We start from the raw sequence: 44,818 nt of genomic DNA on the forward strand, positions 1-44,818 counted from the left end.
GCTTGAGTTTTGCAACACTGAGTCAAGCCCAGGTTTTCATTGCCCCTGTTTGGCCGCCACCACACGCCACACCTTGTTACCGACATCATCGGCCACCAGCAACGCACCACCCTGATCAAGCGCCACACCCACCGGACGCCCTTGCGCTTCGCCGTCGGCATTGAGGAAACCGGTGAGAAAATCCACCGGCACGCCTGACGGCTTGCCGTCGCTGAACGGGATGAACACCACTTTATAGCCCGCCTGCGGATTGCGGTTCCACGAGCCGTGCTCGCCGATAAACACGCCATTGGCGAAACCGGCGGGCATCGCGCGGGCGTCGGAGAACGCCAGGCCCAGCGGTGCGACGTGGGTGCCCAGCGCGTAATCCGGGGAGATGGCCTGAGCCACCTTGTCCGGGCGCGGCGGCTCTACACGGGTGTCGACGTGGTTGCCGTAGTAACTCCACGGCCAGCCGTAGAACGCCCCGTCTTTCACCGAGGTCAGGTAATCCGGCACCAGGTCGCTGCCGATTTCGTCACGCTCGTTGACCACGGTCCACAACTCGTTCGAGCCCGGCTTCCAGGCCAGGCCGTTGGGGTTGCGCAGACCGCTGGCGAACAGGCGCTTTTCTGCGCTTTTAACGTCGACTTCCCAAATCGCCGCGCGACCTTCTTCGGCCTCAAGGCCGTTTTCACCGACGTTGCTGTTGGAGCCGACGGTGACGTAAAGCTTGGTGCCCTCGGGATTGGCGAGGACGTTTTTGGTCCAGTGGTGGTTGATGCCAGCGGGCAAGTCGGTGACTTTTACCGGCGTCGCGCTGATTTCGGTTTGCCCCGTGGTGTAAGGCACCTTGACCACGGCATCGGCGTTGGCAATGAACAGCTCGTCACCCACCAACGCCATGCCGAATGGCGAAGTCAGCCCGCTCATGAACACCGTGCGGGTTTCAGCGTGACCGTCGCCATCGGCATCGCGCAATAAGGTGATGCGATTGGCGCTGGGCACATCGGCGCCGACCCGTCCCATCACAATGCCCATCGCCGTGCGCTTCGCCCAGGCCAGCGGCCCACTGCCGCCGTCCGTGGCGCCTTCGGGCATCGGCGGGTGATTGCTTTCGGCGACCAGCACATCGCCGTTGGGCAGCAGGTAGATCCAGCGCGGATGGTCGAGATCATCCGCCAGCGCCGTCACCTTGAATCCGGCAGGCGCCTTGGGCATGTCACTGCCCGACCAGCCGACTGCCTTGGACACCTTCAACGTGGGGATCAACGAAGTGATGGGTTCAGGCAACTGCGGCGAGGGGCCGACGCTGGCCTGGGGCGGCAGTTTGGACGATTCACCACACGCGGTGAGCAACGCGGCAGCGGTCATCAAGAGCGCCAGTCGGCGGGAAACAGTCATGGTTCGAACCTCGCAATGGCCATCCGTGGGCCAATTTAGGGGAAGGCAAAATCCCGTCGAGTATCGCGGCGTTGATCCGTCACAAACACCGCGCCAGTCACAAATCAATTTTGCCTGAATCGCACGAATGCACGCCCTCAATGCCGGGCACTATCCCAACCACTGGTTCCAGGCTAAGGCTGGTCACTTGTGGCGAGCGAGCTTGCTCGCGCTGGGCTGCGTAGCGGCCCCAAAAAGCTGACAGCCAATGCGGTTTTTGTGAGTGCTACGCACTCAAGCGGGAGCAAGCTCCCTCGCCACAGGTTTCTCTGGTTCAAGACTCTCTGGGTGTGAACAGCATTACGGTTCTACGCGGGATTCAACAACGCCTCGCGCAACAGCCTGGCCGCCGGCGAGTCCGGCACGCCTTTGCGCGATACCAGTTCATAGGGTTCGCTGCGCGAGGTGATGGGCAACGGCAGCGTGGTGGTGAAGCCGTAGCCGGAGCAGAACTTCGCCACGTCGGTCGACACCAGCGCGACAAGGGTCGGGTTTTCCTGAAGCAGCGACAAGGTGGCGAAGGCCGAGGTGGTTTCCAGCAGGTGCACCGGAAAACGCAGGTCGGCCTCGTGAAATTCCCGCTCCAGCAACAACCGCATCGGCATGTTGGCGCGGTAGACGACCCAGCGGTAATCCACCAGGTCCTTCAGCGATAGCTGCCGGGCATAGGCGAACGGATGTTGGGTGCTGGCGATCACCGCGAGGGTTTCCTCGACGAAGGTCGAGCTCTCGTACAAGTAGGGAGTGGTGCTGATGGTAGTACGGCAGATCGCCAGGTCCAGGCGTCCGGCGTCGAGCTGGCTGAGCAGCGCGGCGCTGGTGTCCTCGACGATCTCGATGGACAGCTTCGGGTGGTCGGCTATCACCCGGCTGATCGCCGTGGTCAGCAGCGGAACGGCGCCCATGATGGTGCCGACCGACACGCGCCCGCCCTCGCCGCTCATGATGCCGATGATCTCTTCGCGCAGGTGCGCGAGGTCGGTCTGGATCAACCGCGCATACCGGATGACCGAGCGTCCGGCATCGTTCGGTTCAAGCCCGCGGTTAGTGCGGGTGAACAAGGACGTGCCAAAGGTGGTTTCAATTTCCTGCAGTGCCTTGCTCGCGCCGGGCTGGGTCAGCGCGACCTGCTTGGCCGCGCCCAGCAAGGAGCCGTGCTCATCCAGGGCGATCAGCAAACGAAGCTGCTTGATGTGCAGGCGGGACATGATCGAGTTCAGTGAGGGCGTCATCAGGGTTAACTAAAAGTTATAGAGGTATCGAAAGTTGTCAGTATCGAGGCTGGCCACGACGGCCCTATAGTCCACCCCACAACCAGGCAATGCAACGGGTTTGACCAGAGCGCTAACGCCCTCCTGCCCAAGACCGGTTGCAACAATAACAATCCTGTATAACTTGTGGTGAATCATGTCACTCATCAATTACGTCACCAAAATCCAGTTCGGCTATGACAGCCTCCAGCACCTGGCGGCCGAAGCCGAGCGCGCCGGCATCACCCGGCCGCTGATCGTCACCGACGTCGGCGTGCGCAATGCCGGCATCGTCGACAAAGTCATCGCTGCCCTCGGCGGCCTCACTCCGGCGATTTTCGACGCCACCCCGCCCAACCCGAACGAACACGCCGTGCGTGAAGCCGTGGCGCATTACCACCTCGGCGAGTGCAACGGCATCATCGCGGTGGGCGGCGGTTCCTCGATCGATCTGGCCAAGGGCGTCGCGGTCTGCGCCACCCACGACGGTCCTCTGCACAGCTTTGCGGTGATCGAAGGCGGGCTGGACCGCATCACGTCGGCCACCGCGCCGCTGATCGCGATTCCGACCACGGCGGGCACCGGCAGTGAAGTCGGACGAGGCGCCATCCTGATCCTCGACGATGGTCGCAAAGTCGGCGTCATCTCGCCTTACGTGGTGCCTCGCGTGGCCATCTGCGATCCGGAACTGACCCTGGGCCTGCCGCCCATGCTCACCGCCGCCACCGGCATGGACGCGATCGCCCACTGCATCGAAACCTTCATGGCGCCGGCCTTCAACCCCGCCGCCGACGGCATCGCCCTCGACGGCCTGTGGCGCGCCTGGGAACACATCGAACGTGCCACCGCCGAGCCTGGCGATCGTGAAGCGCGGATGAACATGATGAGCGCTTCGATGCAGGGCGCACTCGCCTTTCAAAAAGGTCTGGGCTGCGTGCACAGCCTCTCCCACGCCCTGGGCGGCATCAACCCGAAACTCCACCACGGCACGTTGAACGCGATTTTTTTACCGGTGGTCGTGCACTTCAATGCCAATGCTCCGACCGTCCGTGACGAGCGCAAACTCGAACGTCTGCGCCACGCGATGGGCCTTGAAGCCGGCGCGAACATCGGTGCGGCCATCGAAGACATGACCCGACGCCTGGGCCTGCCCACCCGCCTGAGCGAGATCGGCGTCGATCCGAGCCTGTTTGCCGGCATCGTCGAGGGCGCGTTGCACGATCACAGCCACAAGACGAACCCGCGCGAAGCCTCGTCTGCAGACTACCTGTCGATGCTCGAACAATCGCTGTAAGCAGCCGCTATCCAACAACAATAAATCAGGAGGCATCCGCGTCGTCGGCCAAGCCAACGCCAGCGGAACAATCATGAAGCCCACCGTCCTTATCGAACGGCAAGACGCCATTGCCATCGTCACCCTCAGTCATCCGGGAAAAATGAACGCCCTGACCCTGTCCATGTGGCAGGACCTGGGTGACGTCATGACCGAATTGTCCGCCGACCTCAGCGTGCGCTGCGTGGTGTTGCGCGGTGCCGGCGAACAGGCCTTTGCCGCTGGCGCCGATGTCGGCGAGTTTCCGGCCGTGCGCGCCAACCAGGCGCAAGCCAGGGTCTATGCCGATGTCACCTCGAAGGCGATGCGCGCGGTTGTCGATTGCCCGCACCCGGTGATCGCGATGATCCATGGCGTGTGCGTCGGTGGCGGCCTGGAAATCGCCGCGCTCTGTGACCTGCGTATCTGTGGCACATCCAGCCGCTTCGGTGCGCCGGTCGGCAAGCTCGGGCTGGTCATGTCCTATGACGAAATGGCCGGGCTGGTAGCCCTCGCCGGACGCTCGACGACCCTGGAAATTCTGCTGGAAGGCCGCATTCTCGACGCCCACGACGCCTACGTGAAAAACATCGTGACCCGCGTCGTGCCCGATGCCGAGGTCGAGTCAGAGACCCTCGCCACCGCCAAACGCATCACCCACGGCGCGCCCCTCGTTGCTCGCTGGCATCGCCAGGCAGCGCGACAACTGGAAGCGGGCGTTGCCCCCACCGTCGAACAGATCGACAGCAGTTACTCCTGCTACGACACCGACGATTTTCAGACTGGCCTGAACGCGTTCATCGCGAAAGCCAAACCACAATTCGAGGGTAAATAACATGGGACCGCTGACAGGAATGCGCGTGGTAGAACTGGCTCACATCATGTCCGGCCCGGTGTGCGGCATGATGCTGGCCGACATGGGCGCTGACGTGGTGAAGGTCGAGAAAGTCCCGGACGGTGATGATTCGCGCCGCTTCTCGCCGATCATGGCCAGCGGCGAATCCGCTTCGTTCATGGTGGTCAACCGCAACAAGCGCGGCATCGGCCTGAACCTGAAAACCGAGGGCGGACGCGACGTACTGCGCCGCCTGCTGATGGACGCCGACGTGGTCACGGAAAACTACCGTGCCGGCACCATGGAGAAATTCGGCCTGGGGTACGACACCCTGAAAACCCTCAACCCTGGCCTGATCTACTGCGCGATTTCCGGTTACGGGCGCAGCGGGCCGTTCGGCGAGAAAGGCGGTTTCGACCTGATCGCCCAGGGCATGAGCGGCATGATGAGCATGACCGGTGAAGCCGGGCGTGAGCCGGTCAAGGCCGGCTCGCCGGTGGCCGACATCAACTCCGGCATCCTTGCCGCCCTCGGCATCTGCGCCGCCTATGCCGCCAAACAGAAAACCGGGCTCGGGCAGATGGTCGACACGTCGCTGTTCGAAGCCGGCCTGCAACAGATGTACTGGCCGGCAGCGGCGTATTTCGCCGATGGCACCATCCTGCCGAAAATGGGCTCGGCCAACTCCACCAGCGCGCCGTACCAGGTGTTCCGCACGGCGGACGGCTGGATCAACATCGGCGCCGCCAACCAGGCCAACTACGAACGGCTGGTCGAAGCGCTGGCATTGCCGCAACTCAAGGCCGATCCGCGCTTCGCCAGCAACGCGTTGCGCATGGAGCATCGTCTGGCCCTGGTGGAAATTCTCAACGAAGTCCTGGTCGCGCGCACCACGGATGAATGGATGGTGTTGTTCGACAGCCTCGGCCTGCCTGCCGGGCCGGTCCTCGACATCGCCGCCGCCCTCGCCCATCCACAAACCAAGGCTCGCGGCATGGTCGTCGAGACCGAACACCCCACCGAAGGCCGGGTGCGCGGCATGGGCCTGCCGATCCACTTCTCCGACATGGACAACGCCCCGCCAACCACCAGCCGCCCTGCGCCGCTGCTCGGCGAACACACCCGCGAAGTGCTGAAGGAAAGCGGGTATGCGGAGAATGAAATCGATGAGCTGATCCGGAGCCAAGCAGTGGTGGCCCTGGCATAACGCAAAAACCTGTGGGAGCGGGCTTGCTCGCGAATGCGGTGGTTCAGTCAATACAGATATCGAGACTGATGGCCCCTTCGCGAGCAAGCCCGCTCCCGCAGGAACAGCGTTCGCATCATTGATCTGCTGTTTTTTAGAACAACTACAACAAAAACAAGAAGGTGAACATCATGAGCCGTATCTTGACCGAGTCTGTCAGCCGCCGATCATTTCTAGTGTCTGCCGGCGTCACCGTGGGTGGTGCATTTGCCGCCAACCTGCTGCCCTCCGGCGTCTTCGCCGCGACCAAACCCATCGTGCTGCGCTACACCAGCAGTCTGCCCGACACCCACCCGCTGAACATCCAGATGAAAGCAGCCTCGCTCGCGATCAAGGCCGAAACCAACGGCGCAGTGGACTTGCAGGTGTACGCCAACGGCGCCATGGGTGGCGACACCGACATGCTGTCCCAGGTGCGTGCCGGGGCGATCGATTTCATTCCGCTGCCCGGTGCGATTCTCTCGACGCTGGTACCGGCCATGTCAATTGAAAGCATGCCGTTCGCGTTCAAGGATTACGACAGTGTCTGGGCCGCGCTGGACGGCAAACTGGGCGAGCACGTACGGGCCAAAACCGAGAAAGTCGGCCTGATCCCGATGGAGAAAGTCTGGAACAACGGCTTCCGCCAGATCACCAGTTCGACACGGCCGATCAACACCCCGCAAGACCTCGCCGGCTTCAAGCTGCGCGTGTTGGTCAGCCCGTTATGGACCTCGATGTTCAGCGCCCTCGGCGCCTCGCCGACCGGCATCAGCATCAACGAAACCTACTCGGCCTTGCAGACCAAAGTGGTCGACGGCCAGGAAAATCCTTTGGTGGTGGTCGAGTCCGCACGCTTTTATGAAGTGCAGAAATACTGCTCCATGACCGACCACATCTGGGGCGGTTTCTGGATCGTCGCCTCGGGCAAGACCTTTCCAAAACTGCCCGCCGATGTGCAGGAAATCGTTTCCCGGCAGATCAACGCCGCCGCGCTGGTCCAGCGCCAACAGGTGATCGACCTCAACGCCAGCCTGGAACCCTCGCTGACCGCCCACGGCATCACCTTCAACAAAGTCGACCGTTCATTGTTCAGGACGGACCTGCAGTCGAAAGGCTTCTACACCCAATGGAAGGAAAAGTACGGCCCGGAAGCCTGGAGCTTGCTTGAGCAATACGCAGGTCAACTGTCCTAAGCCGGAGACAAGGTCATGAAAACTGAAATACCAATGACGGAAGTGTCCCCCGCTGAAGGAGTCAGCCCGCGCCAAACCACGTTTCGTCTCGGTCGTGCGCTGGACACCGGCCTGCGCTGGCTGACCGAGGGCAGCGCGGCGTTGCTGGTGGTGATCGAAGTCACACTGCTGTTCTGCAATGTGTTCTCTCGCTACGTGCTCAACCAGCCGATCGTCTGGGGCGATGAACTGGCTTCGCTGCTGTTCCTGTGGCTGGCGATGCTCGGCTCGGTGGTGGCGATGCGGCGCGGCGAGCACATGCGCCTCACCTCGTTCATCGGGCGGCTGCCCGTGGAAAAACGCGCCTTCGTCGACACCCTGGGCGCGGTGATCGTTATCACCTTTATCGGCCTGCTGTTCACCCCGGCCTGGGAGTACGTCAGCGACGAGTGGATCATCACCACCGCCGCCCTGGAAATTCCCAACGCCTTTCGCGTGTCCGCCATCGCCGTCGGCCTGAGCCTGATGCTGATGACCTGCGTCGCACGGTTGCTGACCAGCGCACGGTTGATCGACTTCTCGGTGTCGGTGGCGATGCTCGCGTCCCTCGGCGCATTGTTGTGGGTGGCCGAAGGCTGGATGCTGTTGATGGGCAACTGGAACCTGGTGATCTTCTTCATGATCGGCGTGATGGCGATGATCGTCATCGGCGTGCCCATCATGGTCGCGTTCGGCCTGGCGACGGTGGCGTATCTGTCGACCATGACCAGCACTCCACTGACCCTGGTGATCGGGCGGATGGACGAAGGCATGGCGAGCCTGATCCTGCTGGCCATCCCGCTTTTCGTGTTTTTGGGGGCGCTGATCGAGGCCATGGGCATGGCGCGGGCGATGATTCGCTTCCTGTGCTCGTTGATCGGTCATGTGCGCGGCGGTTTGTCGTATGTGCTGATCGGCGCGATCTACCTGATCTCCGGCATTTCCGGTTCCAAGGCAGCCGACATGGCCGCCATCGCACCCGCGCTGTTTCCGGAAATGAAGAAACGCGGCGAGGATGAAAACGAACTGGTGGCAATGCTCAATGCCTCCGGGGCGATGTCGGAAACCATTCCGCCCAGCCTGGTGCTGATTACCATCGGCTCGGTGACCGGCGTGTCGATTTCCGCACTGTTCACCGGCGGCTTCATGCCGGCGGTGGTGGGAGCGATTGCCATGGCCGCCGTGATCTGGTGGAAGAACCGCAAAGGCGAGGCCTCCACCGGCAAACGCGCCTCGGGCAAGGAAATCGGTCACTCATTGTTGCTCGCGATCCCTGCGCTGGCCCTGCCCTTCGTGATCCGCACCGCCGTAGTTGAAGGGGTCGCCACCGCGACCGAAGTCGCCGCCATTGGCGTGGCCTACACCTTCATCGTCGGTTTGCTGTGCTATCGCTGCTTTGACTGGCGGCGCCTGTACCCGATTCTGGTCAGCACCGCCTCGTTGTCCGGCGCGATCCTGATCATCATCGGCAGCGCCACCGCCATGGCCTGGGCGCTGACCCAGTCGGGCTTCTCCCATCAGTTGGCGCAGGTGATGTCGACAGTGCCGGGTGGTGCGATGGGTTTCCTGATCATCTCCGCCGTGGCGTTCATCCTGCTCGGCAGTTTCCTGGAAGGCATCCCGGCCATCGTGCTGTTCGGGCCGCTGCTGTTCCCGATTGCCAAGGCCATGGGCATCAACGACGTGCATTACGCCATGGTCGCGATCTTCGCCATGGGCCTGGGCTTGTTCGCCCCACCATTTGGCGTGGGTTTCTACGCCGCGTGCGCCATCGCCAAGGTCGACCCCAGCGGCGCCATGCGTCGGGTCTGGCCGTATCTCGGCGCGCTGGTCGTAGCGCTCGGGGTGCTGATTGCCGTGCCGTGGATTTCCATCGGTTTCCTGCCCAACGCCTGAATCACTTTTTGACTGTCAGCACTCAAACATGAGGTTTCCCATGAATTTCTCCACGCTCGAAGCCGGTACCGCCACCGAACGCCGACTGATCGTCGACCAGCCACGCACCATCTCGTTTCTCGGCGAGGACCTGCGCATCTATGCCACGCCACGCTTGGTCGACGACATAGAACAGACGTGCCTCGATTACCTGCTGACCTTCCTCGATGACGGCGAAAACACGGTCGGCGCGGCGGTGGATATCCGCCACGTCGGCGCCACGCTGCTGGGCATGTCGGTCAGCATCGTCGCCACGGTGACCCGCATCGAAGGTCGCAGTGTCACCTTCAACGTCGAAGTGCGCGATGACGTCGAGCTGGTCGCCACGGCCGCGCATACCCGCGTGGTGGTGAACGTCGCCAAACTGCGCAGCCGCGTGCAGGCCAAAGCCGAGGCCGCCGCCGCTGGCGAAGTCGAAGACGGCGTGCTCAGCCCTTCCCAATTCTCTGCGTCACGCTGAAAAGGGTCGAGTCATGATCACGCTGCACGAACGCAACGGTCTGCGGAACCTTGCCGCCGAGGATGCGCTGCCGGTTGTCGATGCTCACCATCATCTGTGGGACCTCGGCAACGGTCGCTATCCGTGGCTGCAGGACGAATACCACGAGGACTTTTTCCTCGGCGACTATCACAGCCTGTGCCGTGATTTCCTGGCGGAACAGTTCCTGGCCCTGACCGCCAAACAACGGTTGGTGGGGACCGTGCATGTCGAGGCCGAACGTGCGCGTGACGAGCAAGTCGCCGAGACACGCTGGCTGGAACAGGTGAACGCACGCTACGGCTTCCCGAATGCCATCGTCGCCCACGCCTGGTTCGATCGCGAAGACAGCGCGCAGATTCTTGCGGAACAAGCCGCCCGGCCACTGGTGAAAGGCATTCGCTCGAAACCGGTGACCTCGGCTTCACCGGACGTATCGATTGCCGGGGCCAAGGGCACGATGCAGGACCCGAAATGGCTGGAAGGATTTTCCCGGCTGGCCGCTCACGATCTGTCGTGGGACCTGCGGGTACCGCCATGGCACCTGGTCGAGGCGGCCGAGGTGGCGGCGATGTTTCCGCAGATCTGCATCGCGCTCAATCACACCGGTTTCGCCTGGGATCGCAGCCCGGCCGGCATGACGCGCTGGCGCAAAGGCCTGGAAGCGCTGGCCTTGCAGCCCAACGTGCACATCAAGCTGTCGGAGTTCGGCCTCAAGGATTCGCCCTGGAACTACGACGATAACCGGCTGGTGGTCCTGACCGCCCTGGAGATTTTCGGCCCCGAGCGCTGCATGTTCGCCAGCAACTTTCCGGTTGCCGGTTTGCGCGCCTCCTACGACACGATTGCCGACGGCATGGCCGCAATGCTCGCGCCCATGGGGCGAGCCGTGCAGGAAGCGGTGTTCGCCGGCAACGCTCGGCGCTTTTATCGTCTGGAGGAGCCGCATGGATAACTTGTCCGCCATCGATTGGCGCGCGCGCTTTCTCGCCAGCGGCGATGACGCGGACTTGCCCATCGTCGATGCGCATCAACACTATTTCGACATCGAAACCCATTACTACCCGTGGTTGAACGACCGCCCGTTGCGACCGTTTCGATATGGCGATTATTCGTCCATCTGCCGCAATTTCCTGCCGGCAGACTATCACCGGCTCACCGGCAGCCATCATGTCGTGCAGACGGTCGTGATCGAGGGTGAATGGGACCCGGAGACGCCGTTTGAAGAAGTGAGGTTTGTCGAGTCGCTGGCGAAAACCGAATCCACCCTGGGCGCCATGGTTGCGCAGGCCTGGCTGGATCGCGAAGACGCTTTTGATCTGCTGCGCCTGTACGGCGATCACCCGCTGGTGCGCGGCATACGCCACAAGCCAACGGTGACCAGTCTCGAGGCCTGGAGTGAAGATTTCGCCGAACCCGGCTCCATGCGCGATCCGCGCTGGCGCGACGGTTATGCCCGACTGGCCGAAAACGGCCTGCACTTCGAGTTGCAGGCGCCGTGGTGGCATCTGCCGGAAGCCGCCGAACTGGCCCGTGATTTCCCCGACGTAACCATCGTGGTCAATCACACCGCACTGCCCGCAGATCGTTCGGAAGAAGGCTTGGCCGGTTGGCGTAGAAACCTCGCGCTGCTGGCACAGGAACCTAATGTCGCGCTGAAGATTTCCGGCATCTGCATCCCGGGCGAGGCATGGCCGGTCGAGGCGAACCGTGGTGTGGTGAACGACGCGATTTCGATCTTCGACATCAGTCGCTGCGCGTTTGCCAGCAATTACCCGGTCGATGGCGTGGTGAACAGCCTCAGCGAAGTGTTCGACGGTTTCAAAACCATCGTCAGGGAGCGTTCCCCTGCTGATCGGCTGGCCCTGTTTCATGACAACGCCCGGCGTCTCTACCGCCTCGCTTGACCCGATTTGAACTGCTCATCAGGAGTCCAACATGTTTGAAGTTTCAGGCCACAACTACATCGCCGGCGCACGTTCGGCAAAAGGGACGACCACCCTGCAAAGCCACGACGCCAGCACTGGCGAAGCGCTGCCATACCGCTTCCACCAGGCGACCGCCGATGAAGTAAATGCGGCGGCACAAGCGGCAGCCACGGCGTACCCGACCTTTCGCAACCTGTCGGCCGCCCGCCGCGCCGGGTTTCTCGATGCCATCGCCACCGAGCTCGACGCGCTGGATGAATCATTCATCGCCCTCGTGTGCCGGGAAACCGCCCTGCCCGCCGGGCGCATCCAAGGTGAGCGGGCACGCACCAGCGGTCAGATGCGCCTGTTCGCCACGATGTTGCGCCGGGGTGATTTCTACGGCGCACGCATCGACCGTGCGCTGCCGGACCGCCAACCGTTGCCCCGTCCCGACCTGCGCCAGTACCGCACCGGGCTCGGTCCGGTCGCGGTGTTCGGCGCCAGCAACTTTCCGCTGGCCTTCTCCACCGCCGGCGGCGACACCGCGTCCGCCCTCGCCGCCGGATGCCCGGTGGTGTTCAAGGCCCACAGCGGCCACATGGCGACCGCCGATTACGTTGCGGATGCGATCACCCGCGCCGCCCGGAAAACCGGCATGCCCGAGGGTGTATTCAGCCTGCTTTACGGCAGCGTCGGTGAAGCGCTGGTCAAACACCCGGCCATTCAGGCGGTCGGCTTCACCGGTTCGTTGCGCGGCGGCCGCGCCTTGTGTGACATGGCCGCGGCGCGTCCTCAGCCGATCCCGGTGTTCGCCGAGATGAGCAGCATCAACCCGGTGTTGCTGATGCCCGAAGCCCTCAAGGCACGGGGCGAAAAGATCGCCGCTGACCTGAGCGCTTCCGTGGTGTTGGGCGCGGGCCAGTTCTGCACCAATCCCGGTTTGGTGCTGGGCATTCGCTCGCCGGAGTTCACGGCTTTCCTTGAGCGCTTCACCGGTTTGATGAACGAGCAACCAGCGCAAACCATGCTCAACGCCGGCGCACTGAAAAGCTACTGCCAGGGTCTGGATCACCTGCGCGCCCACCCCGGCATCACGCACCTGGCCGGCACCGAGCAACAGGGAAACCAGGCACGGCCGCAACTGTTCAAGGCCGACGCCAGCCTGTTGATCAATGGCGATGAGTTGCTTCAGGAAGAAGTGTTCGGCCCGACCACCCTCGTGGTGGAAGTCGCTGACCGCGCCGAATTGATCCAGGCATTGCACGGTTTGCGCGGTCAGTTGACCGCAACGCTGATGGTCGAAGATTCGGAAGTCGCCACCCAGGGCGACGTTCTGGCCCTGCTGGAACAGAAAGTCGGACGCGTCCTGTTCAACGGTTACCCCACCGGCGTGGAAGTCTGCGACGCCATGGTGCACGGCGGGCCGTACCCGGCGACATCGGATGCGCGCGGCACCTCGGTCGGGACGTTGGCGATCGATCGTTTCCTGCGACCGGTGTGTTTCCAGAACTGCCCCGACAGCCTGCTGCCGGACGCCCTGAAAAACAGCAACCCGTTGAGCATCGCCCGACTGGTGGACGGCATCAGCCACCGCGATGCGCTGTAGGTCAACGCGCTTCAACTGACACCCACTGACAGCCACACCTTCCGCGCCTGTTGAACACAGGCGTCGGATTCGCTCGTCCTGAAAACCGCTGTACCCACACAACAACAAAAACAGAGGAAGTCTCATGCAAGCTCAACGTCACCCGAAACACCGCTTGTGCAAATTGATGCTGGCCGTGACCGCTGCCGTGATGATCACCACCGCAGGCACTCAACTGGCCATTGCCGAAACCACGCCCGCCGCTACGACAGCCCCCATGCAATGTGCCACTGAAGCCACACCGCGCTACACCAAAACACCCACCGGTTACCTCATGGTGCTGCGCATGGGCGACAACGCGTTCAAGGAACTGACCAAACTGGCCATCGCCGAGAAGATTCCCAGCGCGTCCATCACGGGTATCGGCTTCGGCAACGTCAAGTTCGGTTTCTGGAACAAGGACAAGAAGGACTTCGACGCCAAGATCCTGAACAGCGTCGAGATGGCCAGCATCACCGGCTCGGTGGCGTGGAAGAACGGTCAGCCTTCGATCCATATGCACGGCGTTGCTGGTGATGCCACCTTCCAGGCCTATGGCGGCCACATCCTCGATTTCGAGGTCACCACCGGTTCGATGGAAATCACCGTGATCGTCCATCAGCGTCGCCTGGAACGCGGCATCGATCCCTGCATCGGCGCCAACGTGCTGGGTATCTGAATCAAGCCTCACGCTCCCGCCTGCCACGGCGGGAGCCACCCTCCCGATTCATATTACAAAAATAATTAGGGGCGTCTTACATGAGCAACAAGAACACGGTTGTAACCCTGGCGCTGGGCGCCATTGCACTCAGCACCCAGGCGCACGCCGACTTCCTGAGTGACAGCAAAGCGACGTTGGGGATGAGGAATTTCTACTTCAACAACGACAACCGCGATGGCCCGGCCGCCCCGTCGAAAACCGAAGAATGGGCGCAGGGTTTCATGCTCGACTACAAGTCGGGCTACACCGACGGCGCCGTCGGTTTCGGTGTCGACGCACTGGGCCTGATGGGGATTACCCTGGACAGCGGCAAAGGACGCCACGTCGGCAGCAGCATGATTCCTTCGGACAGCGACAACAGCGCGGTCGACGAGTGGAGCCGGTTGGGGTTGACCGGCAAGGTCAAAGTCTCGAAAACCGAACTGCGCCTGGGCACGCTGATGCCAAAGCTGCCGATCCTGGTGGCCAACGACGGCCGCCTGCTGCCGCAGACCTTCGAAGGCGGGCAGATCACCTCGGGCGAGTTCAAAGACCTGACCCTCACTGGTGGCCGCATCGAACACGCGACTGGCCGGGGTTCAAGCGATCAGACCGGGCTCGCGGTAACGGGTGGCACCCGTGAAAGCAACGCGTTCGACTTCGCCGGTGGCGACTGGAAAATCACCAAGGACCTGACCGCCCAGTATTACTATGCCAACCTCGACGACTACTACACCCAGCAGTTTTTGGGGCTGATGCACACACTGACGATCTCGGACAATCAATCGCTGAAAACCGACCTGCGTTACTTCAAGACCGATTCGTCCGGCAAAAACAGTTCGGGCACTTCAGGCTACCGGATCAGCGGCTACACCGAAGGCGCCGATGGCGAAATCGACAACCGGACTTGGAGCGCCGCACTGATTTACACCGCCGGCGCCCATGCCATCACCGCCGGCTACCAAAGCGTTTCCAGCGGCAGCAACTTCACCCAGCTCAGCCAAGGCAACCTGCCGGACAAAGGGGCCGGTGGCGCCAGTCTTTATCTGTACACCGACCGCCTGATCCAGACCTTCACCCGCGCAGGTGAACGCACCGCTTTCGGCCAGTATGCGTATGACTTTGCAGGGTTGGGCGTGCCCGGTTTGAAGGCGTCGGTCATCTACCTCAGCGGCGACAACATCAAGACCGTCACTGGCGACACGCAAAAGGAATGGGAACGGGATATCGGCCTGGATTACGCGATTCAGTCCGGCGCGTTCAAAGGCGTCGGGTTTGGCTGGCGCAACGGCAAGTCCAACAGTGAAGCGAGCCGAAACCAGGACCAGAACCGCCTGATCGTCAGCTACAGCATTCCGCTGCTTTGACGATGGGTGTTCGGAGGCTATGCCGGACGATCCCGACGTAGCCTCCGAGGGTTGATCTCAATCCCGCAATTGCGTCAGCGGCTGGTTCAACTGTCCCTGACGATCGTTTCCACCAGAGGGTTTCAGTGAAAGATTCTGCCTATCGGGCCACAACACTCCACCTATTAGCTGACTTCCCGACTCGGGTCTAACCTTAGTCTGCGCTGGCGTCATAAGCCGGCCGGATTAGCGCTGGAAAGGAGACAGGAATGAGCCCGAAGCTTGACTAGGCCGCCCGTGGGTCACCGCGCAGGCAACCTGATTGCCGCTGTTCAGAATTCCGTGTGGTCACCACAATCAGTTGATCCAACTGCTGGCCCTGCAGCCTGTGTCTTGATCTCGCTCGTCGCTATTTAACGCCCGCTCCGGGCCCGATAGCCGGAAGAACACGACCAAAAGGTAGCTCGCACATGGCAAATGAATCGAAATGCCCGTTCAATCACGCCGCCGGCGGTGGCACGACCAACCGCGACTGGTGGCCGAACCAACTGAATCTGAAGATCCTGCACCAGCACTCGTCCCTGTCTGACCCCATGGACGAGGGCTTCGACTATGCCGAAGCGTTCAAAAAGCTCGACTTTGCGGCGGTCAAGCGAGACCTGACCGCATTGATGACCGATTCGCAAGACTGGTGGCCGGCAGACTTCGGTCACTATGGCCCGCTGTTCGTTCGCATGGCCTGGCACGCCGCGGGCACCTACCGCACCGGTGACGGGCGTGGCGGTGCCGGCTCCGGTCAACAACGCTTCGCCCCGCTCAACAGCTGGCCGGACAACGTCAGCCTCGACAAGGCACGCCGGCTGCTGTGGCCGATCAAGCAAAAGTATGGCAACAACATTTCCTGGGCCGACCTGATCGTGCTGACCGGCAACGTTGCGCTGGAATCCATGGGCTTCAAGACCTTTGGTTTTTCCGGTGGCCGTGCCGACGTCTGGGAACCGGACGAGGACGTTTACTGGGGTTCGGAAAACAAATGGCTGGGTGGCGACACCCGCTACGACAAAGGGCAAAAACCCGTACAGACACCCGGCGATGTGCCACTCGTGGCCGAACCCGGGAGAAACGAAGACAGCCGCACGGATGAAGGACGCAATCTGGAAAACCCACTGGCCGCCGTGCAGATGGGCCTGATCTACGTGAACCCGGAAGGTCCGGAAGGCAATCCCGACCCCGTCGCTTCGGCCCTGGACATCCGTGAAACCTTCGGCCGCATGGCCATGAACGACGAAGAAACCGTGGCGCTGATCGCCGGCGGCCATGCCTTCGGCAAAACCCACGGCGCCGGGCCTGCCGACAACGTGGGCGCCGAGCCCGAAGCGGCCGGTCTTGAACAACAAGGCCTGGGCTGGAAAAACAACTTCGGCACCGGCAAGGGCCCGGACACCATCACCAGCGGACTGGAAGTGACCTGGACCACCACGCCCACCCGGTGGAGCAACAACTACCTGGAAAACCTGTTCGGCTTCGAGTGGGAACTGAGCAAAAGCCCGGCCGGCGCAAACCAGTGGGTCGCCAAAAACGGCGCGGGCGCCGGGACTATTCCGGATGCACACGACCCGTCGAAACGGCGCAACCCAACCATGCTGACCTCGGACCTGGCCCTGCGCTTCGACCCGATCTATGAACCGATTGCGCGACGCTTTCTGCAGAACCCGGATCAACTGAGCGACGCCTTCGCCCGCGCCTGGTTCAAGCTGATCCACCGCGACATGGGTCCTCTCTCCCGCTACCTCGGCCCGGAAATGCCCAGTGAAGAACTGCTGTGGCAAGACCCGATCCCGGACGTCGACCACGAACTGGTCAACGACAGCGACGTCGCCACGCTCAAGAGCAAAATCCTCGCCTCGGGCCTGAGCGTTTCACAACTGGTATCCACGGCCTGGGCGGCGGCTTCGACCTTCCGTGGCTCCGACAAACGCGGCGGCGCCAACGGCGGTCGTCTGCGCCTGGAGCCGCAGAAGTCCTGGCAAGCCAACCAGCCTGAGCAACTGGCGAACGTGCTGGCGAAACTCGAAAGCATCAAGAACGAGTTCAACAACGGCGGCAAGAAAATCTCGCTGGCGGACCTGATCGTGCTGGCCGGCAACGCCGGTGTCGAACAAGCCGCAAAAAATGCCGGTCACAGCGTCACGGTGCCGTTCACACCGGGGCGTGCTGACGCCTCGCAAGAACAGACCGATGTGGAATCCTTCGGCTTCCTCGAACCCATCGCCGACGGCTTCCGCAACTACCTCAAAACCCGCTACCGCGTTCCGGCCGAGCATCTGTTGATCGACAAGGCGCAACAACTGACCCTCACTGCGCCGGAAATGACCGCGCTGATCGGCGGCCTGCGAGTGTTGAATACCAACGTCGGACAAACGAAGCACGGCGTATTCACCCAGCAGAAAGAGGCGCTGACCAACGACTTCTTCAAGAACCTGCTCGACATGGGCGTGGAATGGAAACCGACCTCTGAGGCTAGCGAGGAGTTTGAAGGGCGCGATCGCAAAACCGGCGAAGTGAAATGGACCGGCACGCGGGTCGATCTGGTCTTCGGTTCGAATGCTCAGTTGCGCGCGTTGGCTGAGGTCTATGCCAGCAGCGATTCGAAGGAGAAGTTTGTGAAGGACTTTGTGGCGGCGTGGACGAAGGTGATGAATCTGGATCGGTTTGATCTGAAGTAACACGGCTGAAAACTGCAACGCCTCCCAAGTGGAGGCGTTGTGCTTTTTGCCGACTGGCAAAACGGACTAAGTGGGAGAGATCGTCGCCAGGGCACCGATCAAAAGGGTTAACAGCAGAAAACCACCCAGGAAAAGGGACATCTTGGCCATGGAGCCTCCTACGGAATGAGAATGCGGTGCAAGGGCTACTGCGAATGCGGACCGTGCTGTCATTGTGAGGCGCAGGCCTGATGCGTAACAGATGCAGATCACGCAGAAAAATACGGATCAGATCACCTGTCCTGTCAACGCCCTGCCGGGATTGCCGCTGCCGGGGATCCTTTGATCGAAAGATGGCGCTTGCGACGTTTCCGTCAGCAGTTGGTCCACCACTTGCGAAAGTGCAGCCTGGACATCGTCCCCACTGCCCAAGGCTCGCTGGTAAACACCCAGTTGTCGCTGCGCACTGGTGCCTTCGCGGAGCATTTGCCTGATGTGAGCAAAAACCGACTCTGCACCCAGTGTTCGCGCCGCATCGCCCAATATCTGTTCAGCCATGAACAGCCACTGCTCCATGGAGAACGGCCGGTCGTAGCCTTCAATAATGAACGACGCCCGGGTTCCGAAGCGTTTCGCCCGCCAGCGGTTTTCCTTGAGAACCCACTGGGATGCTTGTGAATAGGCAGATCCGGGGCGCGGTTGGTCAATGGCATACGCCACCACCAGCCGAAAAAACGAAGCAATGCACAACGCATCATCCAGCCGTGGACACGCATCCGTCATGCGCAATTCCAGGGTTGGATACTTCGCCGCCGGCCGCAAACCCCACCAGATATCGCCAGCCTGCCGAACAGTCCCGGTACGCATCAGCAGCGCAACGTAGGCGTCATAGGCGGCTTGATCTTCAAGGAACTCCGGAACGCCCATCCGCGGCCATTCATCACAAGCCGTTTGCCGGTAACTCGCGAAGCCGCTGTCGGTGCCGTCCCAAAACGGTGAAGAGCTGCTCAAGGCCAGCAAAAACGGCAGCCACGGCAAGACTTCGTTCATCACCCGAATTCGGTCCAGATGTCCCGGCACTTCAACATGCACGTGCAGACCGGACAGCAGGCTGCGCCGTGCGACGCGCTGGTAGTCTTCGAACAGTTGAAGAAAATGATCCTGCTCCGTGGCCTGTTGCAGACGCCAGTCCGCCAACGGATGGCTGCCGACACTGAGTAGTCCCAGGCCATAAGGATCAAGCGCTTTCCGCAAGGTTTGGCGAACGTTGGCCAGGTACTCCGCCGCTTGCGCAATGTCAGTAAATATTGGCGACGCGACTTCGACCTGCCCTTTAAACATCTCATAGGCAAAGCACGGGCCTAACGCCGCCTTGCACGCCTCAATCGCCGCGCCGGGCGGATCCTCCGACATGCGGCGGGTGCGCAGGTCAGTGATGAAGTATTCCTCTTCAATGCCGAAGTTCAGGTGTGGGTTCATCATTGCCCTCACGGGGTCTGCCTTGCGGTCTGGAATCCGTGATTGGGCGAGTGGCTGAAGACCTGCGCCATTGCCGGATTCAAGAATTAGCGTTCTTAAGGCTATGGCTGCATTTGGGCGTAGGAGTTCTTGTTTTTTTCGCAATGCGGCCCACGACACCTGTATTGCGGGCGCAGGCTGTGGAGTGAATGAAAAAGGGCGATTTCTTTGGGTCGCCCATTTTGTCGCGTGAGAAATAGATGAATCCCTTTCACACCGCAGGTACGCTCGTCACGGAAATACGTTGGTATCCAGAAAATAAATTCCGCCATCATCATTTAACAAGCAAGCGAGCGGGCTGACTCCATCTTCATTGAGGATGCTAGACCTGCAATATGGGGAAAGCCCACCACCTGAGTCTTCCCATGAGAAACATATTTTCACTAAGCCCCATAACGCTTTGGATGGCCAATTTTATAGGGAGTCAAATACCCTTCGACCCGCACACCACTCGAAGTGGTGCCAGATCATTATTACCTACTATGATTTTATTCTTGATCGACCATTTTGCACCTACTCAGGAATGATTTGCAACTCACTCCATAGTGGTTTCAGTCCTAGACTTTCCATATAAGTCCCATAGTCGACAAAGGCCTTAACCCCAATGTTTTCGTATAAAAACCATGAGGCCTCGCACTCTTGACATACGAACAAGCAAGTGTCGTTAGCTACAATTCTAGCCTTGACAACATCTCCCTGCTCACACCTTGGACACAGCATATAAAACTTCTCTATTTAACAGGATAGGCGGTAATGACCTGATTGGTCCCAGGCCGAACAATAATTTTAATACTCGTTTCTCCCGAAGTACCAATCGCTCGGCCCATCGGGACAACATATGCACCCGGATCACCTACCACGGGACTACCTTTCTTGAGCCATGCCTCATCGACAGCTCCTAAAATTTCTTTTCTGTCCATACTAAAGACGCTATGCGTTGTCTTGGCCGGATTCGGCTCCGCATGCTCTAAAACATGCAAAACTCTGTTTCCTTGAACCGATCCTTGTCCATAGTCTAGACCTGCTGGGGTTGTCCAAGTCCGGGTAGCTTTGTCAAATGTTAGCTCTACTGCACCACCTGTCGCTTTTACACCCTATTGTTTTCTATTGCGACTCTATTGCGACTTTTATTTCAAGCCCAGTCATCAGGAACTACGCCGTCCTTTTTTGCTTCAGTCTCAGGGATCGGCACATTCAGTTCTGGGATGGCTAGAAAAACAATTTTGTAAAATCGATTTATAGTCTGATTACGCCATTCGTCATCAGAGCAAAACTTTTGCAACTTGGACCTTGGAAGAAATATTTCACATTCCCCCCCCATGTGCCCCCCATATTGAAAGCCGATGCAAAAATACCCTTCACTAGTGCTCTTCAACCAATAACCAAGTGGCAAATCAATTTCCATTGAACAACTCCCTCACAGCCTTTACAGCGACTTGATCAATTCGCAACTGCCCGGGAATGACAGCCTCTGGTACGCCACCAGAAGTATACCCCCCAGGAACCCAATAACCAGGAAATGCACCAACTTCATTCCCTGACGGCATGCGAACATTTGGCTTAGCAATTACCTCTGCCTGAGCCTTATCCAGATAACCAGCAGGCAAGCTAAGTTTCGTTTCCACGGCGCGAATATTCCCACCTGTCGACTTGTAAAGCTCATCCAAATAGCTTTTCGGAAACACAAACGAGTTCTCAGGGCCAACTTAAAGACACTATGCGTTGTCTTGGCCGGATTCGGCTCCGCATGCTCTAAAACATGCAAAACTCTGTTTCCTTGAACCGATCCTTGTCCATAGTCTAGACCTGCTGGGGTTGTCCAAGTCCGGGTAGCTTTGTCAAATGTTAGCTCTACTGCACCACCTGTCGCTTTTGCACCAACACTACTACCGGACCTTCAAGTGTTCCTTGCTGCCAGCAAACGCGACGTGCTTACCATCCCAACATACGAGGCGCCGTAATCACGTAGACATCATGCACGGCCTGTTCCGTGCGCACGAATTCAGCCGCTACTCGATTGTTTTGTTCGGCCGTTCTCTGATCGACTGGGGGATCAACTCCGTCCCAAATACAATCCAACCGCGCCTCAAATCCAGGGGCATGCCAAATGCCTCCTTCGATTCGAGCGACCACTAACCCGCGCTGTGCAGCGCGTTCACAAATAGCAACTGCTGCATCGGCTGAGACCTTCATCACAACGCTTCCACCAAGATTGAAGAAGTCATCGGATGAGTCGTAGCGCTGCTGAAGATCAATGATCATTTTCACTTCCACTTAATTCGACTATCCGGAATCCACCCTGGGTCATTTTTGCCGCTTATCTGCACGACTTCGCCAGTCCGGTCGTTAACTACAACATACCCGTTCTTTGAGCCATACACGGATGCCGGATCACTTCTCGCCAATCCATCTGGCGTCTTCGACGCAGATCGGTTGTCAGCAGTAGTTCCCACTGGCCCTTCATCAATGACGTCCTGGACCTCTTGCTGAGTCCACCCTCGAGCTTCAAGTTGACCGCCAATTTTGCCGTCAATAGTAATTTTGCCCGTCTTTGTGGCTTCTAATCCTTCCGAAGCGGCCTCTTTTGCACCGTCAGCATTGGTACTTTCGTTATAGACCGCCCCCGGATTCAGCTGATGCCCCGGCGTCACATAAACATTACCGCCTTGCTGACCATCCAATTGGCTTCCACCGGTATGGGGCGTTGTGGAGGCCTGCCCGCCCTCCGCATAACCGCCGCTACTCGGGTTTTGCTTGCCCGCCTCAACCAACAGACCTTCGTACTTCTTCAACCTCGGGTCAAGCACATGAATCGGAAGCCCAAGGTTGGTAAGCGCGACATCTACGATCAGCTTGACCATCTCAGCACGCTGATTGACATCGCGCACGTTCGTCTCAATAGAGTCTATCGCGCTCGACACTGCCGCCTGCATCTCTGCTTGCCGTTCAGGAGGCAGTTGCGTGGCCGCGAGCGAAGTAGCCAACGCCCCCAACAGCACAGTACCCGCCACCGGTACGAAGTTTTGCTGGGTCTGTTGTAGCAAATTCATCCGGTACATCACCGCAAGAACCTGCATTGCCTTGTCGGGATCCTGCCCCGCCATATCCGTCAAACGCTGGGCGACAAGCTCGACATTCTTGTCTTGCCCGCCCGGTGCGACTACGCCAAGAAGTGCCTTGACGGTGTTGGCGCGGGTTTGTTCATTGCGGTTGCCCAACCGACGCATCAGCTCGCGATCAAGCTGCTGACCTCGCACTTTTTCGGTATCGGTTCCGCTACCCAATGCTCTCCCGACACGGAACAAATCAGCAAGCTTGTGCAGCGCTTCTTCGCTGTTCTCCCCATAAGAGGGTTTACCGATTCGAAGCGAAAGGTGAAGCGGATCAGAGCAAAACCGTCGATATGGCGCGTCGATCATTCCCGCGCCACATCGCCTTGGGAGGGCTAAATCATCGGCGAACTGCTGACCACGCGCAGTGCCAACCCTTCATAAGCATCCAGCGTAATCGTGAACTCCCCTTCAGGCGTCAGATCACCCTCGACCCGCTCATTGATGATATCGACCACCGGCCCCGGCGCAATATTGGGCAGGTGCAGGGTCTCGGTGATCGCTGTGGAACCGAAGTTCAGCGCGGTGATCTGGGTGCCTTTGCCGGCCGGCAGTTCGTGGACCATGATCAGCAACCCCGGATGCTCGACATCCGGGATCAGGATCTGACGGCTCGCGGCAATATCATAGGAACGGCGCGCCGCCAGGATTCGCTTCAGCTGCGAGGCAAAGGAGTCATGGTCTTTCAGTTGACTGGTCAGGCTGCCGTAAAGCGTTTTCGGGCGCGGCATCTGACCTTCCGACAGCTCCGCTTCCGGATTGAGATCAACAAGATCGTAGGCGCCGCGATGAATCCAGCGCGTGTCGCCATCGAGCATCAAAGGTGCGACCTGCTCTGCCGGCAACGGCAGTGCGCCGACGAGGTCCCAACCCGACAACGCGAACACGCCGGGCTGCATCGCGTTGTACATCACCAGCAGCACATGAATCTGGCGGATCTGCTGGATATCCGCTGCGGTAATGGCATCGAGGTCACGAATCCCCAGCGCTGCCGTGATGATGCTGGCGGTGGTGCAGGACACGCCGTTGGTGACGAATTTCAGGTTATACGGTGCGTGTTCGCCGGCCAGGCGTTCGTACATCTGCTCGCGAATGTGCTCGCGCAAGATGTTGCCGGGGAAGGTCTGGCCCTGATAGAGGAAAGTGTCATGGGCGTGCAGCGTCCAGAAATGCACCAGTTCGAGGGTCAGTTCGTCATGGTTCTGCAAGGCGTGGATCAGCGAGCCCGGGTCGATGCCCAGGGTGTGCATCTGGCGCAGCATCAAGCGCAGGAATTCGGTATCGCCCATCAGCAACGCATGCTGGTAAGCGGGTCGGGTGATGAAGTCATAGGAAAGATCGGCCCCGCCGTGGGACATGGCGGCGATATCGTCAACGGTCAGGTTCAGTTCCTGAAAACTGAAACCGCCCGCCTTGCGAATTGCCCCGGCCAGCAACTGGTTGCCGGTGATCGACAAGGGATGACTTTCCGACCAGGCGGTGCCATCGAGCTTGCGTTCAACGCCGAGAAAACCGTTGGCGTCCAGACGCAGGATTTTCGCCCCCATCACGTCGATGGCGTGCAGCGCGTCGCCGATGATCATCTGCTGCGCGGCGAAGGTCGGGTCCAGCCAGTTCAGCGACGGTTGCCCTTCCTTGAAGTAATGCAGGTAAACCCAGCGTCGCGGTTTGCCATCGACCCCGATCACGACCGGTGTCGCACTCCAGTCGGTTTCCTTGACTCCGGGCTCGAAGAAAATCACCCGCTGCAACTGGCCGACGATGTAATGCTTGTCGCGCAGCACATCGACCTGCTGCGGACTGAGGTTCTGCGCGTCGCGGCCCTCGAGAACATCGGGCAGCAGCGGCCAGTCTTCCTCGCGGATTTCCACCATGTGGTAGAGCCCCGGATAGTCTTCATACGCCATCTCGGCCAGGCGAAAGTCCGCGCCTTTGCCGGTGTGCGACGGGATGACGTCGTCGATGATCACCGCATTGTGCGCAGCAGCCATGCGCACCAACGCTTGCAGCTGCGCCTCGGTGCCCAACTGTGGATCGATGTCGAAACTGATGCGGTCGAAGTTGCCGTCAATGGTGGGCGTGTGTTGGGTGCCCGACAGGCCGCCAGACCTTTTCAGCGGGCCGTTGTGAATGCCCTGGATACCGATTCTCGACAAGGCGTGCCATAAGGTTTCGTCCCCCAGGGCTTCGAGCACCGTACCGTTTTCCCGGGTGACAATCGACGCCGGGTACGCGGTGAACCACACCGAAGCGAGGGCCGAGGCGTCACGGGGCCGGGTATGCGCATAGGGCTGTTGCCACAACCGGCCTTGCCCCGAGTAGAGCCTGGCCCGTTGTCTTGCGGCATGCAGCATCGATTGTTCGACCAGCCAGTCCACATGGTTTTTCTCAGCTGCCGTCATGGAAACAATCACCTCTCGTCATGAAAAAATGGCATCCGCCCTTCTGCACCAAAGGCACTGCTCGTTTTCATATGAGGCCATGACGTGGCATTCGTTGCATCGTGCTGCGTGATCACGCTCCGGGTTGCAGTTGGCACCAAGCTCCCAGCGCATCGATCTGCGGACGGCCGAAGAGATAACCCTGACCCCACTCGCTACCGCAGGCAGTGGCAAGGGCGCGATCGGCTTCGGATTCAATCCCCTCGATGATCACGCACGGCGCCAGCGTCTTGCACAGCTGCACCAGATGACCGAGGGTCTGGGCGCTGTTGGTCTCCAGGCGTGCGCGCTGGAGGTAGCCCTGATCGATCTTGACGATATCCGGCCGGGTCTGCCGGATGAATTCCAGCGTACCCAGGCCCGAGCCAAAATCATCGATGGCCACCCGGCAACCCATCTCCCGCAGGCACAACACGAATTCGATCGCCGCCGAGGTGCTTGGCGGCGTGGCGCTTTCGGTCACTTCAATCACCAGTCGCGCGGCCACCGAAGGGGTGTCGCGCAATTGCATGAGAATCGGTTGCCAGTAGTGGTCAACGATGGCGCTTTGCGCGGAGATGTTGCAGCCCAGCCGCAGGTGTTCGTTTTGCAGCAGACGTTCAATCACGCAGCTCACCACGCTGCGGTCAAGCTCACGCATCAACTGATGCTTTTCCAGCATGGCGAAAGGATAAACCCCCTCGCCCTGTGCATCGATATGCCGCAACAGCCCTTCCTGGTACAGCACCCGGCGACTGTCGGGCAACCAGACGACCGGCTGAAACGCCAACACCAACTTGCCCTGTGCCAGTTCATTGTAAAAATTCTTCACTCTGTGCATGTCACATCCGTAGACAAAGCGGCGTCCTGCCGCCGGGTGAATATGGCGACGCCACGCGGCGCTCCTGCAACTGCAGCGTTGACTGCCGGCCATAATCGACGCTCGCCGACCGGTCAGGAAGTGTTCCCGGATACCTTTCGCTTGTCCTTGGAAACGTGTCGGTTGTGTTAATCGACTGTGACCATTTGTTTATTGCGATCATGCGCCGGCTTGCGCGACATCAATTAGCCATTACGCCGGGAAGAATCATGCACAGAATGACCAGCACCGGTTTTCGGGTGCTCGCCGACGTCTTGACCGACGCCGGCGCCAACGTGGAAACCTTGCTCGAAGAGTTCGGCAGCAGCAACGAGGAGGTCTGGGCAAACCCCAACGGCGTCAGGCTGGAGCTGGTCTATAAGGTGATGGCTGAAGCGGAAAAACGTACCGGTAACCCGGACATTGGTTTGCTGGCTTATGCCCGCGCGCATCCGGCGAACCTGGAGGTGCTGGGCTACGCCGTGATGTCTTGCGCCACGCTGGGCTCCGCGCTGCATCGGCTGGTGGATTATCAATCGCTGATCTGCAATGGCTTCTATATGTGCCTGGACCAGGAACCGACAGCGCTGAAGCTGATCGGCTTCGACATCAGCGCCCAGCCGTCGCTGACACCCCGGGCCTTCATCGATGCCGGTGCCGCGCAAACCGTGGGACTGGTGCACTGGCTGTTGCCCAAGCGCAAGCCGCAACCCGTGGCGGCGACCTTTACTTACCCCAAACCAGCGGATACCACCCGGCTGGAACACTTGCTCGGGAGCAACCTGTCATTCGGCGCGTCTTACAACAGCCTGACGTTCAGCCTCGACGACTGCTCGATTGCATTGCCGACGGCCGATCCTGCACTGGATGTCCTGCATGTCGAATACGCCCGCACACGCTTGAACCTGCTGCTCAACGGCTCAATGACCGAACGTGTTCGACAGGTGCTTTCCGAGCGGCTGGCCCAAGGCGTGCCCAGCGACCTGAACCGGATCGCCCAGGCGGTCGGCGTGAGTGCACGCAGCCTGCAACGGCGCTTGAGCAATGAAGACATGCACTTCTCGGCACTGCAGGATGAAGCGCGACTGATGCTCGCGCATAACTTCCTGCGCAATTCAGCGCGCAGTGTGAAGTACATCGGCGCGCTGCTGGGTTTTCGCGATCAGAGCAGCTTTCATAAAGCCTGCATACGCTGGTTCGGCATGACGCCTGGACGCTACAGGGAAGTGTCCTGACCACCTGCCGGCCTATTCAGACACTGCGACCTGATTGCGCCCGCGCGCCTTGGCTCGATACAGCGCCTTGTCCGCGTTGTTGATCAAACTGTGCAGATCGTTATCGTCGGCATTCATCGAGGCGACACCGCCGCTGGCCGAGATACGATGGACCGGCCCGGTCATCAGGCCGGCGATCGACTGGATGAGCTCCTCGGCAATGTGCTGTGCGACTTCAATCGACGTGTCCGGCAGCAAAACGGCAAACTCCTCCCCGCCCAACCGCCCGTACACGTCGGTTTCGCGAAACGAACGGCTGATGACGGCCCCCATTTGCCGCAGCACCTGATCCCCGACCTGATGCCCGTAGGTGTCATTGATGTGCTTGAAGTGATCCATGTCCAGCATGACGGCACACAGCGGCAACTGGTTGTTCTTGCAGTGGCCATATAGATGCTGCGCGTGCTCGAAAAAAGCCCGGCGATTCATCAGGCCCGTGAGTTCATCGGTCTGGGCGGCACGCGTGGAAACACTGTGTGCCTGCTCCATTTCACGGGTTAGACGGAAGGCGGTTTCCAGTGCGTCGGACAGGTTGCGCGTCGCGCTGAATACAAAGGAGGCGAACACCAGCACCGCCACTCCCATGCCGACCTGCAAGGACGAGGCTTGAAACAACAGCCAGATCGTACAAGGAAGCAACACCAGGGAAATGGACACGATCGTCATGTAGCGATAGGCCGAGTAACAGGACACCGCACTGACCGACATCCCGACGCAAAACAGCATGACCAGCGCCTGGGCCAACAGGTCATCGGCTGGCATGACCATCAGCGCGCCCCCGCCCCAGATACCGGCGGACAATACGAGCGTGACCCAATACGTGCGCTCCCAGCGCTCAGGGGTGCGCTCACTGGGGGGGCTGCGCAAATAGGCGATGAACATCGAGATCCGCAACAGCGACGACGCTGCCAGTATCGCGATCCACCACGCGATGACCGTGTGATCAAAACGCTCCCAGCACAGCCAGCACAGCATCAACACCGCGAGAAAGCTGCCGAAAACCGCCGAGACCGACTGGCGGAACAGCTGGTGCAATCGGTCCGTGCGCACCTGACTGACGATTAAATCTTCCGTTTCGAACCGCAATCCAAGGCCATCCATTTCATCCGCCTGATCGTGATGCTGCGACGAATGCGATTGTGGCACATTGCTTAGGGCTACTCACTCGGTGATCGGACGGATCCTCTGAATCGCTGCAGGCAGCAATGTCTCAAGTCAGGCTTTCATTTCCGCCGCCAGCAGATTCACCAGCGCTGCGGCCGGCAATTCACGCGCCAGCGGTGCGCCCTGCCCGGCCCACTGCACGGCAAAATCAGTGTTTGCCTGCGCGGTCGCGGCAGCGTTGAGCGCCTTGTTGGCGTCATAGGTCAGCGGATAGTCGGGCAGTGCCGTGGCAGCCGTCGCAAGGAGGGTGAAGTTGCGATTGACCATGCCACGGGCAGGACGGCCGGAAATCACACTGGTGACTTTGGTTTGGTGTGCGCGCGGCCCCTTCAAGGCCTCACGGTAAGCGCTGTTGGCGGAGGATTCAGGACAGAGGATAAATGCCGTGCCCAGCTGCGCTGCACTGGCGCCCAGTTGCATGACCGCCTTGATGCCTGCGCCGTCCATGATGCCACCCGCCGCGATCACCGGCAGTCTGCAAGCGCGGGTCAACACACGCACCAGCGCAAACGTGCCCATTTCCGTGTCCTGCTGCGGGTCGAATACACCGCGATGGCCCCCGGCTTCGTAACCTTGAGCCACCAGCGCATGCACGCCGGCGTGCTCCGCCAACTGCGCTTCGGCCAGGCTCGTTACGGAGCACAAGAGCACGATGCCGGCGTCCTTGAGCGCATCGACGGCGGATTGTGGGGGCAATCCAAAATGGAAGCTGACCACCGCCGGTTTTTCTTCCAGCAGCATCTGCAGCATGTCCGGGTCTTCGACGAACGAGGTGTAGATCTCGCGCAGCGACGACGGCGCAGCGGCGCCGAACTCGGCAAAAAACGGTGTCAGGAAACTCAGCCATTGAGCCTCTCGGGCGCTGTCATGCACGGCAGGCTGGTGGCAGAACAGGTTCACATTGAAGGGTTTATCCGTCAGTGCCGCCGTCTCTCGAATCATGGCCCGCGCCTGCTCGACGCTGCTCGCCCCGATGCCGATGGAGCCCAGACCGCCGGCACTCGACACCGCTGCCGCGAGCCTGGGTGTGGAAACGCCCACCATGGGGGATTGAAGGATCGGCAGTTGAATGTTCAAAAGGGACAGCAGTGGACTGGACATGACAGCACCTGTACGTGATGAGTGTGAGTAAAACCGATGGTGCCTGAGCACTCGGCGCTGCCCGGCGCTACAGTTCGCCGGTCAGGAATTGCGCCCGTCCCCGGCCGAAGGACCAGTCCGAATCGGCATTTTCCACCAGCGAAACAATCAGGTCATCGGGCGACAAGCCGCAATCGGCACGTAGTCTCTCGGCCAGCAAGCGGTAAAACGCGGCCTTCTGCGCTTGTGAGCGCGGTCGCGAAATCACCGTCAGCAACACCACATTGGCCGAGCGCGTGTAGCCCAATCCCGTGTCGTGCAGCACCAACTCACCGGGACGGTGTTGGGTGACGCATTGATAGCGATCACTGGCGGGCACTTCAAAGGCCTCGACCATCGCCTGATGGGTCGCGTCCAGAAGCGTCTTGAGCTGCTCGTCATTGCGCCCCTGGAGGATGTCGAACTTGAGCAACGGCATAGCGATTCACCTGTGCGAAAAAACCGGGGGCGAGAAATTCGCCCCCCCTGGGAAAAAAGATGCCGTGCCAGCCCGTGCCAACACGTCACCCAACCCCAAACCTGTGGAGCAGAAACCGTATTACTTGGACGTCGGCATGGCGAACTCAGCGCCCTTGGCGATGCTGTTCGGCCAGCGTTGCATGATCGACTTCTGCTTGGTGTAGAAGCGCACGCCCTCTTCGCCATAGGCGTGTGTGTCACCGAACAGCGAACGCTTCCAGCCGCCGAAGCCATGCCACGCCATCGGCACTGGAATCGGCACGTTGATGCCAACCATGCCGACCTGAATGCGGCTGGCGAATTCACGGGCGATGTGGCCGTCACGGGTGTAGCAGGCGGTGCCATTGCCGAACTCGTGGGCGTTGACCAGATTGACCGCCTCGGCAAAATCCTTGACGCGCATGCACGCGAGCACCGGGCCGAAGATCTCCTCTTTGTAGATTTTCATCTCGGGCGTGACATGGTCGAACACCGTGCCACCGAGCCAGAACCCTTCGGCACAGTTCGCGCCAGCCTGAGCACCGTCAAAACCACGGCCGTCGACCAGCAGTTCTGCGCCTTCTTCAATGCCTTGTTCGATGTACCCGGTGATGCGCTGCAACGCGACTTGCGACACGATCGGGCCCATCTCCGCGGCCAGGTTCATGCCCTCGAGGACTTTGAGCGCGCGGGTGCGTTCCACCAGTTTGGGCATCACCTTGTCCGCGACATCCCCGACAAAAACCGCCACCGAGATCGCCATGCAACGCTCGCCGGCAGAGCCGAATGCCGCGCCGATCAGCGCGTCCACCACTTGATCGATGTCGGCGTCCGGCATCACTACCATGTGGTTCTTCGCGCCCCCGAGCGCCTGCACACGCTTGCCGTGGCGGGCGCCCGTTTCATAGATGTAATTGGCAATCGGCGTTGAGCCGACAAAACTCACGGCTTTGACGTCCGGGTGATCGATCAGCGCATCCACCGCTTCCTTGTCGCCCTGCACGACGTTAAACACGCCGTCGGGCAACCCGGCTTCCTTGAACAGTTCGGCGATCAGCAACGAGGGCGACGGGTCGATCGGGCTTGGCTTGAGCACGAAGGTGTTGCCGCAGGCGATGGCCACCGGGAACATCCACATCGGCACCATTACCGGGAAGTTGAACGGGGTGATGCCGGCCACCACGCCCAGCGGCTGGCGCATGGTCCAGTTGTCGATGTTGGTCGAGACCTGCTCGGTGTAGTCACCCTTGAGCAATTGCGGGATGCCGCAGGCGAACTCGACGACCTCGATGCCGCGTGTCACTTCACCCTGGGCATCGGTGAAGACCTTGCCATGCTCGGCGGTGATCATGCGCGCCAGGGTGTCGCGGTGCTCGTTGAGCAGCGCCAGGAACTTGAACATGATGCGTGCCCGACGCAGTGGCGGCAGCGCCGACCAGGCCGGAAAAGCCTGTGCCGCCGACTTCACCGCTGCGTCGACTTCAGCGGCATTGGCGAGCGCAACTTTGCCGATGACGGAGCCGAGGGCGGGGTTGGTGACGTTCTGCGTGCGGCCCGAAGAACCGTGCGTCACGCGGCCGTGAATGTAATGTGCGATGTCTGCTGGCTGGGTGCTCATGGCGGGTGTCCCCTGGTGGTGGATAAGGACCATCTCTTTTTGTTGTTCGGGATTGCCAGGCGGTCCTGTCGGCGCGCCTCAGGGTCAAAGTAGGCCAGCCTTTGGATCATGTAAAATGATGATTAATGATTCTGGTGATCACAAATGGTGAAGCTGTTTTGATGGCGAGGGAGCAAGCGCCCTCGCCACGGGCGGGCAGTTATTTGTCTTGAACAGCTTTTTGCAGCCATTTCGCCCGCTCCGACAGGCGCCGCCTCCAGTCCTCGGCCAGGCCACGGATGGCGGCCAGCGCGAGCAGGTCGTCGATCACCGGCCGGTGCGACAGCTGCACCTGCCAGAACTCATCGATGGAAAAGCGCTGCGTCTGCCGTTCCAGCAGTTCAATCGTGTCCCCGGCCTCGATAAATCCCGGTTGAAGCACCCGGTAATACCAACCGGTGATGCGCTCTTTGGCGACATGCATCGACATGCGTTCGGCGTCAAAACGATGGTTGATTTTCCAGCACGGGCTGCGTGGCTGAGAGACTTGCAACACCGTACTGCCCACCTGGAACACGTCGCCGATGTGCACGTTTCGCTCAGAGAGCCCGAGCGCTGAGAGGTTTTCCCCGAGGCTGCCCGGGATCAGTTCCGGGGCACAATGTGCAAAGGCCTGCGCCAGGCGCTGATAGTTTTCTGCCGCATAGTGATGAACTGCTTTTTCCGGACCGCCGTGAACCCGGCGATCGGCGTGCTCATCTCCGACAATCCCCTGGACCTCCACGCGAGCGGGGCCGGCACGTCGCTGTTTGAAGATGCCTGAACGTTGCCCTTCAGGCATCAGGACGCCCATGCCGCCGGCAAAGACATGGTCAATTCTTGAAGTCAGGTTCATCGTCCGGCAGCGCTCATTCGTCTGTTTTGTTGACTTTACTAACCGTCGACAATGATCGTAAAATGATGACTCGTGATGCTATTCATCACTTTTTATGATAGGTGGCAAAGATCATGGAAATGCGCCAACTGAAGATTTTCTGCGCGGTTGCCGAGCTTGGCAGCTTCACTGCGGCCGCCGTCAATGTGAATACGGTGCAGTCCAATGTCACCATGCGGGTGAAGGAGCTGGAAGCCGAACTGAACCGGGAACTGTTCATCCGCAAAAAGTCCGGGGTGGTGCTCACCTCGGCGGGCCAGACCTTCCTCGGGTATGCGCGGCGCATCCTGCAACTGACAGAAGAGAGTCGCAACGCCCTGATGGATACCGGTACTCCGGCGGGCCTGCTGCGGTTGGGCTCAATGGAAACCACCGCCGCCATCCGCTTGCCACAAGTGCTGACGAAGTACCGCGAGAAATACCCCGAGGTTCAGTTGTCGCTGTTGACCGGGACCACTTCCGAACTGATCAAGGCGATTGAAGCGCATCGACTCGACGGCGCATTCGTCGGCGGATTCCACCAGAATTCGGCGCTGACCCAGGAAGAGGTTTTCCAGGAAGAACTGGTGCTGGTCAGCAGCAATCAGTTCCCGTCACTGCCGGCGCTGATCGAGAAAATCCCGCAGCAAACCGTACTGGTCTTCCGCACCGGCTGCTTCTACCGCTCCACCCTGGAAAACTGGTTTTATCAGGTCGGGCTGGTGCCCAACCAGATCATGGAACTGGGCACCCTCGACGGTATCCTGTCGTGCGTCGCCGCCGGCATGGGCGTGACCTTGCTGCCCAAGGCCATCGCGGAAAATTGCAGCGTACGGCATGCCATTCGTTGCCACACGCTCCCGCCGGAATTCGCCAACGTCTCGACCGTCTTCATCCGCCGAAACGACACGATGATCACCTCGGCCATGAGCGCGTTCATCGGCCTGGCACAAAACCAGATCGCCCGGCCGGCGGTGGCGTGAATAGCCGGCAATGACCAGAATGTTGTTCACTTAAGAAAATCTTCAGACAGGCAAGAAATCTGTGGTGAGGGGATTTAGCGAAACGTCGCACCGCCCCGTTGGGTCGCGAAGCAGCCCAGCATCCGGCCAAATAGATTGAATTGTCCGGATTGGCGACTGCTTCGCAGCCGAACGGGGATAAATCCCCTCGCCACAATTGTGTGGAGCCCGCACTTAAGTGATCAGCATTAGGCTTGAGCGGCAAAGTTGACGGCTTCACCCTCCTCCATTGGCAACCGGCTTGTTGTCATCGGCAGCCCGGAGGCCAGCTCAACCACGCGCTCGGCCGCCGGGACGACACTGTGAATCTTGCCCACCCCCTGCCCCGCGTACAGCGACAGCTTTTTCGCCATCCGCGGTTTGTCGATCGCCCGGGCGCCGCCGCCGATGAAGCGCAGCAGGTTCCACTTGTCCCGATTGGGGATCACCCGGTGAGGCGTACCGTAGGTCCAGCCGAACGAATAACCGGTCCGGTACTCGGTGTCATCCGTCGTCGCTTCCACGATCTTTTGTTTGTAGAGCGGGTGCGCATTCGACTCGTCGGTGGCGATAAACGCCGTGCCCACCACCACACCTGACGCACCGAGCGACATCAGCGCCCGGACATCATCGCCCGCCACGATACCGCCCGCGGCCAGGACCGGTCGCCCCTCCGAAACACCCAGGATTGAGGACAACAGCGGCATGATGCCGATGGTGCCTCGGTTCAAATGACCGCCACTTTCACTGCCTTGCGCCACGAGAATGTCGGCGCCTTGTGCAATGGCAATCCTGGCAAGTTCAACCGACCCCACCTGCACCATGACCGTCAGCCCCGCGTCCTTCGCTCGGGGAATCATGTCGGCGGAATAGGCCTCGGCGTAAAACAGTGAAAGCAGTCGCGGTTTTTCTTCCAGCACCACCTGAAACTGCGCTTCGAAAACGTCCGGGCCGCCGAACTGTGGAACAAGGTTCACACCAAAAGGCTTATTGGTCAGTGCACGGGTTTCCTGTATCCACCGGCGCAAGGTCAGCGGCGGCAGACGCAAACCGCCCAGCACCCCCATCCCCCCGGCATTGGCCACCGCCCCCACGAGCTGCGGGCCGGAAATGGCTGCCATGCCACCGAGAAAGATCGGGTACTTCACGCCGCACAGTCGAGTGATGGCGTTTCCTGCAAAATCGGATCTGGCTTCGTTCATGACTCACAGCTCCACATGTTTTCCAAGCATCCGCTTGAGCGTGTTGTTCTTCAGGAGAAAGTGATTCTTGACCGCACCGAAGACATGCAAGGCCAGCCCCGCGAGAAACGCAGAAGCGCCGATATCGAACAGCACATCAACGACATGTTTGAGTCCGGCGTGAGTGGGCAAGAGCGTTGGAATGGAGAATCCTCCAGGCAAAACCACGGCCTCGCCGCCCGCCGAACGGGAAGCCCAGACTGCTATCGGCAGCAGCACCATCGCCAGGGCGAGCGCTACCGCAACCGAACGGCTGATGATGACCTCGATGGGATTCGGCGTGCCCACGGGCAGCGGATGGTAAGAGGTGATCCTGGCCCAGAATCGATAGACCGACACCAGAAACAGAATCAGCCCCACCAGGTTTTGCATGTGGGCAAGCGGCATCCGCGCGGCGTCGCTGGAGGCCTGGTCGATCATCAGCTGCAAGCCGACGATCGCCAGCAGCGACAGCGCCACGACCCAGTGCAGCGCCACGGTGATGGGTGAAAACCTTAAGCCATTGTCTCGAAGTTGCATGGCAGACTCCTTTTGGCAGAGTGCGCAAATCAGGATAGGAAAATGACGGGCTGTGTCTTAATGATTGACAGCCTGCGAGGCCCCGAGGCCGGTCTGGGCACGGATGAGCTGGTCATCGAAACGCTCCCGCTCCAGCGTGGCCTCACTGCTGCGATCGGTGACCGAGCCAAGCCAGGTAAAGAAGAACGCCACGTTCATCGAGATGATCGCCGGGTAGTCGAAGGGGAAAATAGCCTCGGGGTTGCCCAGCACCTTGACCCACACCGCCGGCGAGAGAATCACCAGGCTGACCGAGCTCACCAGTCCGGCGATGCCACCGATCAATGCCCCTCGCGTCGTCAGCCCTTTCCAGTACATCGAAAGCGCGAGAATCGGGAAGTTGACCGAGGCTGCTACGCCAAACGTCAGCGCCACCAGGAAGGCGATGTTCTGGTCCTTGAACAGGATGCCCAGCACCACCGCAACGATACCGATGCCGACCGAAGCGATCCGCGAAACACGGCGCTCGTCTTTCGCTTCGGCCCGGCCTTTCTTGAAGACCATGACGTAGAGGTCATGGGAAATCGCCGAGGTCCCCGCCATCGTCAGTCCGGAGACCACCGCCAGGATCGTGGCAAACGCAACCGCGGAGATGAAGCCCAGTAACAGGTCGCCCCCCACCGCTTTGGCCAGGTGCATCACCGGCATGTTGCCACCGCCGATGAGCTTGCCACCCAGAATGCCGGACTCGTAGAACGCCGGATCGCGCCCGACGATCACGATCGCCGCCAGCCCGAGCACCGCTACGATCAGGTAGAAGAAGCCGATGAAACCCGTCGCGATGAACACCGATTTGCGCGCTTGCCGCGCATCCGGCACGGTGAAAAAACGCATGAGGATATGCGGCAATCCGGCCGTGCCGAACACCAGGCCCAGGGACAGCGAGATCAGCGCCAACGGATCGGCCACCAGTTTGCTGGGCAGCAGGATCAGTTCACCATCGTGATGAGCGGCCACCGCCTGAGTGAACAACTGTTCGAAGGAAAACCCGAACTTGCTCAGCGCCAATACCGCCAGCAAGGTTCCGCCCACCAGCAACAGCCCGGCCTTGATGATCTGCACCCACGTGGTGGCGACCATCCCGCCAAACGTGACGTAGACCGCCATCAACAACCCGACCGCGATCACCGCATAGTTGTAGGGCAGACCGAACAGCAGCTGGATCAACTGCCCTGCGCCCACCATCTGCACCACCAGATAGAAGCACACCACGGTCAACGAACCGAAGGCTGTCAGGGTGCGAATCCGGTTTTGATCGAGTCGAAAAGACGCAATGTCCGAGAGCGTAATACGCCCCAGATTGCGGATGCGCTCGGCAAACAGGAACAACAGCAATGGCCAGGCAACGAAGAAGCTGATCGAGTACAGCACCCCATCGAAGCCGTTGAAGAAAATCATGCTGGTGACACCCAGTAACGCAGCCGCCGACATGTAGTCCCCGGCCAGCGCCAGGCCGTTCTGGAAGCCTGTGATGCCGCCGCCGGCGTTGTAGAAATCGTCCATCGACTTGGTCTTGTTGGCCGCCCAGTAAGTAATGCCCAACGTCGTCAGCACGAAGACGAGGAACATCGCAATGGCGGTGATGTTGAGGGGTTGTTTTTCAACCGCCTGCAAGGTGTCGGCCGCCGAGGCGCACGTGGCTGCCGCGCTCAGGAGAGCAGGAACAATGAGGTAGCGAAGAAGGGTTTTCATACGATGGCTCCTTCGCGAATTTCTGTGGTGAGTGCGTCGAACTCACCATTGGCCCGAAGGATGTACAGGCCCGTAAACAACCAGGCCCCGACGATGAAGGCAACGCCAAGCGGCCAGCCTATGTTGATGACGCTGGTCGCAGAAAGCTTCTGCGCCAGCAGGTGCGGCGCGAACGCGGCGATGAGGATGAACGTGAAGTAAGGAACGAGGGTGGCGGCGACAAGACAAGCGACGAACCTTCGCTGCCTTGAGACCAATTCCTGATACCGGGGATGGTTGCGAATTCTGGCTGATTCGAGTGCATGGTTCACGTTGACTCCGTGTAGCAGTGGAAGCGTTTATTGTTGTTCCACAGCCTCAATTCGAAGACTCGATTTGCCACTGGCTGCGGGGTATTTGCACCCTCAACCTATGCCTGGCACCGAATCATGTAAAACGATCATTAATGATGCTTGTGATCTGTTTTGATGAACCAGCCATTGCCTATTCTTGCCATTGCGATTTGCGAAACCCAATCTCCTCAACGTGTATTATTCGAGTCAGTTATTGCTTTTAGAGATAGGTGAATTCGATGGATATGACGGACCTCAAGGTGGTTGACGCGGTCGCGCGGCACGGCAGCATGAACAAGGCGGCCAGCGAACTGAATACCGTGCAGTCGAACGTGTCGGCAAGGATTCGAGCGCTGGAAGAGGAGCTGGGGGTGGCGCTGTTTCAACGCAGCGCCCGAGGTGTCCAGATCACGCCGGCCGGGCGGCGGATCCTGCCCTTCGCCGCGCGCCTGTCGAAGCTGCTCTTCGATGCCTCCAGCGCCGCGCGCGACGATGGACACCCAAGGGGCGTATTCGAGATCGGTACGCTGGAGACGACGCTGGCGCTGCGTCTGCCACGACTGATCGCCAGGTTCGCCAAGGCCTACCCTGACGTTCGCCCGCTGATTCGCACCGGCACCACGTGCAGCCTGATCCAGGGGGTCATCGACTGTAAGCTCGAAGGCGCGTTTGTGGTGGGACCGGTCAATCACCCGGAGTTACTGAGTGAACCAGCCTTCCGCGAAGAGCTGGTTTTAGTAACGTCTACCGCGATCAATCGCCTGGACGAAGTCGCCTCCGTCGACAATCTGAAGACCGTCGTCTTTCGAATCGGTTGTTCCTATCGCCAACGCCTGGATTCCCTGCTGACCCGGTTGGGCGTCCCGGCGCCCGAGCCACTTGAGTTCGGATCGATCGAAGCCATCGTTGCCTGCGTTTCCGCCGGCGTCGGCGTCACGTTGTTACCCAGAGGCGTTGTCGCCAGTGCGTTGCGCGACGGGTTGGTCAACGTGCATAAGCTGACACCGGATATCGCCGACGTAGAGACGGTATTTGTCCGGCGCATCGATGGCTATTTTTCCAGCGCGCTATCGACCTTTCTGGACAGCGTGCGACTGGACGGGGTGCCGGCACTCGACCCCATGTAGCGATAGCTGATCCAGCCGTTCATTCCGGCGCAGAGCAGTAACAGCGCGGCCGTCACCAGGAACACATGATGCAAGCCGAGATGAGCGCCAATCTGCCCACCGATCAGTGGCCCGATCACCTGCCCGGAAAACTGCGCCGATTGCAGATAACCGAGGATTTTCCCGGTGTTGTGCTCTTCGACCGAATGCCGGATCAGCTTGGCAATCGCCGGCAGCAGGCCTGCAAGGGTCATCCCCATGACACCGCGCAAAACCGCCAGTTGCCACCATTGCGTGACGAAGGCCTGGGGCACCATGACCAGCCCCGTCAACAGCAGACAGCCGATGATCACGTTCCAGCTGCCGACCCGGTCTGCCAGCGCCCCCAGCTTGGCGGCGGTCAAAATACTGCCCAGCGCTGAAGCGGCCATGACAAAACCCGCGACACGGGCCTGACGATCCAACGGCACGCCGAGGTCGCCGATGTAGACGGTGATGATCGGCTCGATCGACATATTGGCCAGGAGCACCATCATTGCGGTCACGAGCAGTGCGCCGATGACCGGCCATTTCGAACCCGTCTCCTCAGGCTGGTTTTTCTTGCCCCGCTGTCTCGCATCCGCCACACGATCGAAGTCCTCGCGCACCAGCAGGATGGTCGCAAAGGCAGCGACCGCGATCATCCCGCCACCGACGAAAAACGTGCCGCGGATACCCACGAACTCCGGCAGGAAACCGCCCACCAACGGCCCGATCAGGTTGCCGGACAAGGCGCCCGTGGACAAAACCCCCAAGGCCCAACCGGCCCGTTCCCGTGGAACCTGGGAGCCGATCATGACAATCGAGGCGGACGCGTAGCCACCGATGAGGCCAGCGAAGAGGCGCAGTGCGACCAGTTCGGTCACGTTGTGCGCCAGCCCGATCAGCGACATCACAACGGCCATGCCGATGGCCGCTCTGACCAGCATGGGTTTGCGGCCATAGCGGTCAGCCAGGCGCCCCCAGATCGGGGCCGTCACAGCGGTCCCCAGGAACGTCGCGCCGAAGGCCACCGCCGACCATTGCACCACGTCAGCCTGCGCCGTAACGCCCAGTTGCTGGACGTACAGCGGCAAGAAGGGCAACAACATGCTCAGGCTGACCAGCGTAGTGAACGAGCCGAAAACACACACGGCCAGGTTTCGGCGCCAGTACTTCTGGTTACGATCGGAATAATTCACGTGCAATGGCGTTCCGCTTTGATCGAATGGAAAGTCGCTCTCAAGACAGGTAAACCCTACGCAGGCGCAGATATCTTAAGAAGCGAATTAATTCGATCAGGGTTATCTCAATTAAAGATAACCATCCGAAAACGCCCGGACTTCAGCTCTGGGTCGCAGGCGCGCTCGAATGCACCAATGAAACGGGCTCCGGCGCCGGCTCGTCGTCCAGCTTGATGAACATGGCCAATATCGGCCCCATCAGCACCACGGCGATCGACGCGCCGAATGCCACTGACCAGTTATTGCCGGTGATGTCCAGCAACCAGCCGATCACCACCGGCGACACCGCACCGGCCAAGGCCATGCCGGTGAAGGTGCAGGCGCTGGAAGTCGCGGAGTGGGCGTGGGACACCTCGGTGCCAATCACCCAGAGCGGCGAGTCGGCCAGTTCCGAGCAGAAGAACGAGAAGCTCAGGCCGCAGGCGCAGATCATCAGGTCGTGGGTGAACATCAGCGGAATCAGGCCAATGATCGAGGCCAGGAAGCCGAAGATGATCAGGTCGCGACGTGAGCGCAGGCGGTTGCCGGTGACCTTGAAACGCCAGTCCGAGAGCATGCCGCCGACCGCAGTGCCGACCGTTCCGCCGAGCAGCACGAAGGTCGAAAACATGGCGGTGTGGGTCAGGTCCATGCCGTAACGCTGGGTGAAGAACGACGGAATCCAGTTGAGGAAGAACCACAACACCCAGCCGTGGCAAAAACAGGTGGCGGCCGCCGGCCAGACCCTGCGCAGCATCTGCGGCCAGTTGACCGGAGCGGCGACCACAGGCGCCACCGGTGCAGCGGCCGTGGCCTCGACCAGTTTCTTCGACTCGCTGAGGCTGAAATACATCACGAACATGTAGATCAGTGTCACCACGCCGAGGATGACAAAGGTCATGCGCCAGGAAAACTGGATGATCATGAACGTCACGATCAACGGTGCCAGTGCGTTGGCCAGGCGTCCGGACGCATGCATCATGCCCTGGGCCGTGCCGCGCTGAGTGATGGGGATGGCGCGAGCGATCATGCGCGCCGCGGTCGGGTAGATCGGCGCTTCGCCGATGCCGACCACGAAACGGGCAATCACCAGCACCACCAGACCGCTGACCAGGCCCGTGGCAATGGTCGCGACCGACCAGATAATGCCGTAGAGCAACATCGCCTTGCGCGAACCGATCCGGTCGCTGAACCAGCCGCCGGGAATCATGAAGCAGCTGTAGGCGATGGCAAACGCGGAAAACATCATGCCCAGATTAGTGTTGCTGAAACCCAGCTCTTTACTGATCGTCGGTGCGGCGACCGCGAGGTTGGTGCGGTCCACGTACATGATGAAGGCCATGACGCACAGCAACACGAAGGTCAGCGTTGCCCTGCGTTTTTGCGCAAGCGTAGTCGGAATCATTTTTTTCCACCTTTTTTTATAGTTGTAGTGGGCAGGCGGTCATCCCGGACCGCCTGTCATGACGTTACTTGAAGAAGCCGCTGAGCACCTCGTAGGTCTCGTCCGGGCACTCTTCCTGCAAGTAGTGCCCCGAAGGCACCGTGGCGGTCTGCACAATGTTGGTGGCGTAGCGGCTCCAGATTTGCGCGGCGTTGTGGTTGCGGCCAACACCGCCCTTCTCGCCCCAGAGGATCAGCGCCGGGTTATCGATACGCCGGCCGGCGTCGAAGTCAGCGGTGTCCATGTCCAGGTCGATGCCGAACGTGGCGCGATAGTCTTCGCACATGGCGTGGGTGGTGGCCGGGTTCTTGATGCAGCGGATGTAATCGGCAAGTGCTTCGGGTCCGAAGAAGCTGGTGCCCTGGTCGGTCTTCGACAGTTTGCGCAGGATGAAGAACTCCGGGTCGGCATTCATCATGCGCTCCGGCGTCGGCGCGTCCTGGGTCATGAAGAACCAGTGCCAGGAGAATTTGCCCCACTGACGCGTGACGTTGTTGAGCAAGTAATGCTGCGGCAGCATGTCGACGAAACCCGCTTTCAACACCTTGTCGCCGTGGTCCAGGCACATGCGATGCAGCACCCGCGCACCTCGGTCATGGCCGGCGGCATAGAACTGCTCGAAGCCCAGCGACTGCATGACTTCGACCTGATCCTGGGCCATGGCACGGAACGAATACGCCGAATGATCACCGCCGCCCTCCGGTTTGGAGCTGTCGCCATAGCCGCGCAAGTCGGTGCAGACCACGGTGAAGTCCCTGGCCAGGCGCGGTGCGATCTTGTGCCAGGACAGGTGATTGAACGGGTTGCCGTGCATCAGCAGCAAGGGCGGGCCTTCGCCACCCACGACAGTAACGATGTCAGCGCCGCTGGTTTTGGTGATGGTTTTGGTGAAATTCTCGAACATGGTCTCAGCCTCTATGGGTATGCCTGGCCTGGGCGTTACGCCCTGCTCTTGTTGTTCGTGGAGGGCTCAGCGTTTGAGCTTGCGCGCGGCAGCGTTATCGCTGGCCACGCGGAACGCAGCAGCCATGGCACCGACGTCGGCGATGCCTTTGCCGACGATGTCGTACGCCACGCCATGGGCCGGGGTGGCATAGACGGTCTTGAGGCCACCGGTCAGGGTCACGCCGGACGAAAAGCCCAGCAGCTTGGTCGCGATCTGGCCCTGGTCGTGATACATGATCACCACCGCGTCAAAATCGCCGTTGCGCGCCTTGATGAATACCGTGTCGGAAGGAAACGGCCCTTCGCAGGCCAGGCCTTTCAAACGCAAGGCTTCAAGGGTCGGGCGAATGATCGTGATCTCTTCGTCACCGAACAGACCGTTCTCGCCGCCATGGGGATTGAGCGCGGCGACACCGATTCGCGGGGCGTCGTTGCCCAGTGCGCGCAAGGTGTCGTGGGCCAGTTGCAATGCGCCTTCGATGCGATCCGGCTGCACCATGTCGACGGCCTTGCGCAGGGCCACATGGGAGGTCACGCGGAAGGTCGAGAACTGCGGGATGATGTTGACCTCACCGAAGTAACCGACGTGCTCGGTCCAGGCCGCAAACATCTGGTGCTCGTCGTGATAATGCCAGCCACCGCGATGCAGGCCGGCCTTGTTCAGCGGCGCGAAACAGATGCCGTCCAGCTCACCGGCCAGGGCCATGTCGGTCATGATCTTCAGGGTTTCGCCGGTCAGCCGACCCGATTCTGCGTTGACCACGCCACGTTCATACAAGGCCGGGTCAACGTTGTGCAGATCGATCAGCGGCACGGCCGCCTGGGTGTGGTCGGCCTCGCTCAGGTGGGTGATTTTCCGGTAGGGAATGCGCCGATCAGCATCGCGCATGCCCAGTTCGAGCACCCGCTCGTCACCAATGATCACCACATCCGCCCGCTCACGTGCCTCAGGTGTCGACAACAGCTTGACGACCAACTCAGGGCCAATGCCGGTTACATCGCCGAGCATAAGTCCAATCAGGGGTTTCATCAGATTCTCTCCAGTCCGGTCAAGATGTGTCTTTCTTGTTATCGGGAGCGCCTGGGAGTAAGCCCGGGTTTGCGGGCCGACGCCTGGGTGCAACCGCTGTGGTCATCCTAGGCCGACGGGGTGTGCCTTCAAGGTGCAAAACGTGGGGTGGGCGTTCACAGACTGTGGTTTGAGCGGGGTCACCCAGACCTTATTTTCTGAGGGATCGTCTTCTGTGAAGGGACGCCGGATGGTAAAACTCATGGCGCAGCGCTTTGTTTGAAGCGCCTCGAAAAGGACCGCCTCGGTGAAGTCACCCGCCACACCCGATTCACGTACTGCAGCCGAGTCGGGCCTGAGCCTGCAAACCCGGATGATTGCGCTGGTGGCCACTGCCGCTATGGTTGCAACCGTTCAACGAACAATTCCGTATTATCGGAAGCGACGGTCAGCCTCTCGCTTTTGTGCCCTATTACATCAGGGATGAGGCCGGTCAGGTTGACACCGGATTTTCCGACGAATCAGGGCATACGCCACGTATTGCAACAAAAAAACAGGAAACACTGGAAATTACGACCGGCGTGGCGGCACTGGAAAAGTGGGGTGACGCATGACTGAGTTCTCCTGCAAAATTCCGACAAGTCAACAAGCCGGCACGGTGAGCAATGTCTCTGGCTACCCAATGCCTGCCAACATTCACATGTTTGTTGTCGTCGATGAGATCGGTAAAGATGGCTTTCTGGTGAGAAGAATTTATGCCTCTCCAGACAACCCTCACTTAATTGCCAAAAATCGCCGCGGTTGGCATTGAAACAGGTCCTGGAGCAGTCGTCAGTGGTGCGGTTGGAGGGAGTGACTTAGAAAGACTGGCGTATTACGCAAGATTTGAAGCAACGGATGAGTGGATCAAAGCCTTGGACCTAATGTATGACGTTGAATGAATTATTCCATTCAGGTCTGCTTCGAAGCCCAACGGGGAGCTCCTCTGGTTATCACGAAAAAGCAGTAATCAAATTTTCAATAAGCCGTCCGCAATTGTGCCCGAAAAACTCGCCTCCACCGGCCCAACGAGCAACGCCGCCCCCGCGCCATCCCATTGAACGATTACAGTCCCGCCATCACACTCAACCTCAACGGATTCATCCAACAAGCCCCGACGAATCCCATTAACAACAGCCCCACAACAGCAAGAACCCGAACCAAGCGGAATCCCGCCCCCGCGCTCCCAGATGCGCAATCGAATGTGTTTGCGGTCAATGATCTGAACGAAATGCACGTTCGTTTTGAGTGGAAACAACGGATCGGTTTCGATGACGGGGCCAATTGCCGCGATATCAATCGCCGTCAGATCATCCACAAAAAAAGTGCAATGCGGATTGCCCATGCTGCATGCGGTCGGGCCACCTTCCAGAGGCAGCACGAGCGTGTCCATTTCCTGAGCCAAAGGAACATCCGACCAGGTAAAAAGCGGCGCTCCCATGCTGACCGAAATGGCGCCGGTGGAGGTTCGTTCACAGCTCAGCAATCCACGGTTGGTGCGGAGCGCTATCGAGGTGGAATTGGCTTCACGCATCAGCCTGTCCGCGGCACCGCGGGTTGCGCTGCCACACACATCCAGCGGCGAGCCGTCGGCGTTCCAGAACTCCAGGCGTGCGGCGGCGTCATCGCAATCGAGTAGCACCGCGAGCTGATTGAATCCGATGCCTCGGTTGCGATCGCCCATTCGCCGAGCGATGGCGCTGGTCACTGGGTTGGCGGAGTTTCGTGCGTCGACAATCACGAAGTCATCGCCATTGGCGTGCATCTTGTGAAAACTCAGCGGCATAAACAGATCCTGGCGAGGCGGCAAGTGGGATGGAT

At 60.1% G+C, this 44,818-nt stretch carries 40 protein-coding genes; 17 read left to right on the forward strand and 23 right to left on the reverse strand.

Annotated elements, in window-relative coordinates; translation table 11 throughout:
- Positions 1 to 36: 36 nt before the first annotated feature.
- Positions 37 to 1,383 (reverse strand): PQQ-dependent sugar dehydrogenase, encoded by a 1,347-nt coding sequence (locus ACM6I5_RS14255; protein WP_414884102.1) that lies wholly within the window; start codon positions 1,381 to 1,383, stop codon positions 37 to 39.
- Between the two features lie 347 nt (positions 1,384 to 1,730).
- A complete protein-coding gene (locus ACM6I5_RS14260; RefSeq protein ID WP_031318987.1) occupies positions 1,731 to 2,654 on the reverse strand; it encodes a LysR family transcriptional regulator in 924 nt (307 codons plus the stop codon).
- Between the two features lie 175 nt (positions 2,655 to 2,829).
- On the opposite strand from ACM6I5_RS14260, the gene ACM6I5_RS14265 reads away from it, so the two are divergent.
- The 12 genes from ACM6I5_RS14265 to katG all read left to right on the forward strand — a co-directional run bounded on the left by ACM6I5_RS14265 (position 2,830) and on the right by katG (position 17,977).
- Positions 2,830 to 3,966 (forward strand): iron-containing alcohol dehydrogenase, encoded by a 1,137-nt coding sequence (locus ACM6I5_RS14265; protein WP_414884103.1) that lies wholly within the window; start codon positions 2,830 to 2,832, stop codon positions 3,964 to 3,966.
- 73 nt (positions 3,967 to 4,039) lie between these two features.
- Entirely contained in the window at positions 4,040 to 4,819 is a 780-nt protein-coding gene (locus tag ACM6I5_RS14270) for an enoyl-CoA hydratase-related protein (RefSeq protein WP_414884104.1), read from the forward strand.
- Between the two features lies 1 nt (position 4,820).
- Positions 4,821 to 6,026 (forward strand): CaiB/BaiF CoA transferase family protein, encoded by a 1,206-nt coding sequence (locus ACM6I5_RS14275; RefSeq protein WP_031318988.1) that lies wholly within the window; start codon positions 4,821 to 4,823, stop codon positions 6,024 to 6,026.
- A gap of 170 nt (positions 6,027 to 6,196) precedes the next feature.
- Entirely contained in the window at positions 6,197 to 7,240 is a 1,044-nt protein-coding gene (locus ACM6I5_RS14280) for a TRAP transporter substrate-binding protein (protein ID WP_017339291.1), read from the forward strand.
- Between the two features lie 15 nt (positions 7,241 to 7,255).
- Positions 7,256 to 9,154 (forward strand): TRAP transporter large permease subunit, encoded by a 1,899-nt coding sequence (locus ACM6I5_RS14285; protein ID WP_031318990.1) that lies wholly within the window; start codon positions 7,256 to 7,258, stop codon positions 9,152 to 9,154.
- Positions 9,155 to 9,194: 40 nt separating this feature from the next.
- Complete coding sequence (locus ACM6I5_RS14290) at positions 9,195 to 9,653, forward strand: thioesterase family protein (protein ID WP_017339293.1); 459 nt, start codon at positions 9,195 to 9,197, stop codon at positions 9,651 to 9,653.
- Between the two features lie 13 nt (positions 9,654 to 9,666).
- Positions 9,667 to 10,626: an amidohydrolase family protein gene (locus ACM6I5_RS14295; protein ID WP_414884106.1), complete on the forward strand. Its 960-nt coding sequence runs from the start codon at positions 9,667 to 9,669 to the stop codon at positions 10,624 to 10,626.
- Positions 10,619 to 11,578: an amidohydrolase family protein gene (locus tag ACM6I5_RS14300; RefSeq protein ID WP_414884107.1), complete on the forward strand. Its 960-nt coding sequence runs from the start codon at positions 10,619 to 10,621 to the stop codon at positions 11,576 to 11,578. Before ACM6I5_RS14295 ends, ACM6I5_RS14300 begins: the two co-directional genes overlap by 8 nt.
- 31 nt (positions 11,579 to 11,609) lie before the next feature.
- Positions 11,610 to 13,187: an aldehyde dehydrogenase (NADP(+)) gene (locus ACM6I5_RS14305; protein ID WP_414884108.1), complete on the forward strand. Its 1,578-nt coding sequence runs from the start codon at positions 11,610 to 11,612 to the stop codon at positions 13,185 to 13,187.
- A gap of 124 nt (positions 13,188 to 13,311) precedes the next feature.
- A complete protein-coding gene (locus ACM6I5_RS14310) occupies positions 13,312 to 13,884 on the forward strand; it encodes a PPC domain-containing DNA-binding protein (RefSeq protein WP_414884109.1) in 573 nt (190 codons plus the stop codon).
- 80 nt (positions 13,885 to 13,964) lie between these two features.
- Positions 13,965 to 15,272, forward strand: a complete 1,308-nt coding sequence (locus tag ACM6I5_RS14315) for an OprD family porin (RefSeq protein ID WP_414884110.1) — start codon at positions 13,965 to 13,967, stop codon at positions 15,270 to 15,272.
- Positions 15,273 to 15,721: 449 nt separating this feature from the next.
- The gene (gene katG, locus ACM6I5_RS14320) at positions 15,722 to 17,977 is read left to right on the forward strand and encodes a catalase/peroxidase HPI (protein WP_414884111.1); all 2,256 of its coding nucleotides are present in this window, start codon (positions 15,722 to 15,724) and stop codon (positions 17,975 to 17,977) included.
- A gap of 267 nt (positions 17,978 to 18,244) precedes the next feature.
- On the opposite strand, the gene ACM6I5_RS14325 is transcribed toward katG, so the two are convergent.
- The 7 genes from ACM6I5_RS14325 to ACM6I5_RS14355 form a co-directional block, all read right to left on the reverse strand.
- Entirely contained in the window at positions 18,245 to 19,435 is a 1,191-nt protein-coding gene (locus tag ACM6I5_RS14325) for a carboxylate-amine ligase (RefSeq protein ID WP_414884124.1), read from the reverse strand.
- A 1,171-nt stretch (positions 19,436 to 20,606) separates the two neighbouring features.
- Entirely contained in the window at positions 20,607 to 20,879 is a 273-nt protein-coding gene (locus tag ACM6I5_RS14330; RefSeq protein WP_414884112.1) for a hypothetical protein, read from the reverse strand.
- The gene (locus tag ACM6I5_RS14335; protein ID WP_144425250.1) at positions 20,869 to 21,159 is read right to left on the reverse strand and encodes a hypothetical protein; all 291 of its coding nucleotides are present in this window, start codon (positions 21,157 to 21,159) and stop codon (positions 20,869 to 20,871) included. The genes ACM6I5_RS14330 and ACM6I5_RS14335 overlap by 11 nt, the downstream gene beginning before the upstream one ends.
- A 247-nt stretch (positions 21,160 to 21,406) precedes the next feature.
- Positions 21,407 to 21,736, reverse strand: a complete 330-nt coding sequence (locus tag ACM6I5_RS14340; protein ID WP_017338147.1) for a colicin immunity protein — start codon at positions 21,734 to 21,736, stop codon at positions 21,407 to 21,409.
- A gap of 2 nt (positions 21,737 to 21,738) precedes the next feature.
- Positions 21,739 to 22,893 carry a colicin E5-related ribonuclease gene (locus tag ACM6I5_RS14345; protein ID WP_414884113.1) on the reverse strand — a complete coding sequence of 385 codons (1,155 nt, stop codon included), beginning with the start codon at positions 22,891 to 22,893 and terminating at the stop codon, positions 21,739 to 21,741.
- 26 nt (positions 22,894 to 22,919) lie between these two features.
- A complete protein-coding gene (gene treS, locus ACM6I5_RS14350) occupies positions 22,920 to 24,986 on the reverse strand; it encodes a maltose alpha-D-glucosyltransferase (RefSeq protein WP_414884114.1) in 2,067 nt (688 codons plus the stop codon).
- Between the two features lie 112 nt (positions 24,987 to 25,098).
- Positions 25,099 to 25,845 (reverse strand): EAL domain-containing protein, encoded by a 747-nt coding sequence (locus ACM6I5_RS14355; protein WP_017338144.1) that lies wholly within the window; start codon positions 25,843 to 25,845, stop codon positions 25,099 to 25,101.
- Positions 25,846 to 26,093: 248 nt separating this feature from the next.
- On the opposite strand from ACM6I5_RS14355, the gene ACM6I5_RS14360 reads away from it, so the two are divergent.
- Entirely contained in the window at positions 26,094 to 27,098 is a 1,005-nt protein-coding gene (locus ACM6I5_RS14360) for an AraC family transcriptional regulator (protein WP_017338143.1), read from the forward strand.
- Positions 27,099 to 27,110: 12 nt separating this feature from the next.
- Here the strand turns inward: ACM6I5_RS14360 and ACM6I5_RS14365 are convergent, their stop codons facing one another.
- The 5 genes from ACM6I5_RS14365 to ACM6I5_RS14385 form a co-directional block, all read right to left on the reverse strand.
- Complete coding sequence (locus ACM6I5_RS14365; RefSeq protein ID WP_031318764.1) at positions 27,111 to 28,238, reverse strand: sensor domain-containing diguanylate cyclase; 1,128 nt, start codon at positions 28,236 to 28,238, stop codon at positions 27,111 to 27,113.
- 114 nt (positions 28,239 to 28,352) lie between these two features.
- Positions 28,353 to 29,402 (reverse strand): NAD(P)H-dependent flavin oxidoreductase, encoded by a 1,050-nt coding sequence (locus tag ACM6I5_RS14370; protein ID WP_017338141.1) that lies wholly within the window; start codon positions 29,400 to 29,402, stop codon positions 28,353 to 28,355.
- A gap of 67 nt (positions 29,403 to 29,469) precedes the next feature.
- A complete protein-coding gene (locus ACM6I5_RS14375; RefSeq protein WP_017338140.1) occupies positions 29,470 to 29,859 on the reverse strand; it encodes a tautomerase family protein in 390 nt (129 codons plus the stop codon).
- Positions 29,860 to 29,979: 120 nt separating this feature from the next.
- Positions 29,980 to 31,497, reverse strand: a complete 1,518-nt coding sequence (locus ACM6I5_RS14380) for a CoA-acylating methylmalonate-semialdehyde dehydrogenase (RefSeq protein WP_017338139.1) — start codon at positions 31,495 to 31,497, stop codon at positions 29,980 to 29,982.
- Between the two features lie 199 nt (positions 31,498 to 31,696).
- Positions 31,697 to 32,371, reverse strand: coding sequence for an MOSC domain-containing protein (locus tag ACM6I5_RS14385; RefSeq protein ID WP_414884115.1), 675 nt, complete (start codon positions 32,369 to 32,371; stop codon positions 31,697 to 31,699).
- 113 nt (positions 32,372 to 32,484) lie between these two features.
- Between ACM6I5_RS14385 and ACM6I5_RS14390 the strand changes: the two genes are divergently transcribed.
- Positions 32,485 to 33,372: a LysR family transcriptional regulator gene (locus ACM6I5_RS14390; RefSeq protein ID WP_414884116.1), complete on the forward strand. Its 888-nt coding sequence runs from the start codon at positions 32,485 to 32,487 to the stop codon at positions 33,370 to 33,372.
- Between the two features lie 227 nt (positions 33,373 to 33,599).
- Here the strand turns inward: ACM6I5_RS14390 and ACM6I5_RS14395 are convergent, their stop codons facing one another.
- From ACM6I5_RS14395 to ACM6I5_RS14410, 4 genes are read right to left on the reverse strand one after another with little or no spacing between them, the layout of a single operon-like run.
- The gene (locus tag ACM6I5_RS14395; RefSeq protein WP_414884117.1) at positions 33,600 to 34,592 is read right to left on the reverse strand and encodes an NAD(P)H-dependent flavin oxidoreductase; all 993 of its coding nucleotides are present in this window, start codon (positions 34,590 to 34,592) and stop codon (positions 33,600 to 33,602) included.
- A 3-nt stretch (positions 34,593 to 34,595) separates the two neighbouring features.
- Positions 34,596 to 35,150: a cytochrome b gene (locus tag ACM6I5_RS14400; protein ID WP_017338135.1), complete on the reverse strand. Its 555-nt coding sequence runs from the start codon at positions 35,148 to 35,150 to the stop codon at positions 34,596 to 34,598.
- 57 nt (positions 35,151 to 35,207) lie between these two features.
- Positions 35,208 to 36,881, reverse strand: a complete 1,674-nt coding sequence (actP, locus tag ACM6I5_RS14405; RefSeq protein WP_414884118.1) for a cation/acetate symporter ActP — start codon at positions 36,879 to 36,881, stop codon at positions 35,208 to 35,210.
- Positions 36,878 to 37,192: a DUF485 domain-containing protein gene (locus ACM6I5_RS14410; protein WP_414884119.1), complete on the reverse strand. Its 315-nt coding sequence runs from the start codon at positions 37,190 to 37,192 to the stop codon at positions 36,878 to 36,880. The genes actP and ACM6I5_RS14410 overlap by 4 nt, the downstream gene beginning before the upstream one ends.
- A 260-nt stretch (positions 37,193 to 37,452) precedes the next feature.
- Here ACM6I5_RS14410 and ACM6I5_RS14415 point away from each other — a divergent pair, with 260 nt between their 5' ends.
- Positions 37,453 to 38,340 carry a LysR family transcriptional regulator gene (locus tag ACM6I5_RS14415; protein WP_414884120.1) on the forward strand — a complete coding sequence of 296 codons (888 nt, stop codon included), beginning with the start codon at positions 37,453 to 37,455 and terminating at the stop codon, positions 38,338 to 38,340.
- On the opposite strand, the gene ACM6I5_RS14420 is transcribed toward ACM6I5_RS14415, so the two are convergent.
- The 4 genes from ACM6I5_RS14420 to ACM6I5_RS14435 form a co-directional block, all read right to left on the reverse strand.
- Entirely contained in the window at positions 38,265 to 39,539 is a 1,275-nt protein-coding gene (locus ACM6I5_RS14420) for an MFS transporter (protein WP_414884121.1), read from the reverse strand. The genes ACM6I5_RS14415 and ACM6I5_RS14420 overlap by 76 nt on opposite strands.
- A gap of 142 nt (positions 39,540 to 39,681) precedes the next feature.
- Complete coding sequence (locus ACM6I5_RS14425; protein ID WP_414879849.1) at positions 39,682 to 40,965, reverse strand: MFS transporter; 1,284 nt, start codon at positions 40,963 to 40,965, stop codon at positions 39,682 to 39,684.
- 64 nt (positions 40,966 to 41,029) lie between these two features.
- On the reverse strand, positions 41,030 to 41,908 hold the full coding sequence (locus ACM6I5_RS14430; protein ID WP_017338129.1) for an alpha/beta fold hydrolase: 879 nt from the start codon (positions 41,906 to 41,908) through the stop codon (positions 41,030 to 41,032).
- 66 nt (positions 41,909 to 41,974) lie between these two features.
- Positions 41,975 to 42,979 carry a PdxA family dehydrogenase gene (locus tag ACM6I5_RS14435; protein WP_414879850.1) on the reverse strand — a complete coding sequence of 335 codons (1,005 nt, stop codon included), beginning with the start codon at positions 42,977 to 42,979 and terminating at the stop codon, positions 41,975 to 41,977.
- Positions 42,980 to 43,362: 383 nt separating this feature from the next.
- On the opposite strand from ACM6I5_RS14435, the gene ACM6I5_RS14440 reads away from it, so the two are divergent.
- Complete coding sequence (locus ACM6I5_RS14440; RefSeq protein WP_414884122.1) at positions 43,363 to 43,572, forward strand: hypothetical protein; 210 nt, start codon at positions 43,363 to 43,365, stop codon at positions 43,570 to 43,572.
- Positions 43,569 to 43,769, forward strand: a complete 201-nt coding sequence (locus tag ACM6I5_RS14445) for a hypothetical protein (RefSeq protein ID WP_414884123.1) — start codon at positions 43,569 to 43,571, stop codon at positions 43,767 to 43,769. Before ACM6I5_RS14440 ends, ACM6I5_RS14445 begins: the two co-directional genes overlap by 4 nt.
- A gap of 198 nt (positions 43,770 to 43,967) precedes the next feature.
- On the opposite strand, the gene dapF is transcribed toward ACM6I5_RS14445, so the two are convergent.
- Positions 43,968 to 44,783 carry a diaminopimelate epimerase gene (gene dapF / locus ACM6I5_RS14450; protein WP_414884125.1) on the reverse strand — a complete coding sequence of 272 codons (816 nt, stop codon included), beginning with the start codon at positions 44,781 to 44,783 and terminating at the stop codon, positions 43,968 to 43,970.
- Positions 44,784 to 44,818 lie beyond the last annotated feature (35 nt).

The sequence above is a fragment of the Pseudomonas sp. IT-P171 genome (assembly GCF_949767765.1).
GTDB classification, from domain to species: Bacteria; Pseudomonadota; Gammaproteobacteria; order Pseudomonadales; family Pseudomonadaceae; genus Aquipseudomonas; species Aquipseudomonas fluorescens_B.

Coding starts and splice junctions, on each gene's coding strand:
- ACM6I5_RS14255 (WP_414884102.1), bottom strand. CDS start 1,383: ATGACTGTTTCCCGCCGACTGGCGCTCTTGATGACCGCTGCCGCGTTG.
- ACM6I5_RS14260 (WP_031318987.1), bottom strand. CDS start 2,654: ATGACGCCCTCACTGAACTCGATCATGTCCCGCCTGCACATCAAGCAG.
- ACM6I5_RS14265 (WP_414884103.1), top strand. CDS start 2,830: ATGTCACTCATCAATTACGTCACCAAAATCCAGTTCGGCTATGACAGC.
- ACM6I5_RS14270 (WP_414884104.1), top strand. CDS start 4,040: ATGAAGCCCACCGTCCTTATCGAACGGCAAGACGCCATTGCCATCGTC.
- ACM6I5_RS14275 (WP_031318988.1), top strand. CDS start 4,821: ATGGGACCGCTGACAGGAATGCGCGTGGTAGAACTGGCTCACATCATG.
- ACM6I5_RS14280 (WP_017339291.1), top strand. CDS start 6,197: ATGAGCCGTATCTTGACCGAGTCTGTCAGCCGCCGATCATTTCTAGTG.
- ACM6I5_RS14285 (WP_031318990.1), top strand. CDS start 7,256: ATGAAAACTGAAATACCAATGACGGAAGTGTCCCCCGCTGAAGGAGTC.
- ACM6I5_RS14290 (WP_017339293.1), top strand. CDS start 9,195: ATGAATTTCTCCACGCTCGAAGCCGGTACCGCCACCGAACGCCGACTG.
- ACM6I5_RS14295 (WP_414884106.1), top strand. CDS start 9,667: ATGATCACGCTGCACGAACGCAACGGTCTGCGGAACCTTGCCGCCGAG.
- ACM6I5_RS14300 (WP_414884107.1), top strand. CDS start 10,619: ATGGATAACTTGTCCGCCATCGATTGGCGCGCGCGCTTTCTCGCCAGC.
- ACM6I5_RS14305 (WP_414884108.1), top strand. CDS start 11,610: ATGTTTGAAGTTTCAGGCCACAACTACATCGCCGGCGCACGTTCGGCA.
- ACM6I5_RS14310 (WP_414884109.1), top strand. CDS start 13,312: ATGCAAGCTCAACGTCACCCGAAACACCGCTTGTGCAAATTGATGCTG.
- ACM6I5_RS14315 (WP_414884110.1), top strand. CDS start 13,965: ATGAGCAACAAGAACACGGTTGTAACCCTGGCGCTGGGCGCCATTGCA.
- katG (WP_414884111.1), top strand. CDS start 15,722: ATGGCAAATGAATCGAAATGCCCGTTCAATCACGCCGCCGGCGGTGGC.
- ACM6I5_RS14325 (WP_414884124.1), bottom strand. CDS start 19,435: ATGAACCCACACCTGAACTTCGGCATTGAAGAGGAATACTTCATCACT.
- ACM6I5_RS14330 (WP_414884112.1), bottom strand. CDS start 20,879: ATGGAAATTGATTTGCCACTTGGTTATTGGTTGAAGAGCACTAGTGAA.
- ACM6I5_RS14340 (WP_017338147.1), bottom strand. CDS start 21,736: ATGATCATTGATCTTCAGCAGCGCTACGACTCATCCGATGACTTCTTC.
- ACM6I5_RS14345 (WP_414884113.1), bottom strand. CDS start 22,893: ATGATCGACGCGCCATATCGACGGTTTTGCTCTGATCCGCTTCACCTT.
- treS (WP_414884114.1), bottom strand. CDS start 24,986: ATGACGGCAGCTGAGAAAAACCATGTGGACTGGCTGGTCGAACAATCG.
- ACM6I5_RS14355 (WP_017338144.1), bottom strand. CDS start 25,845: ATGCACAGAGTGAAGAATTTTTACAATGAACTGGCACAGGGCAAGTTG.
- ACM6I5_RS14360 (WP_017338143.1), top strand. CDS start 26,094: ATGCACAGAATGACCAGCACCGGTTTTCGGGTGCTCGCCGACGTCTTG.
- ACM6I5_RS14365 (WP_031318764.1), bottom strand. CDS start 28,238: ATGGATGGCCTTGGATTGCGGTTCGAAACGGAAGATTTAATCGTCAGT.
- ACM6I5_RS14370 (WP_017338141.1), bottom strand. CDS start 29,402: ATGTCCAGTCCACTGCTGTCCCTTTTGAACATTCAACTGCCGATCCTT.
- ACM6I5_RS14375 (WP_017338140.1), bottom strand. CDS start 29,859: ATGCCGTTGCTCAAGTTCGACATCCTCCAGGGGCGCAATGACGAGCAG.
- ACM6I5_RS14380 (WP_017338139.1), bottom strand. CDS start 31,497: ATGAGCACCCAGCCAGCAGACATCGCACATTACATTCACGGCCGCGTG.
- ACM6I5_RS14385 (WP_414884115.1), bottom strand. CDS start 32,371: ATGAACCTGACTTCAAGAATTGACCATGTCTTTGCCGGCGGCATGGGC.
- ACM6I5_RS14390 (WP_414884116.1), top strand. CDS start 32,485: ATGGAAATGCGCCAACTGAAGATTTTCTGCGCGGTTGCCGAGCTTGGC.
- ACM6I5_RS14395 (WP_414884117.1), bottom strand. CDS start 34,592: ATGAACGAAGCCAGATCCGATTTTGCAGGAAACGCCATCACTCGACTG.
- ACM6I5_RS14400 (WP_017338135.1), bottom strand. CDS start 35,150: ATGCAACTTCGAGACAATGGCTTAAGGTTTTCACCCATCACCGTGGCG.
- actP (WP_414884118.1), bottom strand. CDS start 36,881: ATGAAAACCCTTCTTCGCTACCTCATTGTTCCTGCTCTCCTGAGCGCG.
- ACM6I5_RS14415 (WP_414884120.1), top strand. CDS start 37,453: ATGGATATGACGGACCTCAAGGTGGTTGACGCGGTCGCGCGGCACGGC.
- ACM6I5_RS14425 (WP_414879849.1), bottom strand. CDS start 40,965: ATGATTCCGACTACGCTTGCGCAAAAACGCAGGGCAACGCTGACCTTC.
- ACM6I5_RS14430 (WP_017338129.1), bottom strand. CDS start 41,908: ATGTTCGAGAATTTCACCAAAACCATCACCAAAACCAGCGGCGCTGAC.
- ACM6I5_RS14435 (WP_414879850.1), bottom strand. CDS start 42,979: ATGAAACCCCTGATTGGACTTATGCTCGGCGATGTAACCGGCATTGGC.
- ACM6I5_RS14445 (WP_414884123.1), top strand. CDS start 43,569: ATGACTGAGTTCTCCTGCAAAATTCCGACAAGTCAACAAGCCGGCACG.
- dapF (WP_414884125.1), bottom strand. CDS start 44,783: ATGCCGCTGAGTTTTCACAAGATGCACGCCAATGGCGATGACTTCGTG.